The 56,371-nt window shown below is 60.7% G+C and carries 54 protein-coding genes (1 of these 54 cut by a window edge); 22 read left to right on the forward strand and 32 right to left on the reverse strand.

Going from position 1 to position 56,371, the window contains the following annotated elements; translation table 11 throughout:
* Both GIW04_RS02575 and glpT read left to right on the forward strand, forming a co-directional pair.
* On the forward strand, positions 1-607 hold a 607-nt coding region (locus GIW04_RS02575), incomplete at its 5' end, for an NADPH:quinone oxidoreductase family protein (RefSeq protein WP_236478928.1).
* 283 nt (positions 608-890) lie between these two features.
* Positions 891-2,228, forward strand: coding sequence for a glycerol-3-phosphate transporter (gene glpT, locus GIW04_RS02580; protein WP_032878817.1), 1,338 nt, complete (start codon positions 891-893; stop codon positions 2,226-2,228).
* On the opposite strand, the gene GIW04_RS02585 is transcribed toward glpT, so the two are convergent.
* Together GIW04_RS02585 and GIW04_RS02590 are read right to left on the reverse strand one after the other, a co-directional pair.
* On the reverse strand, positions 2,225-2,878 hold the full coding sequence (locus GIW04_RS02585) for a gamma-glutamylcyclotransferase (protein ID WP_120247473.1): 654 nt from the start codon (positions 2,876-2,878) through the stop codon (positions 2,225-2,227). The genes glpT and GIW04_RS02585 overlap by 4 nt on opposite strands.
* Before the next feature lie 27 nt (positions 2,879-2,905).
* Entirely contained in the window at positions 2,906-5,293 is a 2,388-nt protein-coding gene (locus GIW04_RS02590) for a TonB-dependent receptor plug domain-containing protein (RefSeq protein WP_003195324.1), read from the reverse strand.
* A 327-nt stretch (positions 5,294-5,620) separates the two neighbouring features.
* On the opposite strand from GIW04_RS02590, the gene GIW04_RS02595 reads away from it, so the two are divergent.
* Positions 5,621-6,103, forward strand: coding sequence for a hypothetical protein (locus GIW04_RS02595; protein ID WP_014720418.1), 483 nt, complete (start codon positions 5,621-5,623; stop codon positions 6,101-6,103).
* 60 nt (positions 6,104-6,163) lie between these two features.
* Here the strand turns inward: GIW04_RS02595 and GIW04_RS02600 are convergent, their stop codons facing one another.
* The 6 genes from GIW04_RS02600 to GIW04_RS02625 all read right to left on the reverse strand — a co-directional run bounded on the left by GIW04_RS02600 (position 6,164) and on the right by GIW04_RS02625 (position 13,436).
* A complete protein-coding gene (locus GIW04_RS02600) occupies positions 6,164-7,132 on the reverse strand; it encodes a CDP-6-deoxy-delta-3,4-glucoseen reductase (protein WP_003195327.1) in 969 nt (322 codons plus the stop codon).
* Positions 7,132-8,598: a 4-hydroxy-3-polyprenylbenzoate decarboxylase gene (gene ubiD / locus GIW04_RS02605; RefSeq protein WP_003195329.1), complete on the reverse strand. Its 1,467-nt coding sequence runs from the start codon at positions 8,596-8,598 to the stop codon at positions 7,132-7,134. Before ubiD ends, GIW04_RS02600 begins: the two co-directional genes overlap by 1 nt.
* 59 nt (positions 8,599-8,657) lie before the next feature.
* The gene (locus GIW04_RS02610) at positions 8,658-10,640 is read right to left on the reverse strand and encodes an acyltransferase family protein (RefSeq protein WP_120247472.1); all 1,983 of its coding nucleotides are present in this window, start codon (positions 10,638-10,640) and stop codon (positions 8,658-8,660) included.
* Positions 10,641-10,796: 156 nt separating this feature from the next.
* Positions 10,797-12,056 (reverse strand): transcription termination factor Rho, encoded by a 1,260-nt coding sequence (gene rho / locus GIW04_RS02615; protein ID WP_003176825.1) that lies wholly within the window; start codon positions 12,054-12,056, stop codon positions 10,797-10,799.
* 234 nt (positions 12,057-12,290) lie between these two features.
* Complete coding sequence (gene trxA, locus GIW04_RS02620) at positions 12,291-12,620, reverse strand: thioredoxin TrxA (protein ID WP_003195333.1); 330 nt, start codon at positions 12,618-12,620, stop codon at positions 12,291-12,293.
* A 120-nt stretch (positions 12,621-12,740) separates the two neighbouring features.
* A complete protein-coding gene (locus GIW04_RS02625) occupies positions 12,741-13,436 on the reverse strand; it encodes a FadR/GntR family transcriptional regulator (RefSeq protein WP_034134033.1) in 696 nt (231 codons plus the stop codon).
* A 255-nt stretch (positions 13,437-13,691) separates the two neighbouring features.
* Between GIW04_RS02625 and GIW04_RS02630 the strand changes: the two genes are divergently transcribed.
* From GIW04_RS02630 to GIW04_RS02645, 4 genes are read left to right on the forward strand one after another with little or no spacing between them, the layout of a single operon-like run.
* Positions 13,692-14,477 (forward strand): transporter substrate-binding domain-containing protein, encoded by a 786-nt coding sequence (locus GIW04_RS02630; protein WP_003195337.1) that lies wholly within the window; start codon positions 13,692-13,694, stop codon positions 14,475-14,477.
* 14 nt (positions 14,478-14,491) lie between these two features.
* Entirely contained in the window at positions 14,492-15,160 is a 669-nt protein-coding gene (locus tag GIW04_RS02635) for an amino acid ABC transporter permease (protein WP_003195339.1), read from the forward strand.
* Positions 15,157-15,807 carry an amino acid ABC transporter permease gene (locus GIW04_RS02640; RefSeq protein WP_120247471.1) on the forward strand — a complete coding sequence of 217 codons (651 nt, stop codon included), beginning with the start codon at positions 15,157-15,159 and terminating at the stop codon, positions 15,805-15,807. The genes GIW04_RS02635 and GIW04_RS02640 overlap by 4 nt, the downstream gene beginning before the upstream one ends.
* The gene (locus GIW04_RS02645; RefSeq protein ID WP_034134034.1) at positions 15,794-16,531 is read left to right on the forward strand and encodes an amino acid ABC transporter ATP-binding protein; all 738 of its coding nucleotides are present in this window, start codon (positions 15,794-15,796) and stop codon (positions 16,529-16,531) included. Before GIW04_RS02640 ends, GIW04_RS02645 begins: the two co-directional genes overlap by 14 nt.
* Here GIW04_RS02645 and GIW04_RS02650 read toward each other — a convergent pair.
* From GIW04_RS02650 to GIW04_RS02665, 4 genes are all read right to left on the reverse strand, one after another.
* A complete protein-coding gene (locus GIW04_RS02650) occupies positions 16,503-17,078 on the reverse strand; it encodes a hypothetical protein (protein ID WP_232964698.1) in 576 nt (191 codons plus the stop codon). The two genes, GIW04_RS02645 and GIW04_RS02650, sit on opposite strands and share 29 nt — an antisense overlap.
* Complete coding sequence (locus GIW04_RS02655) at positions 17,044-19,545, reverse strand: fimbria/pilus outer membrane usher protein (RefSeq protein ID WP_183043759.1); 2,502 nt, start codon at positions 19,543-19,545, stop codon at positions 17,044-17,046. Before GIW04_RS02655 ends, GIW04_RS02650 begins: the two co-directional genes overlap by 35 nt.
* A 7-nt stretch (positions 19,546-19,552) precedes the next feature.
* Positions 19,553-20,254: a fimbria/pilus chaperone family protein gene (locus GIW04_RS02660; RefSeq protein ID WP_206666379.1), complete on the reverse strand. Its 702-nt coding sequence runs from the start codon at positions 20,252-20,254 to the stop codon at positions 19,553-19,555.
* A 105-nt stretch (positions 20,255-20,359) separates the two neighbouring features.
* Positions 20,360-21,007 carry a DUF1120 domain-containing protein gene (locus tag GIW04_RS02665; RefSeq protein WP_003195350.1) on the reverse strand — a complete coding sequence of 216 codons (648 nt, stop codon included), beginning with the start codon at positions 21,005-21,007 and terminating at the stop codon, positions 20,360-20,362.
* 478 nt (positions 21,008-21,485) lie between these two features.
* Here GIW04_RS02665 and ppx point away from each other — a divergent pair, with 478 nt between their 5' ends.
* Positions 21,486-22,988, forward strand: coding sequence for an exopolyphosphatase (gene ppx, locus GIW04_RS02670; protein ID WP_003195352.1), 1,503 nt, complete (start codon positions 21,486-21,488; stop codon positions 22,986-22,988).
* 137 nt (positions 22,989-23,125) lie between these two features.
* Here ppx and ppk1 read toward each other — a convergent pair whose 3' ends face one another.
* Positions 23,126-25,348: a polyphosphate kinase 1 gene (gene ppk1 / locus GIW04_RS02675; protein ID WP_003195353.1), complete on the reverse strand. Its 2,223-nt coding sequence runs from the start codon at positions 25,346-25,348 to the stop codon at positions 23,126-23,128.
* An 18-nt stretch (positions 25,349-25,366) separates the two neighbouring features.
* On the reverse strand, positions 25,367-26,380 hold the full coding sequence (hemB, locus tag GIW04_RS02680; protein ID WP_003195355.1) for a porphobilinogen synthase: 1,014 nt from the start codon (positions 26,378-26,380) through the stop codon (positions 25,367-25,369).
* Positions 26,381-26,588: 208 nt separating this feature from the next.
* Here hemB and GIW04_RS02685 point away from each other — a divergent pair, with 208 nt between their 5' ends.
* On the forward strand, positions 26,589-27,224 hold the full coding sequence (locus GIW04_RS02685) for a DedA family protein (RefSeq protein WP_034134036.1): 636 nt from the start codon (positions 26,589-26,591) through the stop codon (positions 27,222-27,224).
* Here GIW04_RS02685 and GIW04_RS02690 read toward each other — a convergent pair.
* Entirely contained in the window at positions 27,205-28,440 is a 1,236-nt protein-coding gene (locus GIW04_RS02690) for a sterol desaturase family protein (RefSeq protein ID WP_034134037.1), read from the reverse strand. The genes GIW04_RS02685 and GIW04_RS02690 overlap by 20 nt on opposite strands.
* Before the next feature lie 115 nt (positions 28,441-28,555).
* Between GIW04_RS02690 and elbB the strand changes: the two genes are divergently transcribed.
* Positions 28,556-29,221, forward strand: coding sequence for an isoprenoid biosynthesis glyoxalase ElbB (gene elbB / locus GIW04_RS02695; protein WP_003195362.1), 666 nt, complete (start codon positions 28,556-28,558; stop codon positions 29,219-29,221).
* Between the two features lie 106 nt (positions 29,222-29,327).
* On the opposite strand, the gene GIW04_RS02705 is transcribed toward elbB, so the two are convergent.
* From GIW04_RS02705 to abc-f, 5 genes are all read right to left on the reverse strand, one after another.
* Complete coding sequence (locus GIW04_RS02705; RefSeq protein ID WP_120247470.1) at positions 29,328-29,783, reverse strand: YaiI/YqxD family protein; 456 nt, start codon at positions 29,781-29,783, stop codon at positions 29,328-29,330.
* A 1-nt stretch (position 29,784) separates the two neighbouring features.
* Positions 29,785-31,680, reverse strand: a complete 1,896-nt coding sequence (locus GIW04_RS02710; RefSeq protein ID WP_120247469.1) for an FTR1 family protein — start codon at positions 31,678-31,680, stop codon at positions 29,785-29,787.
* A 201-nt stretch (positions 31,681-31,881) separates the two neighbouring features.
* Complete coding sequence (locus GIW04_RS02715; RefSeq protein ID WP_003195369.1) at positions 31,882-32,514, reverse strand: LysE family transporter; 633 nt, start codon at positions 32,512-32,514, stop codon at positions 31,882-31,884.
* Positions 32,515-32,682: 168 nt separating this feature from the next.
* Complete coding sequence (locus GIW04_RS02720) at positions 32,683-33,249, reverse strand: mechanosensitive ion channel family protein (protein WP_003195372.1); 567 nt, start codon at positions 33,247-33,249, stop codon at positions 32,683-32,685.
* Entirely contained in the window at positions 33,249-35,159 is a 1,911-nt protein-coding gene (abc-f, locus tag GIW04_RS02725) for a ribosomal protection-like ABC-F family protein (protein WP_034134039.1), read from the reverse strand. The genes GIW04_RS02720 and abc-f overlap by 1 nt, the downstream gene beginning before the upstream one ends.
* Before the next feature lie 50 nt (positions 35,160-35,209).
* Here abc-f and GIW04_RS02730 point away from each other — a divergent pair, with 50 nt between their 5' ends.
* Entirely contained in the window at positions 35,210-35,674 is a 465-nt protein-coding gene (locus GIW04_RS02730; protein WP_003195376.1) for a TIGR02444 family protein, read from the forward strand.
* Here GIW04_RS02730 and GIW04_RS02735 read toward each other — a convergent pair.
* Positions 35,671-36,783, reverse strand: a complete 1,113-nt coding sequence (locus GIW04_RS02735; RefSeq protein WP_236478929.1) for an AlgP family protein — start codon at positions 36,781-36,783, stop codon at positions 35,671-35,673. The two genes, GIW04_RS02730 and GIW04_RS02735, sit on opposite strands and share 4 nt — an antisense overlap.
* Positions 36,784-36,975: 192 nt before the next feature.
* On the opposite strand from GIW04_RS02735, the gene GIW04_RS02740 reads away from it, so the two are divergent.
* Positions 36,976-37,653, forward strand: coding sequence for an FKBP-type peptidyl-prolyl cis-trans isomerase (locus GIW04_RS02740; RefSeq protein WP_120247467.1), 678 nt, complete (start codon positions 36,976-36,978; stop codon positions 37,651-37,653).
* Positions 37,654-37,705: 52 nt separating this feature from the next.
* Here the strand turns inward: GIW04_RS02740 and GIW04_RS02745 are convergent, their stop codons facing one another.
* The 7 genes from GIW04_RS02745 to GIW04_RS02775 all read right to left on the reverse strand — a co-directional run bounded on the left by GIW04_RS02745 (position 37,706) and on the right by GIW04_RS02775 (position 44,093).
* Positions 37,706-38,164 (reverse strand): Rsd/AlgQ family anti-sigma factor, encoded by a 459-nt coding sequence (locus tag GIW04_RS02745; protein ID WP_003195380.1) that lies wholly within the window; start codon positions 38,162-38,164, stop codon positions 37,706-37,708.
* Positions 38,165-38,373: 209 nt separating this feature from the next.
* Positions 38,374-38,895, reverse strand: coding sequence for a disulfide bond formation protein B (locus GIW04_RS02750; protein ID WP_003195382.1), 522 nt, complete (start codon positions 38,893-38,895; stop codon positions 38,374-38,376).
* A 235-nt stretch (positions 38,896-39,130) separates the two neighbouring features.
* Complete coding sequence (locus GIW04_RS02755) at positions 39,131-40,372, reverse strand: heme biosynthesis protein HemY (RefSeq protein WP_003195384.1); 1,242 nt, start codon at positions 40,370-40,372, stop codon at positions 39,131-39,133.
* A gap of 5 nt (positions 40,373-40,377) precedes the next feature.
* Positions 40,378-41,493, reverse strand: coding sequence for a uroporphyrinogen-III C-methyltransferase (locus GIW04_RS02760; RefSeq protein ID WP_034134043.1), 1,116 nt, complete (start codon positions 41,491-41,493; stop codon positions 40,378-40,380).
* Positions 41,494-41,511: 18 nt separating this feature from the next.
* The gene (locus tag GIW04_RS02765; RefSeq protein WP_120247466.1) at positions 41,512-42,270 is read right to left on the reverse strand and encodes a uroporphyrinogen-III synthase; all 759 of its coding nucleotides are present in this window, start codon (positions 42,268-42,270) and stop codon (positions 41,512-41,514) included.
* Complete coding sequence (gene hemC, locus GIW04_RS02770; RefSeq protein WP_019819816.1) at positions 42,267-43,208, reverse strand: hydroxymethylbilane synthase; 942 nt, start codon at positions 43,206-43,208, stop codon at positions 42,267-42,269. The genes GIW04_RS02765 and hemC overlap by 4 nt, the downstream gene beginning before the upstream one ends.
* A gap of 138 nt (positions 43,209-43,346) precedes the next feature.
* The gene (locus GIW04_RS02775) at positions 43,347-44,093 is read right to left on the reverse strand and encodes a LytR/AlgR family response regulator transcription factor (RefSeq protein ID WP_034134045.1); all 747 of its coding nucleotides are present in this window, start codon (positions 44,091-44,093) and stop codon (positions 43,347-43,349) included.
* Between the two features lie 501 nt (positions 44,094-44,594).
* Between GIW04_RS02775 and argH the strand changes: the two genes are divergently transcribed.
* The gene (argH, locus tag GIW04_RS02780) at positions 44,595-45,989 is read left to right on the forward strand and encodes an argininosuccinate lyase (protein WP_003195396.1); all 1,395 of its coding nucleotides are present in this window, start codon (positions 44,595-44,597) and stop codon (positions 45,987-45,989) included.
* Between the two features lie 101 nt (positions 45,990-46,090).
* Here argH and GIW04_RS02785 read toward each other — a convergent pair whose 3' ends face one another.
* Positions 46,091-46,750: a glutathione S-transferase family protein gene (locus tag GIW04_RS02785; RefSeq protein ID WP_120247465.1), complete on the reverse strand. Its 660-nt coding sequence runs from the start codon at positions 46,748-46,750 to the stop codon at positions 46,091-46,093.
* Between the two features lie 125 nt (positions 46,751-46,875).
* Here GIW04_RS02785 and GIW04_RS02790 point away from each other — a divergent pair, with 125 nt between their 5' ends.
* The 3 genes from GIW04_RS02790 to GIW04_RS02800 all read left to right on the forward strand — a co-directional run bounded on the left by GIW04_RS02790 (position 46,876) and on the right by GIW04_RS02800 (position 50,520).
* Positions 46,876-47,160, forward strand: a complete 285-nt coding sequence (locus GIW04_RS02790) for a hypothetical protein (protein ID WP_034134047.1) — start codon at positions 46,876-46,878, stop codon at positions 47,158-47,160.
* A 95-nt stretch (positions 47,161-47,255) separates the two neighbouring features.
* Complete coding sequence (locus GIW04_RS02795; RefSeq protein WP_003195403.1) at positions 47,256-47,510, forward strand: TIGR02647 family protein; 255 nt, start codon at positions 47,256-47,258, stop codon at positions 47,508-47,510.
* Between the two features lie 169 nt (positions 47,511-47,679).
* On the forward strand, positions 47,680-50,520 hold the full coding sequence (locus GIW04_RS02800; RefSeq protein ID WP_120247464.1) for a class I adenylate cyclase: 2,841 nt from the start codon (positions 47,680-47,682) through the stop codon (positions 50,518-50,520).
* Here GIW04_RS02800 and rnk read toward each other — a convergent pair.
* From rnk to cyaY, 3 genes are all read right to left on the reverse strand, one after another.
* Positions 50,517-50,930, reverse strand: coding sequence for a nucleoside diphosphate kinase regulator (rnk, locus tag GIW04_RS02805; protein WP_003195408.1), 414 nt, complete (start codon positions 50,928-50,930; stop codon positions 50,517-50,519). The two genes, GIW04_RS02800 and rnk, sit on opposite strands and share 4 nt — an antisense overlap.
* Before the next feature lie 131 nt (positions 50,931-51,061).
* Positions 51,062-51,280, reverse strand: coding sequence for a DUF1289 domain-containing protein (locus GIW04_RS02810; protein WP_032897694.1), 219 nt, complete (start codon positions 51,278-51,280; stop codon positions 51,062-51,064).
* A gap of 2 nt (positions 51,281-51,282) precedes the next feature.
* Positions 51,283-51,615, reverse strand: a complete 333-nt coding sequence (gene cyaY, locus GIW04_RS02815) for an iron donor protein CyaY (RefSeq protein WP_003195412.1) — start codon at positions 51,613-51,615, stop codon at positions 51,283-51,285.
* A gap of 238 nt (positions 51,616-51,853) precedes the next feature.
* Between cyaY and lptM the strand changes: the two genes are divergently transcribed.
* The 6 genes in view from lptM to GIW04_RS02845 are tightly spaced (at most 14 nt apart) and all read left to right on the forward strand, a layout consistent with a single transcriptional unit that may run on beyond the window.
* Positions 51,854-52,021: an LPS translocon maturation chaperone LptM gene (gene lptM, locus GIW04_RS02820; RefSeq protein ID WP_003195417.1), complete on the forward strand. Its 168-nt coding sequence runs from the start codon at positions 51,854-51,856 to the stop codon at positions 52,019-52,021.
* Positions 52,022-52,035: 14 nt separating this feature from the next.
* A complete protein-coding gene (gene lysA, locus GIW04_RS02825) occupies positions 52,036-53,283 on the forward strand; it encodes a diaminopimelate decarboxylase (RefSeq protein ID WP_057710197.1) in 1,248 nt (415 codons plus the stop codon).
* Between the two features lie 3 nt (positions 53,284-53,286).
* The gene (gene dapF, locus GIW04_RS02830; RefSeq protein ID WP_003195419.1) at positions 53,287-54,117 is read left to right on the forward strand and encodes a diaminopimelate epimerase; all 831 of its coding nucleotides are present in this window, start codon (positions 53,287-53,289) and stop codon (positions 54,115-54,117) included.
* A gap of 13 nt (positions 54,118-54,130) precedes the next feature.
* Positions 54,131-54,847 carry a DUF484 family protein gene (locus GIW04_RS02835; protein WP_014720458.1) on the forward strand — a complete coding sequence of 239 codons (717 nt, stop codon included), beginning with the start codon at positions 54,131-54,133 and terminating at the stop codon, positions 54,845-54,847.
* Between the two features lie 2 nt (positions 54,848-54,849).
* Complete coding sequence (xerC, locus tag GIW04_RS02840) at positions 54,850-55,749, forward strand: tyrosine recombinase XerC (RefSeq protein WP_003195423.1); 900 nt, start codon at positions 54,850-54,852, stop codon at positions 55,747-55,749.
* Positions 55,746-56,371: the 5' portion of an HAD family hydrolase gene (locus GIW04_RS02845; RefSeq protein ID WP_120247463.1), read on the forward strand. Its footprint extends 70 nt past the window's final position; only the first 626 of its 696 coding nucleotides appear in the window; the start codon lies at positions 55,746-55,748; its stop codon lies beyond the right edge, outside the window. The genes xerC and GIW04_RS02845 overlap by 4 nt, the downstream gene beginning before the upstream one ends.

Genomic DNA, 56,371 nt, shown 5'->3' on the forward strand with positions numbered 1-56,371 from the left:
CGGCACCTCCATGCATGCGCTGAAACAGCGCGCCAATTTGCAGCCCGGCGAGACCCTGCTGGTGCTTGGCGCGTCCGGCGGCGTGGGCCTGGCTGCCGTAGAGATTGGCAAGGCAATGGGCGTCCGGGTGATTGCTGCTGCCAGTAGCGCCGATAAACTCGCAGTGGCCAAGGCGGCCGGCGCCGATGAGCTGATCAACTACAGCGAAGCCAGTCTCAAGGATGAGGTCAAGCGCCTGACCGATGGCAATGGCGCCGATGTTATCTACGACCCGGTGGGTGGCGACCTGTTTGACCAGGCCATTCGTTCGATCGCCTGGAATGGCCGGCTGTTGGTGGTGGGTTTCGCCAGCGGGCGTATTCCTGAACTGCCGGTGAACCTGGCGTTGCTCAAGGGCGCAGCGGTGGTCGGGGTGTTCTGGGGCTCGTTTGCCCAGCGCCAGCCGCAGGACAATGCGGCGAACTTCCAGCAGTTGTTCACCTGGTATGGCGAGGGCAAGCTCAAGCCGCTGGTGTCGCAGGTGTATCCGCTGGAACAGGCGGCACAGGCGATCAATGACCTGGGGCAGCGCAAGGCGGTGGGTAAGGTCGTCGTCCAGACCCGCTGACATGGGGTCAGTGTGGGAGCTGGCTTGCCTGCGATAGCGGTCTGACAGGTGCTGATGTGGTGTCTGACCTAGCGCCATCGCAGGCAAGCCAGCTCCCACAGTTGATCTGTGTTGGCTCCGAGGAATTCGTTACGACCACAACTTATCTATTAGCGACATGTTCGTAAAAGAACATGCAATTGCTCGCGTTTCCTGTGTTTGCGGATAAGAGGCGATGCTATTTTCGGTAACGAAACTGTAACATTCGCATCCGCAGTCAAAACAAGAAATTTGGAGCTCTTGAATGTTTGCTTTCTTTCGTCCTGCCGCACATCAGGCGCCCCTGCCTGAAGAAAAAATAGACAGTACCTACCGACGACTGCGCTGGCAGATCTTCGCGGGTATTTTCTTTGGTTACGCTGGCTACTACCTGCTGCGTAAAAATTTCTCCCTGGCCATGCCCTACCTGATCGACGAGGGTTACACCCGTGGCGAACTGGGCCTGGCGATGTCGGCGATTGCGATTGCCTACGGCTTGTCCAAATTCCTGATGGGCCTGGTGTCCGACCGCTCCAACCCGCGCTATTTCCTGCCCTTTGGCCTGCTGGTTTCGGCGGGGGTGATGTTCATTTTCGGTTTCGCACCTTGGGCAACGTCCAGCGTGACCATGATGTTCATTTTGCTGTTCATCAACGGCTGGGCCCAGGGCATGGGCTGGCCGCCAAGTGGGCGGACCATGGTGCATTGGTGGTCGCAGAAAGAACGCGGCGGCGTGGTCTCCGTGTGGAACGTGGCGCATAACGTCGGCGGCGGCCTGATCGGCCCGCTGTTCCTGCTGGGCATGGCGTGGTTCAACGACTGGCACGCGGCGTTCTACGTGCCGGCCACCGTGGCCCTGGCGGTGGCGGCGTTTGCCTTCATCACCATGCGCGACACTCCGCAATCGGTGGGCCTGCCGCCTATCGAGAAGTACAAGAACGACTACCCAGAAGGTTACGACGCCAGCCACGAAGACGAATTCAGTGCCAAGGAAATCTTCGTCAAGTACGTGCTGCGCAACAAAATGCTCTGGTACATCGCCTTCGCCAACGTGTTTGTCTATCTGCTGCGCTACGGCGTACTGGACTGGGCGCCCACCTATTTGAAAGAAGCCAAGCACTTCACGGTCGATAAGTCGTCCTGGGCGTACTTCTTCTACGAGTGGGCGGGCATTCCGGGCACGCTGCTGTGCGGCTGGATGTCGGACAAGATCTTCCGTGGCAACCGCGGCCTGACCGGCATCGTGTTCATGGCCCTGGTGACCGTGGCAACCCTGGTTTACTGGCTCAACCCGCCCGGCAACCCGATGATCGACATGATTGCGCTGTTCTCCATCGGCTTCCTGATCTACGGCCCGGTGATGCTGATCGGCCTGCAGGCGCTGGAACTGGCTCCGAAGAAAGCCGCCGGCACCGCAGCAGGCTTCACCGGTTTGTTCGGTTACCTGGGCGGTTCGGTAGCGGCCAGTGCGGCCATGGGCTACACGGTTGATCATTTCGGCTGGGACGGTGGTTTCGTACTGCTGATTGGCGCCTGTGTACTGGCGATCGCGTTTCTGATCCCTACGCTATGGCACACCAACAGTGTCAGCTCGGCGCGCTAACCGCCCGGGCAATCTTTGGCACAACGCTTGAGCCGCGCCTCCAGGTTTTTATCTGGCATGGCGTGGCTACGCAGGGCGTTCACGGTCTGCTCGACATAATCGCGAGTGGTGCCGTAACGCCCGCAAGCGCTTTGCAGCACATGATTAAGCACGATATCGGGCAAGTTGCCGGCATAGCTGGGCAAATGCCGCTCCAACACAAACCCCAACGCCTGCACGGTGCTGCCATCTTCCAATCGGCAACTGAGCCAGTGCGGCCGGTACGAGGGGTAAGGCATCTCACGCTGCCACAGGGCATACAGCGAGGCCTCCAACTGGTCCTCCGGCAAGCGGTAGGCAAAGCCGCTGCAGGAACCACCGCGATCCAACCCAAACACCAGCCCCGGCAGCTCCGGCGTACCGCGATGCTCATGGGACCACAGGTACAGGCCCCGGTGATAACCGTGGACCCGCGCCCGCACGCGTTCGGTGGATGAACATTCAGGGCGCCAGATCAGCGAACCATACGCAAACAGCCACACCGGCCCACCCTTGTGCCGAGCCATGGTGGCTTGCATCGAGCTCATCAATTGTTCGTGAGTGAGTTGCGGCCCCAGATCGAGCCGCGGAGGGTAAGCCAATTGCAGAAGATCGGTTTCAATGGCGGTCATGGCGAAAAGCGGTGCGCCTCCTGTGTGTTACCAGTTGTAAGCGACTTTACCGTAATAGAACGCGCCGCTGTAACCGTACGGCGAAAAAGTGCTGTAGGCGAGGTTGCCGCCGCTGCTGGCGAAGGCGTTAACCTTCTCCGGGTACTTATCGGTGACGTTGTCGCCACCCAGGGTGAAGGTCCAGTTCTTCAACTTGTAATCCGCCGACAGGTCCAGCACCCAGGCGGCCTTGAAGGTCTGATCGTTGACCTTGTCCGTCTGATAACTGGTGAACTCACCATAGCGCACCAGGTTAGTGTGCAGCGCCCAATTACCGAAGGTGAAGTCATTGCCCAGGCTCAGCTTGTGCTGGGGCGTGGTATCGCCCAGCAAACCGATACGCTCGCGGCGGTCCACCCGCACCAGGTTGGCCCCCAGGCTGTCGAGAATCGCGGGGTTGGCTTTCACGTCGGTGACTTTGGTGTGGTTGTAGTTGTAGCCCACGGTACTGTTCCAGCGAATGCCGTTATCGAGCTGGTAGCGATAGTTGGCTACCAGATCGACGCCATCGGTGCTGGTGTCCGTGGCGTTGGTAAAGTAACGGGCCGTGGTGTAGTTGATATTGCCGACGCCATTGGCTTGCAGGTAGGCCACCGTGGCCGGGTTGAGATTGAGGTTGGACGACAGACTGATGCGGTCGCGGATGTCGATGCGGTACACATCGAGCGTGACGGTCAGGTCATCGGCCGGCTCGAGCACCAGGCCGAGGCTGTAGTTGCGCGACTTTTCGGCCTTGAGGTCTTCGGCACCCAGCAGGCGCGCGACCTGACTGTTGGCCGGGAAGGTGCCGGCTTCCTGGATGGTGCTACCGATCAACTGCGATGAGGTGTAGGCAAAATTCTGCTGGGCCAGGGACGGCGCACGGAAACCGTTGGAGATGCTGCCGCGCACGGCCACCTGGGGGGTGAAGTCGTAGCGGGCCGACAGCGAGCCGCTGACGTTGGAACCAAAGTCACTGTAATCCTCATGGCGCACGGCAGCCGAGGCGCTGAGCTTTTCGGTGAAGTTGGTTTCCAGGTCCAGGTACTGCGCCCAGTTATGCCGCGTGCTGGTACCGGCATCGGCATCGCGGAAACCACCCAGGCCGGAGCTGCCGGTCTGGTAATAGGACGCGGGCTCGCCCGCCTCGATTTCATAGCCCTGATGCAGGTACTCACCGCCGAACGCCACAGAGACCGGATACGGCAGAAAGCCCACATCGAATTCACGGGACAGGTCCAGGCTGACTTGCTTCTGATCGTTGCTCAGTGTGCCGTTATTGAATTTACGCGGCGTCGCCAGGCCCAGTGAGGTGTTGATGGTTTCAGTCCCCAGTTCGTACTGGTTCTTGCCGTAGTTGGCCGACAAGTCGTAATGCCAGTCGTAGGCCAGCAGGCCGCGCAAGCCCACCACCAGCGAGGTGTCTTCCAGGTTGCCTTTGATCAGTGGCAGGTAGCCGTTGGGGTTGAGCGCCTTGATGTTGTTGGACGCGTTGCTTGCCCGGTAGAAGGCTGCCGTTTCACCGCGCCGCTTGCTGTAGCCACCGAAGGTGTAGAACTCGGCGGCATCGTTGAAGGCATACTCCGAGTTGAACTGGAATTTGCCTTCATTGGTGGCCGGCTCACCTTGGCGGAACACACGCTGGCCGTAAGTAGTAGAGCCGATGCTGCCGGGGCGGTAGTCGTTGCCGGCGCGGTTGGTGTAATCGTTGTCGGCGCCTTCGGCAGACAGGTTGATAAAGCCATTGTCGCCCAATGCCAGGCCCGTATTACCGCTGACATTACGCTGGATGCCGTCACCCTTTTTGTACTCGCCAAACTTGCTGGAAACCGAGCCGCCATGGTCGGCGTGCTTGAGGATCACGTTGATCACCCCGGCGATCGCATCGGAGCCGTAACGGGCAGAAGCGCCGTCGCGCAGCACCTCGATATGGTCCACCGCCGACAGCGGGATGGCATTCAAGTCTGCCGGAGCCGAACCGCGCCCAACCGCACCGCCCAGATTGACGAAGGCACTGGTATGGCGACGCTTGCCGTTGACCAGTACCAATACCTGGTCCGGCGACAAGCCGCGCAACTGCGCCGGACGCACGAGTTCGGCGCCGTCCACCAGGCTTGGTCGGGGGAAGTTGATCGACGGAATCAGGCGCGCTAATACGGCACCCAGCTCATCGGAGCCGGTGCTGCGCAGGGTTTCACCGGAGATTACGTCGATTGGCGACAGCGATGCACTGGCGGTGCGCTCTTGGGCGCGGGTGCCGGTGACGATCACGGTGTCGAGTTTAGGTGCATCAACCGCAGAAGTTTCGTCTGCCAGAACTGGATTGAATCCCACAACGGTCAGCAAATTTGCCGACAAAATCGCCGTGTATAGCGCGTGTTTCCTGTAGCTGCCCATACCGCTCCCCTTTGAATCAAAAATAGAACTGCAATGCGCGAAGTTCGTACGATCGATCCGGCTGGCGGGCGGTGGCGGTCAGTATCTGGTTATGGTCGATGAAGTCGGTAGTCCGTTGCGATATAGCTTAAAGATATTCATCAACCAGAATAAATACCTTAAAAGAATAAGCAAAAGCATAAGCACGCTCGCCCATTCGTCAGGATCCACGCGGCTAATCCCGGTACTTTCAGCCCCGGTTCAGCCTGGGCGGGTGCCAAGCCGTCAAACTGACGCGCCTATAACGACCCACTTAGCCGCTCATCAAATCGACTACCGAGGTCGCCCATGAAAAAATTTCGATTGCCTGGCCTGCTATTGCTTGCCCAGGCCACCACAGCACTGGCTAGCGAAACGCCAACGGTCACTGACGACAAAGGCTTCTGGTACGCCCAGACCAGCATCTACACCCGGCACTTTGCACCCGACCCGCAACACAACAACAAGCAGGACTTGATCGGCCTGGAGCGCAATGAGGCGTCGGGCCTGGTGTATGGCGGGGTGACCTTTCGCAACTCGTTCCGCCAACGCTCGTACTACGCCTATGCGGGCAAGCGCTATGACATGGCCGACTATCCGGTGTATGCGAAGTTGACCGGCGGGCTGATCCAGGGCTATCGCGGCGAGTATCGCGACAAGATCCCATTGAATCGTTTTGGCGTAGCGCCAGTGATCATTCCATCGGTGGGAACGCATTACGGGCCGGTGGCGGCTGAGCTGGTATTGCTCGGGTTCAACGCGGCAATGGTGACGACTGGAGTGCGCTTCTGACACAGCACGGTCGCGGGTGGGAGCTGGCTTGCCTGCTCCCACCTTATTCAGCGCAAGGTGTTAGGGCCTTGGGGCGTAGGCAAACACGTCAGCGCGCATCCGGTGAGCATCCATACCGGCGTCGACCAATGCATCCAAGGTGCCATAAATCATCGCCGGTGAGCCGCTGGCGTAGACATGTACCGTGTTGAGGTCGGCAATGTCTTCGCACACCACCTCATGCAGCAAACCGCAGCGCCCTTCCCAGCCACACAGGTCGCTGACCACTTTGTGCAGGAACAGATTGGGCAATTGCAGCCACTGATCCCAGTGCTCGATCTGGTAGAAATCTTCCGGGCGCCGTACGCCCCAATACAGGTGCACCGGGTGCTTGAAACCCGAAGCGCGGCAGTGCTCGATCAGGCTGTGCATCTGCGCCATACCGGTACCGGCGGCCATCAGCACCAGCGGCCCGTCCGGCAACTCGGCCAGGTGGGTGTCACCGAACGGCAGTTCCACACGAGCCATCTGGTTGCGCTGCAATTGTTCGATCAGGTTGCGCGCACTGTCTTCGCGCACCAGCACATGCAGCTCCAACTCACGCCCGGCATGGGGCGCAGAAGCCAGAGAAAACGCCGACTTTTCGCCGTTCTCCCGTTCGAGCATCAAGTATTGCCCGGCGTGGTAACGCACCGCCTTACCGGCCGGGGCGCGCAGGCGCACACGCCAGACATCGCCGCCGACTTCCACGCACTCGATCAATTGGCATGACAATTTGCGCAACGGCAACTCTCCTGGCGCCAGTACGCCATCCCACAACACAATGCAGTCTTCCAGGGGCTCGGCGATGCAGGTGTAGAACTCACCATGATCGCGCACTTCCCCGGCTTGGCGTACCCGGCCCTCCACCAGCAACGCCGCGCAGACATGGCACACGCCATTACGGCAGGCTTGGGGGCACTCATAGCCCAGGCGGCGTGCGCCCTCGAGGATTCGCTCGCCAGGGGCCAGCTCCAGCACAGCACCGGAAGGTTGCAGGGTTACACGCATCAATCTATTCCCAATTCTTTCCAGATCGCATCGACCCGCGCCGTGACGGCTTCATCCTTGACGATCACCCGGCCCCACTCACGCGTAGTTTCGCCCGGCCACTTATGCGTGGCATCCAGGCCCATCTTCGAGCCAAGGCCCGATACCGGCGACGCGAAGTCGAGGTAGTCGATGGGCGTGTTGTCGATCATCACCGTGTCGCGCTTGGGGTCCATGCGCGTGGTGATGGCCCAGATCACGTCGTTCCAGTCCCGGGCATTGATGTCGTCGTCGGTGACAATAACGAACTTGGTGTACATGAACTGTCGCAAAAACGACCACACACCGAGCATTACCCGCTTGGCATGCCCCGGATACGACTTCTTCATGGTCACGATGGCCATGCGGTACGAACAGCCCTCGGGCGGCAGGTAGAAGTCGGTGATTTCCGGGAATTGCTTTTGCAGGATCGGCACGAACACTTCGTTGAGCGCCACGCCGAGGATGGCCGGCTCATCGGGCGGACGGCCTGTGTAGGTACTGTGGTAGATCGGCTTGACCCGGTGGGTGATGCGCTCGACGGTGAACACCGGGAAGCTGTCGACTTCGTTGTAGTAACCGGTGTGGTCGCCGTACGGGCCTTCATCGGCCATTTCACCTGGGTGAATCACGCCTTCAAGAATGATTTCGGCGGTGGCCGGCACTTGCAGGTCGTTACCGCGGCACTTCACCAGCTCCGTGCGATTACCGCGCAACAAGCCGGCGAAGGCGTACTCGGAGAGGCTGTCAGGTACGGGTGTCACTGCGCCGAGGATGGTCGCAGGGTCAGCACCCAGGGCCACGGACACCGGGAACGGCTTGCCGGGATGCTTCTCGCACCACTCGCGGAAGTCGAGGGCGCCGCCGCGGTGGCTCAGCCAGCGCATGATCACTTTGTTACGGCCAATGACTTGCTGACGGTAGATACCGAGGTTCTGGCGATCCTTGTTCGGGCCCTTGGTGACAGTCAGGCCCCAGGTGATCAACGGGCCGACGTCGCCGGGCCAGCAGGTTTGCACCGGGAGCATGGCCAGGTCGACATCATCGCCTTCAATGACCACTTCCTGGCACACCGCGTCCTTGACCACCTTGGGGGCCATGGCGATGATCTTGCGGAAGATCGGCAGTTTGGACCAGGCGTCCTTCAAGCCCTTGGGCGGCTCGGGCTCCTTGAGAAAGGCCAGCAGCTTGCCGATCTCACGCAGCTCGCTGACGGACTCGGCGCCCATGCCAAAGGCCACGCGCTCGGGAGTGCCGAACAGGTTGCCCAGCACCGGGATATCAAAGCCGGTCGGGTTTTCAAACAACAGCGCCGGGCCCTTGTTGCGCAAGGTACGGTCGCAAATCTCAGTCATTTCCAGCACCGGAGAAATCGGCATCTGGATACGTTTCAACTCTCCGCGCTGCTCAAGTTGCTGCACGAAATCCCGAAGATCCTTGAATTTCATTAACCATGCCACCCGTAAAATAGGCGTACATCCTACCTGCTCTGAGGGCGGCTGGCAGCTTAATTGGCCGTCAATCCGCGTGATTGCAAGGAACTGAGCAACGGCTCCAGGAAGGCTTCGATGTGTCGCGCACCGACGTCTGAAAGGTGGTTATCGTCGGTATACAGCGCGCGGCCATTGAGTTCGACCCGGCACAACCCATCGGCGCCGCACAGCAATGGCGCGGGGTCCAGCACCGCGACACCGCTGTCGGCAGCCGCCAATTCATCAAACAAGTGCGTGATAAAGGCCTGGCGCTTCACATGCTCGGCCACGGCCAGCCCTTCACCGTCCACGGGCCGGTTCATCATGGCCAGGCGGCTGAGACGGTAAGGCACGATGATTTCCTGCAGCGGCACTTCCTTGACCAGCCAGACCTTGTGCCCGGCAGCGCGCAAGCCCTGGATGCGCTCGCGCAGGCCCTGGGCAAAGCGTTGTTCGGCGACGGCACGCACATACTGGCCGGTGCCAGGGTCCTTGAGCGCATGCTCCTTGTCACCGGACATTTGCCCATACACATACAGGCTCCAGCGGGCGGCCAACACCACATCGCTGAACGTCTGCTCAGCCATGGCCTTCTCGACGCGACGGTTGAAATGCGCGCAGCGGGCAATATTTTCCAGGCCATCGAGGGGAATACAGCCGGCAAAACTGGCTTCGACCAGGCTGATATCGTGGCGATCAGCGCCCTCTTTGAGTGCCGGTATCAGCGCGGTGGCGTGGCTGTCACCCCATACCAACGCTGAAACCGATTGGCCTTTGGGGCCGAAATGGCAGAACAAGCGTTCATCGGGCGTATCTTTGTCGGCCATGCACGCCAGCAGGTCAGGGCTCCACTTCTTGGCTTGGGCAAAACGCAACGCCTGTTCGGACAAGCGCGAAGGCACGCCGTCAGCTTCGCGTATCGCAAGGCCAGTGAAACCCAGCCCCAGAATGCCGACCATGGCTGACGCCAGAATCGCCTTACGCGAAGCCAGCAAACGTTTTTCCCGAAACGGCGTTTCCACGAAACGCCAGGACAGATAGCCCAGCACCAGCGAAAGCAGCATCAGCCCCGCCAGTTCCAGCGCGCTCAAGCCATCCACCGCGGCATAGTTGGCGTACACGAATACCGGCCAGTGCCAGAGGTACCAGGAATAAGAGATCAGCCCGACACCCACCATGATCCGCGTGCCCAACAGGCGAGCGACCCAGGTCTGTTGCTGACCGTTGGCCCAGATCAACCCGACCACACCCAGCACAGGCAACAACGCGGTCGCGCCTGGGAACGGCGTTTTCGCGTCGTAACCCAATACAGCGATGAGGATCAATGCCAGGGAAGCCAGGCTGACCCCTTGAGCCAAGGCCGGCGAGGCGCGCCATTCACGCTTGGGCTGCACCGCCAGCATCGCACCGGCCAGTAGTTCCCAGGCCCGCAGGTGCAACAGGAAGAAAGCTTTCTGCGGCTCATGCTGAACCGCCCAGACGCTCATGCCAAACGACACCAGCAGCACCGCGAACAATGCCAGGCGCCAGTGCTTCAAGCGACTGGAGAGCAAGGTCAGCAGTAACGGGAAGAAAATATAGAACTGCTCTTCTACTGCGAGCGACCAGGTATGCAGCAATGGCTTGATGTCGGATGAGGCATCAAAGTAGCCGTGCTGGCGTGAAAACAGCAGGTTCGAGGTAAAGGTCACCTGATAGTGCGCAGACCGCCCCAACTCTTCATAGTCCTTGGGCGCCAACAGAAACCAACCCACTGCCAGCGTCGCCGCGATCATCACAAACAGGGCCGGCAAGATACGGCGGGCGCGGCGGGCCCAGAAGTCGATGAAGCTGAAGCGGCCGGCCTGACGCTCACGCCAAATAATTGACGTGATCAGAAAGCCGGAAATGACGAAAAACACGTCAACGCCAACAAAACCGCCAGTAATGCCAGGTACACCAAAGTGAAACAACACGACTGCAAGGACAGCGATGGCACGCAGGCCGTCGATGTCTCTGCGGTAAGCAAGGGTGGTCATAAGAATGTGGTCAGTCTGCGACGAAAGGGATGAGCGAAGTCACGCGTCAATTTTTGTTACTTAACGGATACTTATGCCACAAAAATCGCAGAATCTCGACGCAAAAAAAATGGCGCCCCATTAAGGACGCCATTTTTTTGGACCTGAAACGCTGTATTACTTGCGTTTCATCGACAGGAAGAACTCGTCGTTGGTCTTGGTGGTTTTCAGCTTGTCGATCAGAAACTCGATGGCCGCAACTTCGTCCATCGGGTGCAGCAGCTTGCGCAGGATCCACATACGCTGCAGTTCGTCGTCTGCGGTCAGCAACTCTTCGCGGCGAGTGCCGGAGCGGTTGATGTTGATCGCAGGGAACACACGCTTTTCAGCGATGCGACGGTCCAAAGGCAGTTCCATGTTGCCGGTACCCTTGAACTCTTCGTAGATCACTTCGTCCATCTTCGAGCCGGTTTCAACCAGCGCGGTGGCGATAATGGTCAGCGAGCCGCCTTCTTCGATGTTGCGCGCAGCGCCGAAGAAACGCTTCGGTTTCTCCAGGGCGTGGGCATCGACACCACCGGTCAGCACCTTGCCGGAGCTCGGGATCACGGTGTTGTAGGCACGGGCCAGACGGGTGATGGAGTCGAGCAGGATCACCACGTCTTTCTTGTGCTCGACCAGGCGCTTGGCCTTTTCGATCACCATTTCGGCAACCTGCACGTGGCGGGTTGGCGGCTCATCGAACGTCGAGGCAACCACTTCGCCGCGCACGGTGCGCTGCATTTCGGTCACTTCTTCCGGACGCTCATCGATCAACAGCACGATCAGATGAACTTCAGGGTTGTTACGTGCAATGTTCGCGGCGATGTTCTGCAGCATGATGGTCTTACCGGCTTTCGGCGGTGCGACGATCAGGCCACGCTGGCCTTTGCCGATTGGAGCGCAGAGGTCGATCACACGGCCGGTCAAGTCTTCGGTGGAGCCGTTACCGGCTTCCATCTTCATGCGCACAGTCGGGAACAGCGGAGTCAGGTTCTCGAAGAGAATCTTGTTTTTCGCGTTCTCGGGGCGATCGAAGTTGATCGTGTCGACCTTGAGCAGGGCGAAGTAACGCTCGCCTTCCTTCGGAGGACGGATCTTGCCAACGATGGTGTCACCGGTGCGCAAGTTGAAGCGACGGATCTGGCTCGGCGAGACGTAGATATCGTCTGGGCCGGCGAGATAGGACGCGTCTGCAGAGCGGAGGAAGCCGAAGCCGTCCTGGAGAATCTCCAGCACGCCATCACCGGAGATTTCCTCGCCGCTTTTCGCGTGCTTCTTGAGCAGGGAGAAAATCACGTCCTGCTTGCGCGAACGGGCCATATTTTCTATGCCCATTTCTTCGGCCAGTTGGAGCAGGTCGGTAATCGGCTTTTGCTTGAGTTCAGTCAGATTCATATAGGAATGACGTAATCATTTATGGAGGGGGGAAATTAAGCTTTTGGCTTAATGAGGCCGCGCCGCAGAGAAGGCGACAGGATCGCGTACTAATCGAAAAGGAATGCGTCGGCGACGGCTTGCAGGGGGCAGTGGAGAAACCACTGCGGGGCCGAATGTACCACCTGGATTTCGGAGCGTCTAGCCCTGTTTCACGAAAAAGCCCCGCAATTTGCGGGGCTTTTTTGACGACGCTTAGATGCTCGCGTCGAGGAAAGCTTGCAGCTGGGACTTCGACAGCGCGCCCACTTTAGTCGCTTCGACGTTGCCGTTCTTGAACAGCATCAGGGTCGGGATACCACGCACACCATGCTTGGCCGGGGTCTCCTGGTTCTCGTCGATGTTCAGCTTGGCAATGGTCAGCTTGCCTGCATAGGTGGTTGCAATGTCGTCCAGGACCGGAGCGATCATTTTGCAAGGGCCGCACCATTCAGCCCAGTAGTCAACCAGCACCGGGCCGTCAGCCTTGAGGACTTCGGCTTCAAAGGTCGCGTCGGTGACGTGCTTGATAAGATCGCTGCTCATGGATGTCTCCGGATTGTAAGCAAAAAAAACGTTGCCCATCATAGCCGCCCTTCCCCTGTTCAGGAAGCCGCGTCTGATTGAGTCTTGCTATGAACTTGAATGAGTGTGGGTATGACCCCGTCACGGCGTAGCGGGCGTCACGAACGCAATGCCCGTGCGCAACGCTGCATTACGTATATGTTCCTGCATGGTTTTCTGCGCCGCCGTACTGCTGCGGCGGGCCAGGGCGCGCAGGATTCTGCGATGTTCCTGCCAGGTTTCCATGGCCCGTTCCGGCCGGATGAACGGTAGCTTCTGACTTTCCAGAAACACCTCGGCACTGGCGCTGAGGATGCTCACCATGGCCTGGTTACCGCTGGCCAGCAGAATGCGCTGGTGAAACTCGAAGTCCAGGCGGGCAGCCGCTTCGAAATCGCCCGCCTTGAGCACTTTGCGCATGGCTTGAACATTGTCTTGCAGGCTGTCCAATGCATCGAGGGTTAGTGTCACCGCTGCCAAGCCCGCCGCAAACCCCTCCAAGGCGTAGCGCAACTGGAAGATATCCGGCGGCGTGGCCTGCGCCGCAAAGGGCCAGGCGAACCCCGGCGCCTCTTGCACGTCCTGCACAAACACGCCCTTGCCCGGCTGCACGCTGACCACGCCCAAAGCGCTGAGGGACGACAGCGCCTCACGCAACGACGCCCGGCTCACCCCCAATTGCAGGGCCAGGTCGCGCTGGGACGGCAACGCGTCGCCCGGCCCGAAGCCCTGCTCCTTGATCAGTTTGCGGATGGCCTGCAAGGCCGCTTCCGGTACGGCTTGGGCAATGGAATTCATAAAAAGCTCAGGGTTCCCGATAGCGTGTGTGACCGTTGTAAAACTATTCAGGGCCGGCTGCAAGCCACGCCCCAAAGGGGCTCGCCGCTTTTTGCCGACGCTCGAAAAGGGTGCGAAATCCCTGACCACTGTTCAGACCAGTAAGACCTGTACACCTCAACAACCATCAGCCTTGCAGACGATCCGAGCAGTGCTGGCATGGGCTGTGCACTGGGCAAACTCAGAAAATTCCTTCGCCATTTTCGGAGAGTTGCCATGACCAAGCGCTACAGCGCCCTGCTCACTGCCCTGTTTGCCAGCCTGATGCTGAGCCAGGCACCCGCCCAGGCGAATGGTCTGGATGACATCGTCGCCCGGGGCACCCTGAAGGTTGCCGTGCCCCAGGACTTCCCACCGTTTGGTTCGGTGGGTCCGGACATGCAACCCCGGGGCCTGGACATCGACACCGCCAAGCTGCTGGCCGACCAACTCAAGGTCAAGCTGGAACTGACCCCGGTGAACAGCACCAACCGCATCCCGTTCCTCACCACTGGCAAAGTCGACCTGGTGATTTCCAGCCTGGGCAAGAACCCCGAGCGCGCAAAGGTCATCGACTTCTCCAACGCCTACGCGCCGTTCTACCTTGCCGTGTTTGGGCCGCCTGACGCCGCCATCGTCAGCCTCGACGACCTCAAGGGCAAGACCATCAGCGTAACCCGTGGCGCCATCGAGGACATCGAGCTGACCGCGGTAGCGCCCAAGGAAGCCACGATCAAGCGCTTTGAAGACAACAATTCCACCATCGCCGCCTACCTGGCCGGCCAAGTGGACCTGATCGCCAGCGGCAACGTGGTCATGGTGGCCATCAGCGAACGCAACCCCAAACGCGTACCGGCACTGAAGGTGAAACTCAAGGACTCGCCGGTGTACGTGGGCGTGAACAAGAACGAGCCGGCGCTGTTGGAAAAGGTCAACCAGATCCTGGTGGCAGCCAAGGCTGACGGCAGCCTTGGGAAAAACGCGATGCAGTGGCTCAAAGAACCGCTGCCTGCCGATCTCTGACGCGGAGCTCAAAGATGGCCTATCAATTCGACTTTGTGCCGGTGCTGGCCAATACCGACCTGCTGCTGCGCGGAGCGCTGTTCACCCTTGAGCTGACGGCTATTGGCGCCGTCCTCGGAGTGGCCCTGGGCACCGTCGGTGCCGTGGTACGGGCGTGGAAGATCCAGCCGTTTGCGTGGATTTTTGGGGTGTATGTCGAGTTGATCCGCAACACGCCGTTCCTCGTGCAACTGTTCTTTATTTTCTTCGGCCTGCCGTCCCTGGGGTTGAAAATCACCGAGTGGCAAGCCGCCGTGCTGGCGATGGTGATCAACCTGGGGGCGTACTCCACCGAGATCATCCGTGCGGGCATCCAGGCCATCCCACGCGGGCAACTGGAGGCGGCCGCGGCGCTGGCAATGACGCGCTTCGAGGCGTTCCGCCATGTGGTGCTGCTGCCGGCCCTGGGCAAGGTGTGGCCGGCCCTGAGCAGCCAGATCATCATCGTGATGCTCGGTTCGGCGGTGTGTTCGCAGATTGCGACTGAAGAGTTGAGCTTTGCCGCCAACTTTATCCAGTCGCGTAATTTCCGCGCCTTTGAAACCTATGCCCTGACCACCCTGGTGTACCTGTGCATGGCGCTGATGATTCGCCAATTGCTCAACTGGATCGGCCGACGGTTTGTCATGAGGAACAGCCGATGAGTGATTTTTCGTTCTGGGACATCGTGCGCAACCTGCTGACCGGCCTGCAATGGACGCTGCTGCTGTCAATGGTGGCTTTTGTGGGCGGCGGCCTGATCGGCTTACTGGTGATGACCCTGCGTATCAGCCGCAAAGCGTTCCCACGCAATATGGCCCGCACCTATATCGAACTGTTCCAGGGCACGCCGTTGCTGATGCAGCTGTTCCTGGTATTTTTCGGCGTTGCCCTGCTTGGCGTGGACATATCGCCCTGGCTGGCAGCGGCGATTGCCTTGACCCTGTTTACCAGCGCCTACCTGGCAGAAATATGGCGCGGCTGCGTCGACTCCATTGCCCACGGCCAATGGGAAGCCTCGGCCAGCCTGGCCCTCAACCCGTTTGAACAACTGCGCTATGTGATCTTGCCTCAGGCGTTGCGTATTGCTGTCGCGCCGACGGTGGGCTTCTCGGTGCAGGTGGTCAAAGGCACCGCCGTAACCTCGATCATCGGCTTCACCGAACTGACCAAGACAGGCGGCATGCTCGCCAACGCCACCTTTGAGCCCTTCATGGTCTACGGCCTGGTGGCCCTCGGTTACTTTTTGCTCTGTTACCCCTTGTCCCTCAGTGCGCGCTACCTGGAAAGGAGACTGCATGCCTCTGCTTAGAATTTCTGCCCTGCATAAGTATTACGGCGATCACCACGTACTCAAGGGCATCGACCTGACGGTGGACGAAGGCCAGGTGGTGGCGATCATCGGCCGCAGCGGCTCGGGCAAGTCCACCTTGCTGCGCACCCTCAATGGCCTGGAGTCGATCAACGACGGCGTCATCGAAGTCGATGGCGAATACCTCGACGCCGCCCGCGCCGACCTGCGCAGCCTGCGGCAGAAGGTCGGCATGGTGTTCCAGCAATTCAACCTGTTCCCGCACCTGACCGTGGGCGAGAACGTGATGCTGGCGCCGCAAGTGGTGCAGAAAGTGCCCAAGGCCAAGGCCGCTGAATTGGCCAGGCAGATGCTGGACCGGGTCGGGCTGGGCGAAAAATTCGACGCCTTTCCCGATCGTTTGTCCGGCGGCCAGCAACAGCGCGTCGCCATTGCCCGCGCCCTGGCCATGTCGCCCAAGGTGTTGCTGTGCGATGAGATCACCTCGGCCCTGGACCCCGAACTGGTCAATGAAGTGCTGAGCGTGGTGCGCCAACTGGCCCAGGACGGCATGACCCTGATCATGGTGACTCACGAAATGCGTTTTGCCCGTGAGGTCGGCGACAAGCTGGTGTTCATGCACCAGGGCAAGGTGCATGAAACCGGTGACCCGAAGGTGTTGTTCGCCAACCCGCAAACAGTTGAGCTCGCCAACTTCATTGGCTCGGTGGAACAGCCTGGCTGATCAGTTCGAAACTGCCCAGCCCTTCAAGGTTGGCCTCCCCGCGTACCATCAACGCCTCGAAGGGCAGTTCGGTGTCGAGATCGACCTGGGCGGTGAGTCGCCGCCCTGCCACCGGCAAACCTGCGGCGCGCGCGACCAAGGCCTGGCCGGGTAATAACTGGCCTCTGGCCGACTCGTCAGGCGCTTGAGCAGACACCCAGCCGACAGCTCGCCCGTCGACCTGGGCATGCTTGAGACGCAAGCGAAAACGCCCCTCACGACCAAACCGAAACCCTTGCCCATCGGCAGGCGCTGCGACAAAACGCAGGGCCATTACCGCCGGTTCAACACAGAGCACAGACAGGTTGAACGTGCGAGTGGCCAGCACCACAGCGGCGTTTTCGACCACTGCATCCCGGCGTATTGCGCCATAGTCGATGCGCGGCGGGCTCAGCGAAAGCCGACAATTTTCAGCTTGCGCATCGAGCGTTGCCAGCAGCACGCATGAGAGCGCCAAGGGCAGGCTGGTACGCTTAACCACCCTGGCATACCGCCGATGCAGCTTCATAGAATTTGTCATTGTCAGGCTTGGCCTCTGGGTCAATGTGCAACAGGCAAGTGGAAGAGTCCGGCAATGAAACCCTCAGGTTTTGCAGCTCGGAAACGTCGTTGAGAAAAATCATGCCCTCGCCCACCACGCTGGTGAGGAAGCGGTTGCCCTTGCCGAACACCGAGGCGCCCTGAGGCAATGGCCGGCCGTGCTGATCGTTGGCGGTCACCAGCATCCGGCGCACTTTCACCACGTCAAAATCCACGTGATTGAATGAGCCTCGGCCCGCCGCAATGACCTGGGTGCCGTTTTTCAGGTCTACCTGCTTGGGCAACGAAGGGGTCTGTACCTGGACGCGGCTGTTGGTGTAGGCCGGCAAGCCGGCGATCACCGCCTGGCCGCTGAAGTCGGTCCATACCGGGCCTTGTGGCGTCTCGACTTTCGCCGAGCCGATATCGCCGACCGAGACGATGCCGAACGTGTCCTGCACGCTGTACGGCGAAAAGGTCAGCCCGCCTTCGTGAGCCACCACGCCCCCCTGCAACTGGCCTGTGTAGCTGCTACCCAACGGGTCGTGGCTGACGCCCAGGCCCACTCGTGCATAGCGTGGCAACACGTCCACTTGCCCACGCAACGATTGCTCCCGGGCCCGCATGTCACGCTCCACCGCTACTTCGTAGTTCACATACTCGTTGACCCGTTCGCTCAGTGCAGTACCGGCAGTAAATTGCTCCCCACGGCGGCTGGTGTAGCTGCTCACACGGCGATCGCCGCCTAGCGGCACACTGACCTGCAACCGCAGGGACACGTCGTTATCTACCGCACGATCACGCCGGCTACCGGCATAGTTGGCGTCTTGGCGAGCCCGTGAGCCGCCCACTTGAGAGTCAGCGATCAGCGCCACATCGGCCCGGCCAAACGACTTGTTCCATGAGGCAAACACATGCTCGCTGGTTTGCCCGCCAAATTGCGCGCTGTGGGTGTAATTCAAAGAAAATACGCCCAGCGTGGGTTCGGCCCAGCTCACGCCTGCGGTGTACTGGTTTTTGAAGTACGAATTGAGATCATCGGCTCTGAGCGGCTGGCCCACCTGCGTGACTTCGCGATAACCACGCGTCTGGGTGGTGGCGCTGAGGTTGACATCGATATTGGCCCCGACGGGGCTGCTCAGCGACAGGCTGCTGCGTGAGCCGGACACGGCCTTGTGGCTGTCCCGGGACAGGTTGTGGCGTGCGTTGACAGAAACCCGTTGGAAAAACACGCTGCTCAGGGTCCCTCCTGCCGCCCAATAGTCATCGGTGCTCAACAAGCCAAAACCCGCAGACGAATGACTCCCCAGCCCCCAGGTGCCACTGCCCATGGCGATCACCGGGGATGGCCCTTCCTCACCCGCCGTTCTGCGCAGTTCGCCCACCGATAAATAGTAACCAGGCGCCGCCGGGGCAGCCCCCGCGAATGATGCCGCCGGTACCACGAAACTGCGCTTGGCGCCCCGCACATCAATCACGCTGACCTCAAGGTCGCTGGTGGCGTTGAGCAGGGGCAAGCCCGTCAGCCGGAACGGTCCTTCAGGCACCAACGTACTGTGGACCAACACACCGGACTGGCGTATCTCGACCCGCGATTGGCTTTGGGCCAACCCCTCGACCACTGCGATATTGCCGCCTGCGGGTGTCCTGGACTGCCCATCGGGGGAAAACTGCACGCCAGACAGTTGGATCCCGCCAAACAGCGGGTTATTACTGGAGAGCTGGCCTGCCTGGAACGTCGAACGCAACCCGGCGATATCCCGCTGGGCATAAGCGTGCAAGTGTTCGGTACGGGTCTGGCCGTTGTCCGACACATAGAACTGGCGGCTGCGGACAATCCAATCGTCGAGGTTGAAACCCGCTTCGGTATAAGCCGACACGAACCGGCTGGGCCCGCTGCGCGAATGGCTGTCGTAACCCAGCACGTCATAGTTGAACAACGCTGCCGCGCCGCCCTGGGAAAAATCCCCGCTTTGCCACTCGGGTTCGCGCAAAGCCTGGGTCGGCACCACCAGCACCACTTCGTCGGTACCGGGACGCAGGCGCACCATCGTGGCGGGAAATGCGCCGAGAAAATCATGACAGGCCTGGCCTGGCCGGGCACCTGGCTGCAGGATTGCGCCAGGTTTAACCAGCCCGGCTTTCTCCAGTAAACCAGGGGTGAAACATAATTCCCCCTGTGGACCAAACTGAGCATCCACCAGCCCAAGCGGGTTGCCATTGACCCGTAACCCCACCACCTGGACACCTTCGCGAAAGCGCGCCGCACTGCGAAAGTAATCGGCAACCTTGGGGTCTATGCCGTGGGTTGTCAGGGCCGCCAGGTCAAACCCTTCCCCGAGTTCCAGCGCGGTCGCGATACCAGGCAAACTCCAGAGCGCCGCAAAACTGATGAACAACGTGGATCGACCGGGCCAGGAATTCCCCGGAATGCCACGCCTGGAGCGAATCATCATGAACCGATCAACCCTCATCGGTGATGACCGGCGCTCGGTAGTTGTCTACCGAAAACCCGTAGACCGTGGCGGGCTGGATCTCTACTTGAGCCACATTGCCCAACGGACCTTCGCCCTTCGCCACCAATGCCTCACCTGGCAAAATGTAAGTGCGCGGCAATGTCGCCAGCGTGCCTTGTGGCAGCAGTTGCACATCTGGCGCCAGGCGCACTACATAGGCGCTGTCGTTGTGGACGCTGAGCCGGTCCCCGACGCGCTTCCACGTCAACAACTCCCAGGGCGTGTGGTGCCGTGGCAGGCCTTGGGGGTGCAGGATCAGCGGCAAATTCTGCCGCAGGGTGATGCCGATGGTCGCACCACCGGCAGCACGCGCTTGGGGGATGCCCTCGAACGACACGCGCTTGAGCCGCTGGGTCTTGAGCGGCTGTTTCAAGGTGCTGATAAAGCGCACAAGCTGCGTATCCCCCGCCTCCACACGGGTGACAGGCGGTGTGACAATCAGTAGCGGCTCCAGGTCTTCAGGCACATTCTCAACAACGGAATGCAACAGTGCCGGCCCCGCATCGGTGTTCTTGATACTCAAGGTGGCTTCGCCGTCTTCCTCATAAAGCACCACCACTGTTGTTTCCGGCAACATACCGTCGGCGGCGGCAACAGCACTGAAAAAAAGATGCCACAGCAGCGCACAACTTATTAAAAAACCACGCACTCGGTATTCCCCTCAACTCATGCCGTTGACGATTGGCAATCGCGCAGCCAAAGAAAAACAGCCAATAAGAAAGGGTTAGTTTCTTGATCGGCTGCTTTCAGTTATTTAGATGTAACTCAATACAAGCGTGGCGCGCCCATCAATGGAAATGTCACGGCTTAAATCCAGATCCCGAGCCCTGTTGATCACCGCTTTCACCGCGAGCGTACCGGTCAATTGGCTGATAGCAGCAGGGGTAATCGTCACCCCATTACGCCAGGAGTACTGATTGGGCGACTGGGCCACTTTGCCATCGCTGTTGTACCAGGCCCCAAGGCCAGTGCGCATGATCGGAAACAGCGTCGTGCCGGAAGACCTGAGGTCCCTGAGAGTGACCGAATAGCCACCGGTACGCCGGGCGCCCACCATACCCAACCCATAGTTCTGTGCTTCGGTGAAGCCCGCGCCGAGGATGCCCGTCACCTTGCTGCCCGCTTGCAGGTCGGTAAACGTGAGCCCGAACCTGGCAGGCGTGGTGCCGCAATTGATCACCAGCGAAGTGGTCCTCTCTTCGCGCGGGTTAAACGCTGTTTGGGACAACTCGCCCGAGCGAATCGTGCCGTAGTCGATGATGCCACTGCCCGCCAGGCTGAGATTGCAGGCAGCCGGTGTAATCGTGCCCCTGACGACCAACTGCGCACTGGTGGTTGCCTGGGCATTGAGGGTTGCAGCCAGGCACACCATACCGACGGTTAATCCAATAATTTTTTTCATGCTCGTCCTGTCATTAGGAATTAACAGGCGTTCTTTATTTTGGTTTTAGCGACTCCGTCGCTCAACGCTTTATCTTCCGTAACACAAAACTATAAATAAATAACACCCAGGCAGAATTGCCGAATGACAGTCTGGCGCCTTGGTGCCTGGCAAAAAAATCAGACAACACGGTATTTGCTGTGGGCCGTATTAAATTAGGCAACGGCTTTAATCGATCAGCAAAGTAGTCCTCTGACTGAAATCGCATGATCTACAGCCCCGATCACTGTAAGCAATGTCATACACAACTTACGACGACATACAGTTAAAACGCCTCACGGTATCGGATTACCTATTCGTTTAAAGCTTGCGAAGCTGCCCTACACTTCCCAGAGATTTCCCTACAGACAGCATCGGTCCAATTACCGAAGCACAACGCGTTGGCGTCAGCGGTCGATCGTGGCACGATGGCAAGGTTATCGACCGAGATCCTCAAACCATGCCGCAATCCCAAGCCAAGAATCTGTCCTTGATCGCCGCCATCGACCTGGGCTCCAACAGCTTTCATATGGTCGTGGCCAAGGCCCAGAACGGTGAGATCCGCATCCTTGAGCGGCTCGGCGAAAAAGTGCAACTGGCCGCCGGGATCGACGACGAGCGCAAGCTCAATGAAGAATCCATGCAGCGCGGGCTCGATTGCCTCAAGCGTTTCGCCCAGTTGATCAACGGCATGCCCCCTGGCGCGGTGCGTATCGTAGGCACCAACGCCTTGCGCGAAGCGCGCAACCGCAACGAGTTCATCCATCGCGCCGAGGAAATCCTCGGGCATCCGGTGGAGGTCATCTCGGGCCGTGAAGAGGCGCGCCTGATCTACCTCGGCGTGTCCCATACCCTGGCCGATACGCCCGGCAAACGCCTGGTGGCCGACATCGGCGGCGGTAGTACCGAGTTCATCATCGGCCAGCGTTTCGAACCACTGCTGCGTGAAAGCCTGCAGATGGGGTGCGTGAGTTTCACCCAGCGTTATTTCAAGGATGGCAAGATCACCCCGGCGCGTTATGCCCAGGCCTACACCGCAGCGCGCCTGGAAATCATGAGCATCGAACATGCCCTGCACCGCCTGACCTGGGATGAAGCCATCGGCTCGTCCGGCACCATCCGCGCCATTGGCCTGGCCTTGAAAGCCGGCGGCCATGGCACCGGCGAGGTGAACGCCGAAGGCCTGGCGTGGCTCAAGCGCAAGCTGTTCAAGCTGGGGGATGCAGAGAAAATCGACTTCGACGGCATCAAGCCCGACCGCCGCGCCATTTTCCCTGCGGGCCTGGCGATTCTCGAAGCCATCTTCGACGCCCTCGAACTGCAACGCATGGACCACTGTGACGGCGCCCTGCGTGAAGGCGTGCTCTACGACCTGTTGGGCCGTCATCACCATGAAGACGTGCGCGAGCGCACCCTCAGCTCGCTGATGGAGCGTTACCACGTCGACCTCGAACAAGCCGCCCGTGTGGAGCGCAAAGCCTTGCACGCCTTCGACCAGGTGGCCGAGGATTGGGACCTGGAAGACGGCGTCTGGCGCGAGCTATTGGGCTGGGCAGCCAAGGTGCACGAAGTGGGCCTGGACATCGCCCACTACCATTACCACAAGCACGGCGCCTACCTGATCGAACACTCGGACCTGGCCGGTTTCTCACGGGAAGACCAGCAGATGCTCGCGCTGCTGGTGCGCGGCCATCGTCGCAATATTCCCAAGGACAAATTTGCCGAATTCGGTAAAGACGGCATCAAGCTTATCCGCCTGTGTGCGCTATTGCGCTTTGCAATCCTGTTCCACCACATCCGTGGCACCCAGGAAATGCCCCAGGTCAAACTGCACGCCGATGGCGACAGCCTGGAAGTGATGTTCCCCAAAGGCTGGCTGGATGAAAACCAGCTGACCCAGGCCGACTTCGCCCAGGAAGCCGAATGGCTGACGCGGGTGGGGTTCAGCCTGAACCTGCGCTAAGCAACTCTAAAAGCATTCTGCAAAACAAATGTGGGAGCGGGCTTGCCCGCGATGACGGAGTGTCAGCCAATGCATCTTTGGCTGACCTACCGCTATCGCGGGCAAGCCCGCTCCCACTTTTTGAACTGCGTTGGGTTTTAGTTCACCGTCAGAATCGGGCTACCCAACTTCTCCAACAACGTCGCCTGCGCGCTGCGCGGGTTCTGGTTGCCGGTCGGAGTGTTACGCACGTAGCGCCCATCCGACTGCAGGCTCCAGCTATGGGTGTTGTCGGTCAGGTAGCTTTCCAGCTCCTTCTTGACCCGCATGATCAACTTCTTGCCTTCCACCGGGAAGCAGGTCTCCACACGCTTGTCGAGGTTGCGCTCCATCCAGTCGGCACTGGAGAGGAACATCTGCTCTTCGCCACCGTTAAGGAAGTAGAACACGCGGGTGTGCTCCAGGAAGCGGCCAATGATCGAGCGCACGTGGATGTTATGCGACACGCCCACAATGCCGGGGCGCAGGCAGCACATGCCACGCACCACCAGGTCGATACGCACACCGGACTGGCTGGCCTTGTACAACGCGCGGATGATCTTCGGGTCGGTCAGCGAGTTGAACTTGGCGATGATGTGCGCCGGTTTGCCGTCGAGGGCAAACTGGGTCTCGCGGGCAATCATGTCGAGCATGCCCTTCTTGAGCGTGAATGGCGCGTGCAGCAGTTTCTTCATGCGCAGGGTCTTGCCCATGCCGATCAACTGGCTGAACAACTTGCCGACGTCTTCGCACAGCGCGTCGTCGGACGTCAGCAAGCTGTAGTCGGTGTAGAGCTTGGCGTTGCCGGCGTGATAGTTGCCGGTACCCAAGTGGGCGTAGCGTACGATCTCACCGGCTTCACGGCGCAGGATCAGCATCATCTTGGCGTGGGTCTTGAAGCCGACCACGCCGTAGATCACCACCGCACCGGCCGCTTGCAGACGGCTGGCCAGTTGCAGGTTGGACTCTTCGTCAAAACGCGCACGCAGCTCGATCACCGCAGTGACTTCCTTGCCGTTACGCGCCGCGTCTACCAGCGCATCGACGATTTCCGAGTTGGCGCCGCTGCGGTACAGGGTCTGGCGCACGGCCAGGACATGCGGGTCTTTGGCGGCCTGGCGCAACAGGTCGACCACCGGGGTGAAGGACTCGAAGGGGTGCAGCAGCAGGATGTCCTGCTTGCTCACCACGCTGAAGATGTTCTCGCTGTTTTGCAAAAGTTTCGGGATCTGCGGGGTGAACGGCTTGTATTGCAGCTCCGGGTGGCTGTCCAAGCCGGTGATGCTGAACAGGCGCGTCAGGTTCACGGGGCCGTTGACCTGGTACAGCTCGGATTCGGCCAGGTTGAACTGCTTGAGCAGGTAGTCCGACAGATGTTTGGGGCAAGTGTCCGCCACTTCCAGGCGCACCGCGTCGCCGTAGCGCCGCGAGAACAGCTCGCCGCGCAGGGCACGGGCCAAGTCTTCGACATCTTCGGAGTCCAGCGCCAGGTCGGCGTTACGGGTCAGGCGGAACTGGTAGCAGCCCTTGACCTTCATGCCCTGGAACAGGTCATCAGCGTGCGCATGGATCATCGACGACAGGAATACATAGTTGTCGCCCGCGCCACCCACCTCCTCCGGTACCTTGATGATCCGAGGCAACAAGCGTGGCGCCGGGATGATCGCCAGGCCCGAATCGCGGCCGAAGGCGTCGATACCTTCAAGCTCGACGATAAAGTTGAGGCTCTTGTTCACCAGCAAGGGGAACGGGTGCGTCGGATCGAGGCCGATAGGCGTGATGATCGGCGAAATTTCGTCCCGGAAGTAACGGCGCACCCAGGTCTTGATCTTGGCGGTCCAGTGACGACGACGAATGAAGCGGACCTGATGCTTTTCCAGTTCCGGCAGCAGGATATCGTTGAGGATCGCGTACTGGCGGTCCACATGGCCGTGCACCAGTTCACTGATGCGCGCCAGGGCCTGGTGCGGTTGCAGGCCGTCGGCACCGGCTTGTTCACGGGCGAAGGTGATCTGCTTCTTGAGGCCGGCAACACGGATCTCGAAGAACTCATCCAGGTTGCTGGAGAAGATCAGCAGGAATTTCAGCCGCTCCAGCAAGGGGTAGGACTCATCCAGCGCCTGCTCGAGCACGCGGATGTTGAATTGCAGTTGTGACAGCTCGCGGTGGATGTACAGGCTGCTGTCATCCAGGTTGGTGACCACGGGCGCTGGCGCCGGCGCAGGTGCTTCGGCTACCACCGCAGGCGGTGCAGGCTCCAGCTCCGGCGGGGTCTCGGCGACTTGTTCAACCACCGGGTGAGCGTCTTTTACGGCAACTTCTGAGAGTCCTTCGGTATTCATCGAGTGTTCCTGTGAGGGCTATTGTTGCTCTCTAAGCAATTGGGCGGCGCGGGCGGCAAAGTAGGTCAGAATGCCATCAGCGCCGGCACGTTTAAAGGCAGTCAGGGATTCGAGGATCACCCCTTCACTCAACCAACCATTCTGGATTGCCGCCATGTGCATGGCGTATTCACCGCTGACCTGATAGACAAAGGTCGGCACTTTGAATTCCTCTTTGACCCGGTAAAGAATGTCCAGGTAGGGCATCCCCGGCTTGACCATCACCATATCGGCGCCTTCGGCCAAGTCGGCAGCCACTTCGTGCAGGGCCTCTAGGCTGTTGGCCGGGTCCATCTGGTACGAGGCCTTGTTGGCCTTGCCCAGGTTCAGCGCCGAGCCTACCGCATCGCGGAATGGGCCGTAGTAGGCGCTGGCGTATTTGGCCGAGTAGGCCATGATTCGTACATTGACGTGGCCAGCCAGCTCAAGGGCTTCGCGGATCGCCTGGATGCGTCCGTCCATCATGTCCGACGGCGCAACCACCTGGGCGCCTGCCGCAGCGTGGGACAACGCCTGCTTGACCAGTGCATCGACGGTGATGTCGTTCTGAACATAACCGTCTTCGTCAAGAATGCCATCCTGGCCGTGGGTGGTGAATGGGTCCAGGGCCACGTCGGTGATCACCCCCAGTTCCGGGAAGCGCTCGCGCAGGGCACGGGTGGCACGCTGGGCGATCCCATCGGGGTTCCAGGCTTCGGCGGCGTCCAGAGACTTGAGTTCGGCCGGGGTCACTGGAAACAGCGCCAACGCCGGAATGCCCAACTCGACCCAATTCGCCGCTTCTTCAAGCAACAAATCAATGGTCAGACGCTCCACACCCGGCATCGACGCCACCGCTTCCCGACGATTTTCACCGTCAAGCACGAAAACCGGCAGGATCAGATCATTCGTGGTCAGTACATTTTCACGTACCAGGCGACGAGAAAAATCATCACGACGATTGCGACGCAGACGGGTGGCGGGGAACAGGCGATTGGCAGGGGTAAAGCTCACGACAGACTCCTGAGCCCGTGTTTACGGGCGAGCGTTGCAGTTATAAGCGGCCATTATGACGAATGAATGACAGTTGTGCTTATCGACGCGACCTGTAGTCCCATTCGTCATTTGCGTAGGAATTGTTCACTTCGTGACACATCTCGATACTTTCATGAATCTTCGTGAAGGCGTAGGCTGCGCGTTCATTTCGCCAGCACCCTAGACCATGCTTCAACAATTTCTGCATGACTTCGGCTACTTTGCCCTCTTTCTCGGCACGTTCTTCGAAGGCGAGACCATCCTTGTACTCGCAGGCTTCCTGGCGTTCCGTGGCTACATGGATATCAACCTGGTGGTGGTCGTTGCCTTTTTTGGCAGCTACGCCGGCGACCAGCTCTGGTACTACATGGGGCGCAAGCACGGCCGCAAGTTGCTGGCGCGCAAGCCGCGCTGGCAATTGATGGGCGACAAGGCACTGGAACATATCCGCAAGCATCCGGATATCTGGGTATTGAGTTTCCGCTTCGTCTACGGCTTGCGCACGGTGATGCCCGTGGCGATTGGCTTGTCCGGCTACCCACCGCTGCGCTATCTGGTTCTCAACGGTATTGGCGCGGCGATCTGGGCGGCGGCATTGGGGGCGGCGGCCTACCACTTCGGCGCGGTGCTGGAAGGCATGCTTGGCAGCGTCAAGAAATACGAGCTGTGGGTACTGGGCGCCTTGCTGGTGCTGGGCTTTGGCCTGTGGTTGCGACGCCGCTTCAAGAATGCCCGCATCGCTCGCCAAGCGTGTGCCGAGGCCAAGGCTCGGCTGGCCAACGAGCCAGCCCCGGTGCAAACGCCTAAGACGCCAACCGAGTGAGCCGGCTTCTGCAACAGTAGAGGCCGATGATGCTGAGCAGGCTGTAGCTCGCCAGGCCCAACCAGCCCAGGTTGCTGGCGGGCCACAACCCCACCAGCGGCGCCAGCCATACCAACGGCACATTCAGCGCCAGGCGTGCCAGCTCGGCCTTCAGTGCCCATGAGCGATTCTCCAGCGCCACGCCCAAGGTAAACAGCCCCAGCGCCATCGTGCCCCAACCGAGGGCCAGCGCCGACGTGGGCAAGCCCTCACCGAAATTCATCAAATAGCTGCCAAACCCCACGTAAGCCGCAAACTGCAAGGCGATGTAGACCTGTTGGCTCACGTCCAGCGGCACCTCGAATTTGCGGAACTGGCTCAGGTCCGGCTTGGCCAGCGGGTACTGGGCATTGACGTCCGCCGGGCGCCAGCCGGTGCGCATGAACCAGATGCGCAGCTTGTCCCACCAACGTTCAGTACGCCGGGCGTCACTCCATAGCTGCGCATAAAACTGCAGGTTGGCCCACAGCGGGTTCCAGCTGGCCAGGGGTGTGGTCACGCCGAAAATCACCGGCTCGTTATCGTCTTCCTCCTGGAAGGTGCCGAACAGCCGGTCCCAAATAATGAACACCCCGCCGTAGTTGCGATCCATGTAGAGAGCGTTCTGTGCATGGTGGGCCCGATGATTGGACGGCGTGACGAACAGCCATTCGACCCAGCCGAGCTTGGGAACATGACGTGTATGGACCCAGAATTGATACAGCAGGTTGAGCGAGGCCACACTGATAAACACCACCAGCGGCACGCCGGCCACCGCCAGCGGCAGGTAGAAGATCCAACTCAGCAGGAAGCCGGTGCTGGTCTGGCGCAAGGCGGTGCTGAGGTTGTAGTCCTCGCTCTGGTGATGCACCGAATGCGCGGCCCACAGGATGTTGCGCTCATGGCCCATTCGGTGCAGCCAGTAGTAGCAAAAGTCATAGAACACAAAGGCGAATACCCAGGTCCAGACGTTTTCGGCTGGCAACTCGAACAGCGCCAGGTGCTTGAGGGCGAACGCATAGGTCAGCAGGCCCACGCCCTTGGTGAGCAAGCCGGTAGTGGTGGACAGCACGCCGGTGCTGAGGCTGTTGATGGCATCCGCCACTCGGTAGTTGCGCACGCCACGCCAACGGTCGGCCAACAACTCCACCACAATCAGGGCAATAAAAAACGGTACTGCGTAAGGCACAAAGTCCATGGGCGAGTCCGGTCTATTTTTGTTACATCAAGATTAGGTGCAGCGACGTGAGATCCCATTGGCAACAGGTTACAAATTAGTAGACATTTAACGCCATGAATCAGGAGAAATGCCCATGAGCAAAAAGATTGCAGTGATCCTTTCCGGCTGTGGCGTGTACGACGGCGCAGAGATCCATGAAAGCGTGATCACCCTGCTGCGCCTGGACCAGCGCGGCGCTCAAGTGGAATGCTTTGCACCCGACGTTGCGCAGTTGCACGTGATCAACCACCTCACGGGCGAAGAAATGCCCGAGTCGCGCAATGTGCTGGTGGAATCTGCGCGCATCGCCCGCGGCGCCGTGAAGGATATTGGCCAAGCCAATGCCGCAGACTTTGACGCGCTGATCGTGCCGGGCGGTTTTGGCGCGGCCAAGAACCTGTCGAACTTTGCCGTGGAAGGCGCCGGCTGCAGCATCAACCCGCAGGTGCTGGCGCTGGCTGAAGCCTTTGCCGAAGCGGGCAAGCCGGTGGGGTTGATCTGCATCTCGCCGGCCCTGGCCGCCAAGATCTACGGCCCTGGCGTGACCTGCACCATCGGTAACGATGCCGACACAGCGGCTGCCCTGGACAAGATGGGCGCCACCCACATCGAATGCACGGTAGAGGACATTGTCGAGGACCCGGCGCGCAAGCTGGTGAGTACGCCGGCCTATATGCTGGGCAAGAACATCAGCGAGGTGGCGTCAGGCATCAACAAGCTTGTGGATCGGGTGTTGGAGTTGACCCACGAGAACGACTGACGCCCTCTTTCTGTAGGAGCGAGCTTGCTCGCGAAGAACCTGAGAGCGCCGCGTTCATCCAGAGTGCCCGCGTTATCGTTGACGTTTTTCGCGAGCAAGCTCGCTCCTACAGAGGCTTCATCAAGCGGGTGAGGATACGGTCCAGTGCATTGGCAAACGCCTGCTTGTCCTTTTCGCCGTGGGGCGGTGGGCCGCCGCCCATCTGGCCTTGCTCGCGCAGTTCGGTGAACAGGTTACGCACCGCCAACCGCTCGCTCATGTTCGCCGGGCTGAATTCCTTGCCACGCGGGTCGAGGGCCGTGACCCCCTTCTTTACCAGGCGGTCGGCCAAGGGCACGTCGCTGCAAATCACCAGTTCGCCGGGCACGGCGTGCTCCACCAGGTAATCATCGGCGGCATCCGGCCCGCTGGGCACCACGATCAACTTCACACAGGCAAAGCTGGGTTTGATCTGGCTTTGCCCTGCCACCAGCACCACCTCAAACTGGCGCTTGAGGGCGAACTTCACCACTTGGTCCTTGGCCGCCCGAGGGCAGGCGTCGGCGTCGATCCACACGCGCATGCTACGCCGCCGCCCGGCGCTTTTCGGTCAGGCGGCTACGGCCATACAACACCACAATCGCCAGAATCGCCACGGCCTGCGCGCCCAGCGAATACGCATCGGCGTGGATGCCCAGCCAGTCGAAGTCAAAGAACGCCACCGGCCGCGTGCCAAAGATGCCCGCTTCCTGCAAGGCCTTCACACCGTGCCCGGCGAACACTACCGACAACGCACACAGCAACGCGGCATTGATGCCGAAGAACAGCGCCAGGGGCAGCTTCGCCGAACCGCGCAGGATCACCCAGGCCAGGCCCACCAGCAGCACCAGCGCCGTGGCACCACCGGCCAGCACCGCGTTGTGCCCGGCAGGGCCGGCCTGCAGCCACAGGGTTTCGTAGAACAGGATGACTTCGAACAGTTCGCGGTACACCGAGAAGAACGCCAGCACGGCAAAACCGAAACGCCCACCGTCGCCCACCAGGCTGCTCTTGATGTAGTCCTGCCAGGCTGCCGCGTGACGCCGGTCGTGCATCCACACACCAAGCCACAACACCATCACACTGGCGAACAGCGCCGTACAGCCTTCGAGCAATTCGCGCTGGGCACCGCTGACATCAATGACATAGGCCGCCAGGGCCCACGTAGCCAAGCCCGCCAACAGCGCCAGGCCCCAGCCGACGTTGACGCTGCGCACCGCCGATTGCTGGCCGGTGTTACGCAGGAAGGCGAGGATCGCTGCCAGCACCAGAATCGCTTCCAGACCTTCGCGCAGCAGGATCAGCAGGCCAGAGATATAGCTCAACGACCAGCTCAGGCCATCGCCGCCCAGCAAACCAGCCGATTCAGTGAGTTTGCCTTTGGCTGCATCCAAGCGCTGCTGCACCTGCTCGATAGGCAAACCGTCCTGCAACGATTGCCGATAAGCCATCAGCGCCTTCTCGGTGTCTTTGCGCACATTGGCATCGACGTTATCCAGGGAGCTTTCCACCAGCTCGAAGCCTTCCAGGTAGGCCGCGACGGACAGATCATAAGCCTGCTCGTGGTCGCCGTTGCGAAAGGCTGCGAGGCTCTTGTCCAGGGTGGCGGCGGTGTAATCGAGCAACTGCGCGGGGCCACGCTGAACCTGCGGCGGCTGCGCACGCTGGGCGCGGAATGTCGCCGCAGCGCCAGGGCCGTCAGCGGCGAGCACTTCATTGGGGGTCTGGCGGGCCAGGTCGGCGAGGTTGAATGTCTGCTCGCCTTTGCCGGCGGCCGGGTCGGCCGTGAAGCCGGCGATATAGGTTGCCAGGTCCCAGCGCTGGCGGTCGTCCAGTTGGTCAGCGAACGACGGCATGTCGGTGCCTTCGACGCCCAGGCCGAGGGTGTTGTAGATCGCATAGAGGCTCAAGCGATCCAGGCGTGTGGCATCGCGCAGGTTAGCGGGTGGCGGCGTCATGCCCATGCCTGCGGGGCCATCGCCGGCACCTGCTGTGCCGTGGCACACCGAACAATGCTGGGCGTAGAGCGGCGCGCCTCGGGTCGGGTCCGGCGTGATGGCCGGGGCCTGGCTGACTTCATACGCCACGGCCAGTTTGGCGCCCAATTGACGGGCCTGGCGGGCAACGCTCGCTCCATCCTGGTGTGCAGTGACTGCGGCCAGCAGTTCATCAACGCCCTTTATCAGCTCGGCGCGCTCGGGTTTGTCTGGCAAATCCGCCACCAGCCCCTGCAACACCCCGAGAAATTCCACTTGTTCACGGTACTCCGAGTCATCTACCACCTTGCCCGCCTCCACCGTCGGTGGGTAGTCGGCGCCAATGTAGTCCAGCAAATGCAGGGCTTGCGGCGCGCCCTCGGCGGTCGCGGCCAACAGATTGGAGCTGCACGACAGCAACGCCGGCAACAGCAGCCAGGCGAGAAAGCGGAAAGGGGCGGTCATGAATGAATCTCAAGTGGAAATACGAAGTAACACTATTGTTGAGCTTTAATGGATTCGACTCAAGGTGTTATTTCATATCACTACAAAACGAGTGCGGGAGCGGGCTTGCTCGCGAATGCGGTGCTTCAGTCACTATTTCCTTTGACTGACACACCGCATTCGCGAGCAAGCCCGCTCCCACATTTTTGGTCCGTCGCTTGGTCAGGCCGTGGCGCGATGCAGGCTCGCCAGGAAACCGGCAGCGCCGACAAACAAGCCAGCAAAGGTGCGGTTTACGCGTTTCTGTTGTTTGGGTGTACGCAACAGGCGCAAGACTTTCGACGCCAACCCTGTGTAGCCCGCCATCACGATCATATCGACGCTGATCATGGTTGCACCCAGGATCAGGTACTGGACCAACAACGGCGCCTGCGGGTTCACGAACTGCGGCAGCACCGCCAGCATGAATACCAGCGCCTTGGGGTTGCTGGCGTTGACCAGAAAACCGCGGAACATCATCGCCATCGGTTTGCCAATGGGGCGTACGGCGGCGTCGTCGGTCATGTCCATGGGCAAAGCGCGCCATTGCTTGATGGCCAGGTACACGAGGTAGGCCACGCCGAACCATTTGATCGCATAGAACGCAGTAGACGAGGCCGCCAGAATGGCTCCCAGACCACCCGCAACCACGGCAATCTGCATCGCCAGGCCCAGTTGCAGGCCGATGGCGTTCCAGTAGCCACGCACAAAACCGTACTGCAGGCCGCTGGACATTGAGGCGATGGCGCCGGCGCCAGGAGAAAGGGAGATGATCCAACTGGCCAGGAAAAAGGCCAGCCATGTATCGAGAGCCATTGCACACCTCGTAAGGGAGTTAGCGGTTGTGCCTTAAGCTAACTCCTGCAACCAAAGGCTGGCTATAGATTTCTGTAGGAGCGAGCGTGCTCGCGAAGAACGTCAACGATAACGCGGGCAAACTGGATGAACGCGGCGCTCTCAGGTTCTTCGCGAGCAAGCTCGCTCCTACAGGATGTTGGTGCCAGAGCCGGGCCAACGGCGTACCGAACGCTGGAAGAACAGGCTATTGGGCACCTGCACCATCGCGCTGTTGGTCCCGGCTTCCTCGACTTCGATCAGCGTGGTGTAGAGCAAGTTGATCGCCACGACCCGGCCCTTCACGCCCGGCTTGTCGACGGTGTCCACCAACTCGACGATATCACCCAGGCGAAACGGCCCGACGGTAAAGATCAGGATCGCGCAAAGCAGGTTGGACAGCACCGACCACATGGCGAAGAACGCCACGGCCGCCACCGCGACAAACCCCGACAGGGCCGTCCACAACACCGTGGCAGACACACCCAGGCGGCCCAGCACAAAGATCAGCGCACTGCCCATGATCAGCCAGCGCAAGCCGCCCCGCAGGGGCATCAGCAATTGCGGCGGGAACGGGTAGCGCTCACCCAGGCGCGTAAGGCCTTTTGCGACGAAGCGCTGAGCCAGGTAGCCAGCCAGCAGGATCAGCAGGATTTGCACGCCGATCCAGATGGGTTCGATCCATTGCACCGGTACCGGTAATTGCAACGCCTCCATCAGGACAGCGCCTCCAGCTCCGCTTGCAGGGTTTCGAGCAATTCGAGGGCCTCCATCCAGGTTTCCTCCAACTGCCCCTCGCGCACCTTGAGCTTGGCCTGTTCGGCCAGCAGGTCACGCAGTTCATCCTTGCGCGCCGCCTCGTACACGGCGCTGTCGCCCAGGCTGGCTTCGATCTTGGCCAGGCGCTCATGCACCTTGCCCAGTTCGGCTTCCAGCTTGTCGGCCTCACGCTTGTGCGGCGCCAACTGCTGGCGCAGCGCGGCGGCGGCCTGGCGCTGGGCTTTCTTGTCGGTCTTGTCCGGGTTGACCGGCGTGTTGCTGGCCGGCGCATTGCGCAGGCGGTACTCCGTCAGCCAGCGCGCGTAGTCGTCCAGGTCGCCATCGAACTCTTCGACCTTGCCGTCGGCCACCAGCAGGAAGTTGTCGGTGGTGCTCTTGAGCAGGTGACGGTCGTGAGACACCACCAATACCGCACCGCTGAATTCCTGCAGGGCCATGGTCAGCGCCAGGCGCATCTCCAGGTCCAGGTGGTTGGTCGGTTCGTCGAGCAACAGCAGGTTGGGCCGGTCCCAGGCGATCAGGGCCAGGGCCAGGCGGGCTTTTTCGCCACCGGAGAAGTTCAGCACGGGCTCGTCGATACGCGCGCCACGGAAGTCGAAACCGCCGAGGAAGTCGCGCAGGGTCTGCTCGCGCTCGGCTGGCGCCAGGCGTTGCAGGTGCAACAGCGGGCTGGCCTTAGCGTCCAGCGAGTCCAGTTGGTGCTGGGCGAAGTAACCCACCACCGTGTTCTCGCCACGAGTGAGGCGACCGGCCAGCGGCTCAAGCTCACCCGAGAGGTTCTTGATCAGTGTCGACTTGCCGGCGCCGTTCGGGCCGAGCAAACCGATGCGGGCGCCCGGCGTGAGCTGCAGCTTAACCTTCTCCAGGATGGTTTTGTCGCCGTAGCCCAGGCGAGCGTCCGAGAGGTCCAACAGCGGGCTGGAGATCTTCACCGACTCACGGAAGACAAAGTCGAACGGCGAATCGACGTGGGCCGCCGACAGCTCTTCCATGCGTTCCAGGGCCTTGATCCGGCTCTGCGCCTGGCGGGCCTTGGTGGCCTGGGCCTTGAACCTGGCGATGTAGCTTTCCATGTGCGCACGTTGCGCCTGTTGCTTTTCAAAGGCCTGTTGCTGCTGGGCCAGGCGTTCGGCGCGAGCGCGTTCGAACGCGGTATAGCCGCCACGGTAAAGGGTGATTTTCTTCTGTTCGACATGGGCGATGTTATCGACCACGGCGTCGAGGAAATCCCGGTCGTGGGAGATCAGCAGCAAGGTGCCCTGGTAACTCTTGAGGAAGTCTTCCAGCCACAGGATCGCATCGAGGTCCAAGTGGTTGGTCGGCTCGTCGAGCAGCAACAGGTCCGACGGACACATCAGCGCTTGGGCCAGGTTCAGGCGCATGCGCCAGCCGCCGGAGAAATCGGCGACCGGACGGTCCATCTGCTCGTTGGTAAACCCAAGGCCGGCAAGCATCTTGCGAGCGCGGGCGTCGGCGGTATAGCCGTCGGCGCTGTCCAGCTCCGAGTGCAGGCGCGCCTGGGCGGCACCGTCCTGGGCTTTTTCGGCTTCGGCGAGGTCGTGTTGTACCTGGCGCAGGCGCAGGTCGCCATCGAGCACGTAGTCGATGGCGATGCGGTCCAGGGTGTCGATCTCCTGGCGCATATGGGCAATGCGCCAGTCGGCCGGCAGCAGGCAGTCCCCGGAATCCGGGGTCAGCTCACCCAGCAACAAGGCGAACAACGTGGATTTGCCGGCGCCGTTGGCACCGATCAGGCCGGCTTTGTGACCGGCGTGCAGGGTCAGCTCGGCGTCTTCAAGAAGACGTTGCGGGCCACGCTGTAATGTTAGGCTTTGAAGTCGGATCATAATGGCGGCGGAGTCTACCAGCTTCGTTGGCCGCTGGCTTGGGTGTGAATATGTACGCTGACCTGTGGAGCTTTGCCCTTTCGACCTATGCTCGCCCGGGCGTGGAGGCCGCGTGCCTGCGCTTGCAGGAGCAAGGGGCAGACGTGTGCCTGTTGTTGTGTGGTGCTTGGCTGGAGCAACGAGGTGTGGCGTACAAGCCCGAACGCGTTCAGGCATTGCAACAGATCGCTCAGCCGTGGCGGGTGCAGGTAGTCGAACCGTTGCGACAAATGCGCGTGCAATGGCGCGCCTTGGCCCAGCAGGATGCGCAATTGGCATCGCTACGCGAGCAGATCAAGACACTGGAGCTGGAGGCCGAAAGAACGCTGCTGGCACGCTTGGAAGCGCTGGCGCAGGCATGGCCGATCAATGAGGTGCCGGGTCAGCAAGAATGGCGTGAAGGCCTGGCGACCGAAGCCGCCAACCTTGACCACGACGCGCTGCTGCAATTGCGCGTCATGGCCACCAACACTTAGGAAGCGCTGGTTGGGGTGGTGCTTGGCGCTACCGGTGCAGGAGTGCTGCTGGCCGATGCAGTTGGAGCGGTGGCTGCTGCCGGGGTGGCAGTGGGGGCTGCTGGCGTGGCTGGCTTGGCGGGCGCTGGCTTGGCAGTTGGCTTCGCGGCCGGTTTTGCGGCAGCAGGTTTAGCAGCTGGCTTGGCGGCTGGTTTGGCAGCAGCAGGTTTAGCGGCTGGCTTCACAGCTGGTTTGGCAGCAGCAGGTTTAGCGGCTGGCTTGGCAGCTGGTTTGGCTGCAGCGGTTTTAGCGACTGGCTTGGCAGCTGGTTTGGCGGCAGCAGTTTTAGCAGTTGGCTTCGCGGCTGGTTTGGCTGCAGCGGTTTTAGCGACTGGCTTCGCGGCTGGTTTGGCGGCAGCAGTTTTAGCAACTGGCTTCGCGGCTGGTTTGGCAGCAGCAGTTTTAGCAACTGGCTTCGCGGCTGGTTTGGCTGCAGCAGTTCTAGCAGCTGGCTTTGCAGCTGGTTTGGCAGCAGCAGTTTTAGCAGCGGGCTTCGCGGCTGGTTTGGCAGCAGCAGTTTTAGCAGCGGGCTTCGCGGCTGGTTTGGCTGCAGCAGTTTTAGCAGCGGGCTTCGCGGCTGGTTTGGCTGCAGCAGTTTTAGCGACTGGCTTGGCAGCTGGTTTGGCAGCAGCAGTCTTAGCAGCTGGCTTGGCGGCTACTTTTGCAGGCGTACGAGCGCCCAGTGCTTTAGCTACGGCTTCCTTCACACGACCAACGCCCTGGGCCAGTTTCAGGCTTTCTTGAGCGTCTTTTTTGAGTTGGGAAATGTAGCTGCGGGTTTCGGCTTGGCGATCCTTGAGAGCATCCAGCAGCTCTTCAAGTTCTTTGACCGCGCCTTTGGCTTTGGCTTGTGCCTTGGACTTGCCGGCAGTGGCGGCGTCTTGCAGTTTGGTGCGGGATTTGTGCAGCTTTTCTTGCGCTTTACCGCGTTGCTTTTCCAGTTTGGCGAGCAGCTTTTCTGCATCAGCCAAGGCTTGGGAGCACGCGCTTTCCAGATGTTCGAGCAGGCTGCCCGAAAGTTGTTGGAGCAAGTGCAACGGGGTATTTACAGGCTTCTGTTTGGCCGACATGGTTTACCTCCTGGCTGACGTGGGTGCGGCTCATACTAGCCCTCTGCTCTTACCGCCGCTAGGGCATGTTGACAGTATCCTTTGCGTTGCGTTGCACAGTGCGAAAATTCTTATCGATATAACGGAAAACCACGCCACTTTTTACGCACTCGCACTGGCATAATCCGTCGCACTTTCGCCGGGAGAATGACCATGTCGCGTTACCTTTTTCTAGTGTTCGGCTTGGCGATCTGCGTGGCCGATGCAAGCGAGCAACCCTCGTCAAACACCACCGCCGCAACCCCGCACGACCTTGCCTATAGCCTGGGCGCAAGCCTTGGCGAACGGTTGCGCCAGGAAGTCCCCGACCTGCAGATACAGGCTCTGCTCGACGGACTCAAACAAGCCTACCAAGGCAAACCACTGGCGCTGGATAAGGCGCGCATCGAACAGATCCTCTCCCAGCATGAAGCGCAGAACACCGCCGACGCCCAACTGCCGCAAAGCGAAAAAGCACTGGCCGCCGAACAGCAATTTCTCACTCGGGAAAAAGCCGCCGCCGGCGTTCGTCAGCTAGCCGACGGTATCCTGCTCACCGAGCTGGCACCGGGCACTGGCAACAAGCCGTTGGCCAGCGATGAAGTACAGGTGAAATACGTGGGCCGACTGCCTGACGGGACTGTCTTCGACAAAAGTACGCAACCGCAATGGTTTCGCCTCAACAGCGTGATCAGCGGTTGGAGCAGTGCATTGCAACAGATGCCGGTGGGTGCGAAATGGCGCCTGGTGATTCCTTCGGCCCAGGCCTATGGCGCAGACGGCGCAGGTGAGTTGATCCCACCCTATACGCCGCTGGTGTTCGAAATCGAACTGCTCGGCACTCGCCACTGACCCATAAAAAAACGGTGCGACATGCGCACCGTTTTTTATCTCGCCATCAGCTTCAAGCCTGGGTGGCGGGCTCTTCTTTATGAGCGTTGTGCAGCACTTCGATCAAGCAATCTTCCAGTTCGAAACGCTCATGCAACAGCGCGCCCAATTCCTTGAATTTTTCCGCAACACATTTCCCGGCATCACACAGGTCGGTGAACGCCAGCAGCTTTTCAGTAATCACATCGATGCGCGGGTAAATCGTCTCGGCCAACTCCAGGCCACGCTGATCATCGAAGGCTTCGGCCTCCTTGGTCAGTTGCTCGTAGACGCCGAAATGGCCGGCAGACACGTAGTCCACCAGCACACCGCAGAATTCCTGCAATGTCTCGCGATTCTCGCCCAACGCTTCGGGCTTGGCGCCGAGAGCATCAAAGGCCCGAACCAGTTCGTGACGTGCCTTCAACCAGCTGTCGATCAGCTTGTGCACTCCACCCCAGCGTTCCTGAGCATTCTGACAACTTTCCAACATGATGATCTCTCTTCCCTATTGGGGCGCCGCAGCTCTGTACCTGCGCAACACTTCAAGGATGAAGCAGCAGACGGACAAGGCCGCGTCTGACAAGCGGTTTGGATAACGCGTGCGGGCCAGATTATGCCCGCATGACTATGGCTTCAAGGTACGCAGGAGAGAATGTTCATACAAGTGTTTAATCCGCTCCTACAACCTGAGTCTCGTTTTCAATGCACTGCGAGGCGCAAATGCCTGCCGAACAACAACCGTGATACCTGCATGAGCCCCAGGATCAGCATCGCGACGAAGAACAACAGGCTCCACTCAGGCAGGCTCAGGTCAAATAGCGTCCAGTTGATTTCGACACAATCGACCGTGCCATTGAACACCGAGCGCATGGCCTGCCAGACAGACAGGCTTTCAAGCATGTGCTGCAGACTGGGCCAGCAATCCCCCACCTGACTTGCCGGCCTGTTCTGCAACAGGACTTGCCGGCCTGCGGTGATGGCGCCCAGCAACGCACAGCCCATACTCGCCAACCCATAAAGGCAAAGGCCGGAACGCCCAGGTTTGTGAAGCACGGCAATCAGGTTGATCAATGCAAAAGACGCGAGGAACAGGCGCTGTACCTGGCATAGAAAACACGGTCGTAGCAGCGCGCCGTATTGAAGGTAGAAAGACGCGCCCAACGTCAGCGCACCCGCCATGAACGCCAGGAAAAACAAAGAGCGTAAAGGGGCCAAAGACATTGTTTATCCGCACTGCAAGAGATAGGTCGCTACGGTAGAGGAAAGGCCCGACCCCTTTCAATACGCCCTAGAGCAGACATTTCCTCGAAAACATAAGGACATCCCGCCACGAGCCCGAGGAAATTCAGTTACAACAAGTAGGAATTAGCAACAAGGCCAGTTAAACCGAGTGTTTGCAGGGTTTGAAGGATCGGGGGCGGATCGGTCCGAGCCAATCCACTCACCCTTTCCTACTTCAAACTCGCGCAGGCACCGGCAGCGGCGAGGACAGCAGACGATTGTCGAGCAACCCCAAGCCTTCCTGAAACAGCTGGTTGCTGCGCTCGGTGTCGCCCAATTGGGCCAGCAGCCGAGCCAATTCGGCGCAGGCTTCGGGATTGCGTTGTACTTGCAGGCTGCTTTCCAGATAATCCCGCGCCTTGCCCCACAGACTGTTTTGCAGGCACAGACGACCCAGCGTCAGCAGCAGGCTGGCATCGCCTGGATGGTCCTTGAGCCAGCCTTCGGCAAACTTCAATTGACGCGCAGGGTCACTGCCACGCAGCAGGCCATACAGCCGGATCAAGTGACTGTCGTAACCGCGCTTGAGCGCACCACGCAGCACTTCTTCGGCCTTGGCATCGGCGCCCAATCGACGCAGTTGGTCGGCATACGCCAATACCAGTTGTGGCTGTTGGCGCTGGGCAGCGGTCAGTTGCTCCCATGCGCGCTCCAAGGACTGCAACCCCGCCTCGCCTTGCTCTTCACGCTGGGCCGCCAGGCTCAGGTTCTCGCCCCACGCGCGGCGCTCCAGCTCGGCCAGCTCATTGGCGGGCAAGACTTTGTCCTTGCGCAGTTCCGGCAGCAGGCGAATCACCGACGACCAATCGCCACGCTGCTGATGCAGGCGTTGCAACTGTCGCAGCACTTGCGCGTTATGCGGATGACGCTCATGCATCGCCTGAAGGGTGACCAGAGCGCCTTCCGTATCGCCACGATCCATCTGCAATTGCGCATGGCTCAGTGCAATGGCCAGTTCGGCCTGGGGCTGGCGCTCCAGCGCGCGCTCCAGCAAACCGTCGGATTCCTCATAACGACCCTGCTCATTCGCCGCACGGGCCGCGCCGATGTAATACAGCAAAGGTTGACGCTCTGCTTCGGCGGCGCGGTGCAGGTGGCGTTCGGCGCTGGCCCAGCGGCCCTCGGCGAGGTCCATCTGGCCTTGCTCGATAGCAATCTGCACACGACGGCTGCGGTTGCGTCGTGACCAAGGGTTGACCACGCCACCGGATGTGGTGACCAGGCTCCACAACACACGAATCAGGTAAATCGCCAGGCCAATGGCGAACAGCGCCACCAATGTCGCCCACAGGCTTGATTCGTAATGCAGCAAGTGAGGATAGGTAATCAACACGTAGCCGGTGTGCTTCGAAATGCCCACGCCCAGGGCCAGGGCGAGCGCAATTGCGAGCACCAGGATCACATAGAAACGCTTCATCAGCTCTACTCCTGGGTCGCCGGTTTGCCAGCCGAGGCCTTGGCTTCGTCGGCAGACAGATGACGACGCTCAAGGTACGCCTGCACAGCAGCCAGGCTCGCGGCCAGGTCAGGCGTGACCACCGACACGGCCTTGGGCTCGAGCTCGGCAATACGCGCCAGCATCGCCTTGCTCTGCGGGTTGTCCTGGTTGAAGTTGTCCTGCAACACGCTGCGCGCTTCTCCCAGCGAGCGGCTGTACACCGCCGCCTCGCCGTTAAGCGCAGCCCACTGGGCTTGCTCCAGCGCCAGGCTCAAGGCCAGGCGCACTTGGTTCAGACCTTGGCCTGCCAACAATGGGCGGATGTTGTCATCCGGGTTGAAGTCGATGCGGAAGTAACGGGAAATCTGCTCCCACCATTGGCTCAACTGGTTCTGCGTATCGCTGGTGGGACGCCCCTGGGAAGCGGGCTCGGTGAGCTGATACTCTGGGGCAATCGCCGCCAGTTGCACCACTTGGTCACGCAAGGCGGCCAGTTGCAGGTACAGGCCGGTACGGTCCGGTTGCTCGGTGCTGCGCAGCGCGGCCAGGCTCTTGGCCAGTTGCTCGCGTGCGGCGAAAGACCCTGGGTCGCTCTGCTCGCGAAGAATCTCGTCGGCCCCCTGGACCAGCGACTGAGCGCTGTTGATGTCTTGCAAGGCGGACAAACGCAAGCTGGCCAGACGGATCAGATGCTCGGCCTCGGCCAGGCGCCAGTCCTTGCGGCTGGCACCCAACACGGTTTCCAGACGCTGGTTGAGGCGCTGCTGATCACCCTGTAACTGAGTGACCAGACGGCGACGTTCTTCCAGCTCATCCGCACCCGGCAACTGCGCCAGGCGGGCGGCCAACTGTTGCTGGCCTTGCTTGAGGCTCTGGGACTGGTCATCCAGGGTCTGCACCTGGCCCAGCTGGTGCTGGCTGCTGGCTTGCAGGGCACGGACCTGCCAGATCCCCCAACCGCCGGCGGCTACGCCCGCAGCGCCCAACAGCAAGGCGACGATGGCCAGGCCATTGCCACGGCGTGGCGCGCTGACCGGTGTCTCGACCGGCGCATCAAGCGCGGGCTGAGCTTCATCTTTAGGCAAGGCTGTTTCGCTCACGTATCCGTCCTTTGCGTATCAGAGAGTGGGAACGGGATAGCTCCCTAACGCCACTAACAAAGCCGCGGCACTCGCGCCGCGACAATCCACAACTTTTTCTGCACCCGCGGCCCGCGCCATTTCATATACACGCGGGCTTGGCACGAACAACGGCAGCTGTGCCACCTCTGGCCAATCGGGGCCGGCCAACGCGTGCAAGTGTAAAAAACCCTGCCCACTGCTGACCACCAGGCCGTTCAAGCGTTCCAACTGGATGCGTTGCATCAGCGCGCCCTTCTCATACACTGGAAGAAAACGCCGATACAATTCCAGGTAGTCGACACTAGCACCTTGCTCGCGTAAACGCTCTGCCAGCAACTCGCGCCCGCCCTCGCCACGCAGAATCAACACCCGGGCGCCCGGCACTGCAATAGCCTCGCGCAAGGCGGGCAGTTCAAGCAAGGCCTCGCTGTCATCGCCCGTGGCGGGACAGTGAACGTTAAGGCCATGATCGGCCAGTATCTGGGCCGTGGCCGCGCCGACACTGAACCAGGGCATTGGCGGCACACTGCCCCCCAACCGCAGCAACGCCAGGCGCGCAGCCGGCTTGCTCACCACGATGACGGCGCGATAGCGCGGCAGCGCGCCGAACACCACGTGTTGCTCTGCGGTCACCGGCAAGGCTTCAGTCTCCAGCAAAGGCAGGCAGTTGCTGTGAATACCGCTCTGGGCTAATAACGCCGCCAGGGCCGTCGACTCCTCGGCAGGCCGCGTCAGCAGCACTCGCCAGTCGGTCACTGCGGGCCGGCCTCGCCATAGACTTTTTGCAAAATGGTACCCGCGCCTTTTTCCAGCAACGCTTCGGCGACCTGAATCCCCAAGGCCGTGGCATCACGTTGCGGCCCACGTACCTCGGCGGTCAGCAGGTTACCGCCGTCCGGATCACCAACCAGGCCACGCAGCCACAGGTTCTCACCCTCGAGTACGGCATAGCAGGCGATGGGCACCTGGCAGCCACCGTTGAGGTGTTTGTTCAAGGCACGCTCGGCGGTGACGCGCACTTCGGTGTCTGCGTGATCGAGAGGTTTTAGCAGCGCATGAATTTCGCTGTCGGCGGTGCGGCATTCGATTCCGACTGCACCCTGCCCGCCAGCGGGCAGGCTGTCTTCGACGCTGATGGCCGAGGTGATGCGGTCTTCAAAGCCCAGGCGGATCAGGCCGGCAGCGGCGAGGATGATCGCGTCGTATTCGCCGGCGTCGAGCTTGGCCAGGCGCGTGTTGACGTTGCCACGCAAAAAGCGGATCTGCAGGTCGGGACGCCGCGTCAGCAACTGGGCCTGGCGACGCAGGCTGGAGGTGCCAACGATACTGCCCAGCGGCAATTCGTCCAGGGACGCGAAGGTGTTGGAAACGAAGGCGTCGCGCGGGTCTTCGCGCTCGCAGATACAAAAAAGGCCCAGGCCTTCAGGGAAGTCCATGGGCACGTCTTTCATCGAATGCACGGCGATATCGGCTTCGTTGTCCAGCAGCGCAGTTTCCAACTCCTTGACGAACAGGCCCTTGCCGCCGATTTTCGACAATGGCGAGTCCAGCAGCTTGTCGCCGCGACTGACCATGGGCACCAGGGAGACCTTGAGGCCGGGATGGGCCTGTTCAAGGCGGGCTTTGACGTATTCGGCCTGCCACAAGGCCAGGGCGCTTTTACGGGTGGCGATGCGGATTTCGCGAGAGGACATGGATCAATCCGTACTGAATAGATACGGCGGATAATAACAGCTCAGGCAAATACGCTTTGATTTGAATCAGCAAGTGCGGGGCCTCCCTGGCCACGTCGCACCGGGATTAGGAATGCAGACCGCGTCGCAGCCCTTGGGCTAAAGCTGCTGCATCATCTTGCGCACGCCGGCGACATGGCGTCGGCTGACAATCAAGGCATCGCCATTGAGCCCCTTCAGGAATAGCTGAAAGTGCCCCAGGGGCGTGCGCTGCAGGCGCTCGATGCGTTCACGGGCGACCAGCGCATTGCGATGAATGCGCACGAAACGCTCGCCAAACTCGTCTTCAAGGGCCTTGAGCGGCTCATCGAGCAACACTTCACCGGTCTCGTGGCGCAAGGTCACGTATTTGTGATCGGCAATAAAGTAGACCACTTGGCCGAGTGGGATCAGCTCGATGCCCTTGCGGGTACGCGCACTGATATGGCTGCGTGGCCCGTTACCACTTTGCGCAGCCGGTTGCGTCAAGGCTGCCAGTTGGGCGCGGCTGGGGCGCTCAGCTTTTTTCAGGGCCTTGAGCAAAGCTTCGGCAGTGGCCGGCTTGACGAGAAAACTGACACCGCTGTCTTCCAGCGTCTGTGCAGAAAACTCATCCTGCGCCGCACACAACACCACGGCGGGCGGCGATTCGCGTTCGCTCAAGCGGGCGGCGACTTGCAGGCCGTCGAAGCCCGGCATGCGGATATCGAGCAGCACTACATCCGGCTTGTGGCTGTCGATCAGCGTCAACGCCTCTTCGCCGCTGGTGGCACTCGGTTCAAGGACTGTATAACCCTCGAGTTCACTGACCAGACGGCTCAGTCGCTCGCGGGCTTGGGGTTCGTCATCAACGATCAGGACATTCATATTGCGCTGGATTCCTGCGTGAGTCTCGCACAAGGATAGCGTAGACAGGTGCGGTGACTGACGTCACAGCGATCCACGCTAAGACTAGCGCGAGCGGCAAAAAGTGCCCTGAGAATGGCACCCAAATTTACCCGGACCTGTTCAATAGCGCCCAAGACCCGCTGCCTTCGGGCATCGTCGTAGGGTTCACTGATAAACAATCCGAATACCCCCCTGTTTAATGGATAGTCTGGTTATGACCGCATCACCCGACTTTGGTGCATTCACACACTATCAGTCCAACTGTAGACGCTCACTGAGGCGACATTGCCCAATCGTCAAATATCGTTTCAATAAGTACCTGCCCCCAGTCTCGTCCCGGATGCGGTCGGCGGCAAGGCACTTAGCCATCTCTTACACAAATAAAATTGCCGACCACCCGCAGCACCGCCTCCACGGGCAACCCTGTTATGATCGCCGGCACACCTTCATGCCTCTTTTAAGCAGATCACGAGCGAATCCATGAGCACCGACAAGACCAACCAGTCCTGGGGCGGCCGCTTCAGTGAACCCGTCGACGCCTTCGTCGCGCGCTTCACCGCCTCCGTCACCTTCGATCAACGCCTATACCGCCACGACATCATGGGCTCCATCGCCCACGCCACGATGCTGGCCAAGGTCGGCGTGCTGACCGACGCCGAGCGTGACAGCATCATCGACGGCCTGACCACCATCCGCGGTGAGATCGAGGCAGGGACGTTCGACTGGCGCGTCGACCTCGAAGACGTGCACATGAACATCGAGGCACGCCTGACCGATCGCATCGGCGTGACCGGCAAAAAATTGCACACTGGCCGTAGCCGTAACGATCAGGTCGCCACCGATATCCGCCTGTGGCTGCGCGATGAGATTGACCTGATCCTGGGCGAAATCACCCGCCTGCAAAAAGGTTTGCTGGAGCAGGCCGAGCGCGAATCGGACACCATCATGCCGGGCTTCACTCACCTGCAGACCGCACAGCCTGTGACCTTCGGCCACCACCTGCTGGCCTGGTTCGAAATGCTCAGCCGCGACTACGAGCGCCTGGTCGATTGCCGCAAGCGCGCCAACCGTATGCCGTTGGGCAGCGCTGCACTGGCCGGCACCACCTACCCGATCGACCGTGAGTACACCGCACAACTGCTGGGCTTTGACGCCGTGGGCGGCAACTCACTTGACGGCGTGTCGGACCGGGACTTCGCCATCGAATTCTGCGCCGCGGCCAGCATCGCGATGATGCACCTGTCGCGCTTCTCCGAAGAACTGGTGCTGTGGACCAGCGCGCAATTTCAGTTCATCGACCTGCCGGACCGCTTCTGCACCGGCAGCTCGATCATGCCGCAAAAGAAAAACCCCGACGTGCCAGAGCTGGTGCGTGGCAAGAGTGGCCGTGTATTCGGCGCACTGATGGGCCTGCTGACCCTGATGAAAGGCCAACCACTGGCCTACAACAAGGACAACCAGGAAGACAAAGAGCCGCTGTTCGACGCCGCCGACACCCTGCGCGACTCGCTGCGCGCCTTTGCCGACATGATCCCGGCGATCAAGCCCAAGCACGCGATCATGCGTGAGGCGGCACTGCGCGGGTTCTCTACCGCGACCGACCTGGCGGACTACCTGGTGCGCCGTGGCCTGCCGTTCCGTGATTGCCACGAAATCGTTGGCCACGCCGTGAAGTACGGTGTGGACACCGGCAAGGACCTGGCGGAAATGAGCCTGGAAGAACTGCGCCAGTTCAGCGACCAGATCGAGCAGGATGTATTTGCCGTGCTGACCCTGGAAGGCTCGGTGAATGCCCGTAACCATGTGGGCGGCACTGCGCCGGCGCAGGTCAAGGCAGCGGTCGTGCGCGGCAAAGAATTGCTCGCCAGCCGCTAAAAGCATCGCAGGCAAGCCAGCTCCCACATTTGATTGGGTTCACACATCAAAATGTGGGAGCTGGCTTGCCCGCGATGGCGCTCTTATCAGATGCCAAAGATTTATTTCTTGGCCGCAATCATCGCCATGAACGCTGGCATCGCCGCCTGCCTGTCCGCCTCTACCTTCTGCGCGTTGGGCATCTCATTCAGGCGCGCCAACAAGGTCTTCGCCTTCGGCAACTGCGCCAGCAGGTCCAACCCAAACAGCTTCTCGCCCACACCGCAGGCCAGGTTCAAGCTGTACATGAAATACAGGTCCGCGAGGGTGAAGCTCTCCCCTGCCACATAAGGCGCGAACTTAGCGTGCCGGCCTAACGTACCGATCCCAAGCAACAGCTCGGCCCTGGATTTTTCCTTGATCGCCTCCGGCACCGACATGCCGAAAAAAGCCTCGGCGAAACACGCCCGCGCAGGCAGTTCGATGTAAAGCTCGATCTCACGGCACAGCGCCAGCACCTGAGCCCGCGCAAACGGGTCGGCGGGCAGTAGCGCCGGGCCTTCCTGGGTCTGTTCGAGGTATTCGAGGATGACGCTGGTTTCGTTGATGAACCCCTGCTTCACACCCAGCACCGGCACTTTGCCGCGGGGGCTTACCGCCAAGGCTTCGGGGGTTTGCCCGGCATAAAAAGGCACCTCTTCAAAGGGCAGTCCTTTCTCCAACAGCGCCAGCTTGACCATGTTGTAGTAGTTGCTGACCGAAAATCCGTAAAGCTTGAGCATTGCAAAGCCTCCAGGCCGGGTGTGGGGTTGGCTGCAAGAGTTATAGATCCTCGAGGCCACCCTGACCAGCAGCATCACCCACCTGAATGGGGGTAGACTGACGCCCTTTCCTTGAGGAGCCTGCCATGAGCGAGCCGACCGATATCGACAACGACGAAGAAGAATTCACCGAGACCACGCTGATCGAAGCCATCGAGAACCAGATCGAGAGCGATAACCCGCCTGCGGCCAAGGCTACGTTCAATAAACTGACCCTGGTGGGTTACGAGCGCGAAGAGATCCTGAATCTGATGGCTCACGTGCTGGCCTTCGAGATCGACGCCATGCTGGACGAGGACCGCGCTTTCAATACCGAGTGGTATGAAACGGCACTGCGGGCACTGCCCGAGCTGCCGCCGGAGAAGCAATAAGCCTGGCACGCAGCAACACGCTGGACAGTTCGGCAAAGTGCGTTCACCTTATGGCCTGCTAGCCTCTAATAAATTTTAGAAAGTCTGGAGTCCTTATGTCGTATACCCCTGAGTTGGTTGCCGAACTGGAAATCCTTGTACTCTTCCCTCTGGACAGCACCAAGGAAGGCTTGAAAGTCCATCAGACTGCCGCCCCTACTGCCATCGCCGCTGCCAAGCGCCTCCATGCCAAAGGGCTGATCGACCAACCGGACGGGGGCTATCTGACGAGCCTTGGCCGGGACGCTGCCGAGCAAGCCCAAACCCTGCTGACCATCCTCACCACTGCCAGCACCAAAGAAGCCGCCTGATACCTGATACCGCCCATGGAGTCCGCCGCCTGCGGATTCCGCGGGCTTTGCTGCGCGGCATACAAAATTCTGACGCCAAAAAGCCACTTCCCTCTAAAACTCCTACGCTACTGTCTGTAAACTCCTGCATGGCCGCCCGCGTCGGGCCCTGCGAGCCAACGAGTTCGACATGACCCGCACCCATGAAATCCGCCCCGATCTGGACGAAGGCATCGACCGCAAGGTGCTGACCCAACTGCGCGCGCGTTTCATGACCCTCAATCAAGGCCGCATGGCCCGGGCCGTCGAGGGGCTGACGCCACGCCAGCAAAGCGTGCTGGCTTTGTTGCCGCTGTTTTTCCACGTCAATCACCCGCTGTTGCCAGGCTACGTCTCCAGCAGCACGCCGGCCGGGTTGTCGAATTTTGAACCGGACGCCCAGGCCCTGGCCGATGCCCAGCGCCTGACCCGCTCGTTTTCCTATAAACCGCGCCACGGTAACCCGCCTACGCCGATCCACGGTTTGTTCCTGATGGGCAGCCTGGGCACGCTGGCCCAGGCCGATCAAAGCGATATGGATGTGTGGGTGTGCCACGCCCCCGACCTGAGCGAGACCGAGCTGGCCGAGCTGCGCAAAAAGTGCCAACTGCTGGAAACCTGGGCCTTGGGCATGGGCGCCGAGGCGCATTTCTTCCTGATCGACCCGACGCGCTTTGTGTTGGGTGATCGCGATACACAATTGAGCTCCGACGACTGCGGCACCACCCAGCACTACCTGCTGTTGGATGAGTTCTATCGCACCGCGATCTGGCTGGCCGGACGCACGCCCATCTGGTGGTTGGTGCCGGTCTACGAAGAAAACCGCTACGCCGAGTTTACTCACGCACTGATTTCCAAGCGCTTTATCCGCGCCGATGAAACCCTCGACCTCGGCCATTTGGCTCATATTCCTCCGGGGGAATTTATTGGCGCCGGGCTGTGGCAACTGTTCAAGGGCATCGAGTCGCCCTATAAATCGGTGCTCAAGCTGCTGCTGACCGAGGTCTACGCCAGCGAACACCCGAAGGTGCAATGCCTGAGCCTGCGCTTCAAACAGGCGGTGTTCAGCCATCAGGTAGACCTGGATGAGCTGGACCCGTACATCATGGTCTACCGCCGCATCGAGGAATACCTCAAGGCCCGCAACGAGCTGGAGCGCCTGGAACTGGTGCGCCGCAGCCTGTACCTGAAGGTCAACCGCAAGCTCAGCGCCGGCCAGCGCACCGCCGGTTGGCAACGGCAGCTGCTGGAACGCCTGGCGCATGAGTGGGGCTGGGACACGCGCCAACTGGCCCTGCTGGACAGCCGCAGCCAATGGAAAGTGCGCCAGGTCGCCTCCGAGCGCCGTGCTCTGGTCAATGAGTTGAACTACAGCTACCGCTTCCTCACCCAGTTCACCCGCAGCGAACACACCGCCAGCGCGGTCAATAAACGCGAGCTCAATGTACTGGGCCGCCGCTTGTATGCGGCGTTCGAGCGCAAGGCCGGCAAGGTCGAGTTCATCAACCCCGGCATCGCCCCGGACCTGGCCGAAGACACTTTGACCCTGGTGCAGTCGCCCAACCGCAAGGAGCCGGGCCAGCACCATTGGGGCCTGTATAACGGCAACCTTACCGCTCTGGAGTGGGAACACTTCGCCCCGATCAAACGCAGCCGCGACCTGCTGGAAATGCTCACCTGGTGCCATCGCAACGGCGTGATCGACAGCAGCACCCGCCTGGCGCTGCACCCCGGCACCAGCGACATGACCGAGTTCGAGCTTTTCAACCTGCTGGGCAGTCTGCAACAGACTATCGCCCTGCCCCTGGCCAGTGTCGATGAGAGCCGCTTGCTACGCCCGGCAGTGCCGGAAGAGGTACTGCTGCTGATCAACGTCGGGGTTGATCCGCTCAAGCATCATCGCGACCTGAATATCCTGATGACCACCGAGCGCACCGACTCCCTGAGCTATGCCGGCGTGCGCGACAACCTAGTGCTGACCCTGGACCAGGTCACGCTCAACAGCTGGAACGAAGTGATGGTCAGCCGCTATGACGGCCCCCACGCCCTGCTCGACTGCCTGCGCGACTACCTCAACCAACTGCCATCGAACCATCTGCCACGCCTACGGGTGCGCTGCTTCTGCCACAACCGGGCACAGTTCATAGCCCAGCGGGTGGAAGAGGTATTCGACACCGCGCAGCATCTGCTGCTCAGCCAGGGCAATCATCGCTACCTGCTCCAGGTGCAGCAGCATTACCACGTGATGGAACTGGTGCCGGGCCAAGCCACCCATGTATCACTGCCGACCCAGGACGCGCTGATCGCCTACCTCAGCGAGGAGCTGGCCAGCTGCAGCCCGTGGCACCTGGACGCCATGGCCCTGGAAGACCACGACCTGGCGCTGCTGCTGCCCATGGGCCAAGCCGAGTGTGTGCAGGTGTTCTACCGGGTCAATGAAGGCTTCGCCGACGTCTACGTGCTCGACGAATTCAACGCGCTCTGGCAACAGCGCTTGCCGTTTCATGATGAGCAAAGCCTGTTGGCGCCGCTGCAGCGTTTTTTGCAATCGATCCTGTATCGCCGTGAAGCGCTATCGTCCCTGGACGCCCAGCAACCCGCGAGTGAGGTACAGATCCTGTACTACCAGCTGTTGCCATCGGGCAGTGGCCGGGCGCGCGGCGTGGAGCGACGGCCAGCCCCACAAGACCCTGCCAACAAGGCGTTTTATGACGTGCAGGCGATTATCGGCAAAGGCGTGCCAGGCCACGTAGGGATCACCCTGTACTGCAATCAGCGGGAGTTTTCCGAACTGGAATTTGGCGACCAGCTGTTTACGGTGGTCGCCCGGGAGATCGTCGGGCAACGTCGGGAAACCGAGCGTTACCGCTGCTATATCACTGACCTGGATCTGTCGGGGCTGCTCGGTGATGTGCAAAGCCCAAGCAATCTGTACCTGCGCTATAAAGCCGAACTGGAACAGTCACTCAATGCGGCCTTCAATCAGGTTTAGAGCGGGAAGGCGCCGCCATCTTTGGGCTGGCCTTCGACGCTGAGCAATTCCAGCTTCAGGGTCTTGCCGCCAGGCGCCGGCCAGTCGATGTGCTGGCCCACTTGCAGGCCGAGCAACGCGCTGCCTACCGGCGCCATGATCGAAATTTTGCCTTCGTCGGCGTTCGCGTGCTTGGGGTAGACCAACGTCAGGTGATAGTCCTTGCCGCTGCTTTGCTCACGGCAATGCACGCTGGAGTTCATGGTCACGACACCCGCAGGCACTTCATCGTGACCAACCACGTCTTCGGCGCGGTCGAGTTCGGCTTGCAATGCTTCGGCGCCGGGAGAGTTGTCGCCCAAGCGGTCGATCAGTTGCTCCAGACGCTGCACGTCAAGACGGGTAAGAATGATGGACGGTGCGGTGGTCATGATTCAGGCAGACTCCTTTTTTCTGCACAAAAAAGCAAAACCCCGCCAGGAAAAGGCGGGGTTCTCACGGACCTCGATGAATGGAGGTGTATCCGGACACTACCACAGCGACACAAATAAACAAGACGCCGTCAGGTGCTCGCCTTGCGCTGCTCGGCCTCTGCACAGATCACCCGGCGCCGCGCATCGTCGGCAGAGCGCCATTCCCGGATGTCTTCCACATGGCGGAAGCAGCCAAGGCAAACTTTCTGCTCGTCCAGGCGACACAAACTGATACAAGGTGACGGCACCGCCGGGCTGACATTGCTGAACAGCGGCTTGGGCGGGCGTACGGTTGCAGGCTCACTCACCATCAGATCTCGTCGAAATCCAGTTCGTCGCCGGTGTATTCCTGGACCAGGCGGGCGAGCATCTCACCCAGCAACTCTTCACTCTTGTCGCACTGCCACTTACCGCTTTCTTCGTCGTAATCGAAGTGAACGCCACCGGAGCGCGCCGCCAGCCACAGCTGACGCAGCGGCTCCTGGCGGCTGAAGATCAGTTGCTGGCCGCTCTCGAACTTGACGGTCAGCACACCGGCCGAGTTTTCCAGATCCACGTCCAGGCCGCTGTCGTCGAAAATATCTTCCAGCCCCTGCTGGGTGGTATCCACCAGGTCGTGAAAACGGGCTTCGGTCAAACTCATTGTGGCAACCTCAAAAGTGTCTGGTTTTGCTCAAGCGCCGCACGATACGGGCGAGCTTCGCCGATTGCAAAGGATACTGATTTCATCACGGATGACGGTACGAAATATCCCCAGGCATCGTAGCCTGCTTCCCTACTGTCTCGGCAAACCCCCGCCGGACGGGTGTTGCGGCGCATAGGCAAGCTGGCGGGTGGTCGGTATACTCGGGCGCAATTAATGCATATTCAAGGATTTCGCCATGAAGCGCCTGATCTCTTCCCTTGCTGCGCTCGTCGCGGTCGCTTGCCTCGTTAGTGCCTGTGGCCAGAAAGGCCCGTTGTACCTGCCCGATGACAGCAAAGATCCAAACGAACAGGCGCAATCGTCGCAAAAGCCGTCAAAAGCCCATAAGCACGACACCTACTAAGCCAAGGGAAACTTATGGACGCTTTTAACTACCGGGACGGCGAGCTGTTCGCGGAAGGCGTGGCCTTGTCCGCGATTGCCCAGCGCTTCGGCACCCCGACCTATGTGTACTCGCGTGCGCATATCCAAGCCCAATACCGCTCGTTCACCGACGCGCTCGACGGGGTGCCGCACCTGGTGTGCTACGCAGTCAAGGCCAACTCCAACCTGGGTGTACTCAATGTCTTGGCGCGTCTTGGCGCTGGTTTTGACATCGTGTCCCGTGGCGAGCTGGAACGCGTACTGGCCGCCGGCGGCCAGGCGGACAAAATCGTCTTCTCCGGCGTCGGCAAGAGCCGCGACGACATGCGCCGCGCCCTGGAAGTCGGCGTGCACTGCTTCAATGTCGAATCCACCGATGAGCTGGAGCGCCTGCAAGTGGTCGCTGCCGAGATGGGCGTGCGTGCGCCGATCTCCCTGCGCGTCAACCCGGACGTCGACGCCGGCACCCACCCGTACATCTCCACCGGTCTCAAAGAGAACAAGTTCGGCATTGCCATCGCCGACGCCGAAGACGTGTACATCCGCGCCGCCCAACTGCCGAACCTGGAAGTGCTGGGTGTCGACTGCCATATCGGCTCGCAACTGACCACCCTGCCACCGTTCCTGGATGCCCTCGACCGCCTGCTGGGGTTGATCGACCGCCTGGGCGAGTGTGGCATCTACCTGCACCACATCGACCTCGGTGGTGGCGTGGGTGTGCGTTATCGCGATGAAGAGCCGCCGCTGATCGCCGACTATATCCAGGCCGTGCGCGAGCGCATCGAAGGCCGCGACCTGACGCTGATGTTCGAGCCAGGCCGCTACATCGTTGCCAACGCTGGCGTGTTGCTGACCCAGGTCGAGTACCTCAAGCACACCGAACACAAGGATTTCGCCATCGTCGATGCGGCGATGAACGACCTGATCCGCCCGGCGCTGTACCAGGCCTGGATGGATGTCACCGCCGTGACGCCGCGCGCAAGCGAAGCCCGCGCCTATGACATCGTCGGGCCGATCTGCGAGACCGGCGACTTCCTGGCCAAGGATCGTGAGTTGGCGCTTGAGGAAGGTGATCTGCTGGCCGTGCATTCGGCCGGTGCCTACGGGTTTGTCATGAGTTCCAACTACAACACCCGCGGGCGTACCGCCGAGGTGCTGGTGGACGGTGATCAAGCATTTGAAGTGCGTCGCCGCGAGACGGTAGCCGAGTTGTATGCTGGCGAAAGCCTGCTGCCGGAGTAAGCCATGCTGCTGCGTTTTACCAAGATGCACGGGCTGGGTAATGATTTCATGGTCCTCGACCTGGTCAGCCAGCACGCGCACATCCTGCCCAAGCACGCCAAACAGTGGGGCGATCGCCACACCGGGATCGGTTTCGACCAGTTGCTGCTGGTCGAGGCGCCGAGCAACCCGGAGGTGGATTTCCGCTACCGGATCTTTAACTCCGACGGCTCCGAAGTGGAACAGTGCGGCAACGGCGCGCGCTGCTTTGCGCGCTTTGTGCTCGACAAGCGTCTGACTGCCAAACGCCAGATTCGCGTCGAAACCAAAGGTGGCGTGATCGAACTGGACATCCGCAACGATGGCCAGATCAGCGTCAACATGGGCGCGCCGCGCCTGGTGCCGGCGGATATTCCGTTCCAGGCCACCGAGCAGGCCCTCAGTTACGCGTTGGACGTGGATGGCAAAACCGTGGAGATCGCCGCCGTGTCCATGGGCAACCCCCATGCAGTACTGCGGGTCACCGACATCAATAACGCCCCCGTGCACGAACTGGGGCCGAAGATCGAACATCACCCGCGCTTTCCGGCACGGGCCAATGTGGGCTTTTTGCAGGTAATCGACCGTAACCGTGCGCAATTGCGCGTATGGGAACGCGGCGTCGGCGAAACCCAGGCTTGCGGCACCGGTGCTTGCGCCGCTGCCGTGGCCGCGATCAGCCAGGGGTGGATGGATTCGCCGCTGTTGATCGACCTGCCCGGTGGACGTTTGTCCATCGAATGGGCAGGCCCTGGCCACCCGGTGATGATGACCGGGCCGGCCACGCGTGTATACGAAGGACAGGTCCGTCTATGAGTGAGCCAAGCTAATGACCGATAAGCCTCAAGTACCCGCACACGCAACCCCGAGTGAAAGCCTGGAGGCCGCTGCTGTCGCGGCGTACCTTGAGGCTAACCCGGACTTCTTCGTCGAACACGAAGAGCTGCTGCCGGCCCTGCGCATCCCTCACCAGCGCGGCGATACCGTATCGCTGGTGGAGCGGCAGATGAAGATCCTGCGCGAGCGCAATATTGAAATGCGCCACCGGCTCTCTCATCTGATGGACGTGGCCCGCGACAACGACCGCTTGTTCGACAAGACGCGCCGCCTGATTCTGACCCTGATGGATGCCACCAGCCTGGAAGAAACGGTGATCGCCGTGGAAGACAGCCTGCGTGAGGATTTCCAGGTGCCCTTCGTCAGCCTGATCCTGTTCAGCGACAACCCAATGCCGGTGGGTCGCTGGGTCACAGGTGGCGAGGCGCAGACGGCCATCGGCGGCCTGTTGTCCGAAGGCAAGACCGTCAGCGGCACCTTGCGCGAGCATGAACTGGACTTCCTGTTTGGCGCCGAACAGCGCAAGCAGATCGGTTCTACGGCCGTCATCGCCCTCAGCCATCAAGGCTTGCACGGGGTACTGGCCATCGCCAGCCGCGATCCGGCGCACTACAAAAGCTCGGTGGGCACGTTGTTCCTGACCTATATCGCCGAAGTGCTGGGCCGCGTCCTGCCACGCCACACCACCACCCTGCGCGCGGTGCGCTGATCATGGAGCGGCAACTGGACGCTTACTGCGCTCACCTGCGCAATGAGCGCCAGGTGTCGCCCCATACGCTGGAAGCCTATCGGCGGGACTTGAACAAGGTCCTGGCCTATTGCGAAAAACAGCACGTCAGCAGTTGGAAGGCCCTGGATATCCAGGCCCTGCGCAGCCTGATCGCTCGGTTGCATCTGCAGGGCCAATCCTCACGCAGCTTGTCTCGCCTGCTGTCGGCGGTGCGCGGCCTCTATCACTACCTCAATCGCGAAGGCCTGTGCGACCACGACCCGGCCAATGGCCTGTCACCGCCCAAAGGCGAACGGCGTCTGCCCAAGACCCTGGATACCGACCGCGCCCTGCAACTGCTCGACGGTGCCGTCGAGGATGACTTCCTGGCCCATCGCGACCAAGCCATCCTTGAGCTGTTCTATTCCTCGGGCCTGCGCCTGTCGGAGCTGACGGGCCTGAACCTCGATCAACTGGACCTCGCCGATGGCTTGGTGCAAGTGCTCGGCAAAGGCAGCAAGACCCGCGTACTGCCCGTGGGCAGGAAAGCCCGCGAAGCCTTGCAGCTATGGCTGCCGCTACGACTGCTGACCAACCCGGCAGACGATGCCGTGTTTGTCAGCCAGCAAGGCCGGCGCCTGGGGCCACGGGCGATTCAGCTGCGGGTTAAGGCCGCTGGCGAGCGGGAGCTGGGGCAGAATCTGCACCCGCACATGTTGCGTCACTCCTTTGCCAGCCATCTGCTCGAATCCTCCCAGGACCTGCGCGCCGTGCAGGAACTGCTTGGGCACTCGGATATCAAGACCACGCAGATCTACACCCACCTCGACTTCCAGCACCTGGCAACGGTGTACGACAGTGCCCATCCACGGGCCAAACGCATCAAGGGCGGCGACTCATGAGTATCAAGCTGATCACCTTCGACCTGGACGACACCCTCTGGGACAACGTACCCGTCATCATCAGCGCCGAAGCGTCGATGCGCGAATGGCTGGCAGTTCACGCATCCAAGGTTGGCGAGCTGCCCCTTGAGCATTTTGCCAGCCTGCGCCAGCAGATGCTGCAGCGTCATCCCGAACTCAAGCACCGCATCAGCCTGCTGCGCCATCGCGTGCTAATGCATGCGTTCGAGGAGGCCGGTTATCCCCAGCCTGAGGCCACAGAGATGGCGGACGTGTGCTTCGAAGCGTTCATCCACGCACGTCACCAACTCACCGTGTTCCCGGAAGCCGAGCCGATGCTCAAGGCGCTGCGCCAGCACTTCCTGCTGGGGGTGATCACCAATGGCAATGCCGATGTGCAGCGCGTGGGCCTGGCGGACTATTTTCACTTTGCCCTGCGCGCTGAAGATATCGGCATCGCCAAGCCGGATGCACGGCTGTTTCAGGAGGCGCTGCAACGTGGCGGTGTGGACGCCAGCGCGGCTGTGCATGTGGGCGATCATCCTGGGGATGACATTGCCGGCGCGCAGCAGGCGGGGCTGCGGGCGGTGTGGTTCAACCCCACGGGCAAGGCCTGGGAGGG

It is taken from the genome of Pseudomonas sp. PA-4-8C, from assembly GCF_021606625.1.
GTDB classification, from domain to species: domain Bacteria; phylum Pseudomonadota; class Gammaproteobacteria; order Pseudomonadales; family Pseudomonadaceae; genus Aquipseudomonas; species Aquipseudomonas lactis.

What these genes read in the sequence shown, in the direction of transcription:
- glpT (WP_032878817.1), top strand. Translation starts at nt 891, where the DNA reads ATGTTTGCTTTCTTTCGTCCTGCCGCACATCAGGCGCCCCTGCCTGAA.
- GIW04_RS02585 (WP_120247473.1), bottom strand. Translation starts at nt 2,878, where the DNA reads ATGACCGCCATTGAAACCGATCTTCTGCAATTGGCTTACCCTCCGCGG.
- GIW04_RS02590 (WP_003195324.1), bottom strand. Translation starts at nt 5,293, where the DNA reads ATGGGCAGCTACAGGAAACACGCGCTATACACGGCGATTTTGTCGGCA.
- GIW04_RS02595 (WP_014720418.1), top strand. Translation starts at nt 5,621, where the DNA reads ATGAAAAAATTTCGATTGCCTGGCCTGCTATTGCTTGCCCAGGCCACC.
- GIW04_RS02600 (WP_003195327.1), bottom strand. Translation starts at nt 7,132, where the DNA reads ATGCGTGTAACCCTGCAACCTTCCGGTGCTGTGCTGGAGCTGGCCCCT.
- ubiD (WP_003195329.1), bottom strand. Translation starts at nt 8,598, where the DNA reads ATGAAATTCAAGGATCTTCGGGATTTCGTGCAGCAACTTGAGCAGCGC.
- GIW04_RS02610 (WP_120247472.1), bottom strand. Translation starts at nt 10,640, where the DNA reads ATGACCACCCTTGCTTACCGCAGAGACATCGACGGCCTGCGTGCCATC.
- rho (WP_003176825.1), bottom strand. Translation starts at nt 12,056, where the DNA reads ATGAATCTGACTGAACTCAAGCAAAAGCCGATTACCGACCTGCTCCAA.
- trxA (WP_003195333.1), bottom strand. Translation starts at nt 12,620, where the DNA reads ATGAGCAGCGATCTTATCAAGCACGTCACCGACGCGACCTTTGAAGCC.
- GIW04_RS02625 (WP_034134033.1), bottom strand. Translation starts at nt 13,436, where the DNA reads ATGAATTCCATTGCCCAAGCCGTACCGGAAGCGGCCTTGCAGGCCATC.
- GIW04_RS02630 (WP_003195337.1), top strand. Translation starts at nt 13,692, where the DNA reads ATGACCAAGCGCTACAGCGCCCTGCTCACTGCCCTGTTTGCCAGCCTG.
- GIW04_RS02635 (WP_003195339.1), top strand. Translation starts at nt 14,492, where the DNA reads ATGGCCTATCAATTCGACTTTGTGCCGGTGCTGGCCAATACCGACCTG.
- GIW04_RS02640 (WP_120247471.1), top strand. Translation starts at nt 15,157, where the DNA reads ATGAGTGATTTTTCGTTCTGGGACATCGTGCGCAACCTGCTGACCGGC.
- GIW04_RS02645 (WP_034134034.1), top strand. Translation starts at nt 15,794, where the DNA reads ATGCCTCTGCTTAGAATTTCTGCCCTGCATAAGTATTACGGCGATCAC.
- GIW04_RS02650 (WP_232964698.1), bottom strand. Translation starts at nt 17,078, where the DNA reads ATGAAGCTGCATCGGCGGTATGCCAGGGTGGTTAAGCGTACCAGCCTG.
- GIW04_RS02655 (WP_183043759.1), bottom strand. Translation starts at nt 19,545, where the DNA reads ATGATGATTCGCTCCAGGCGTGGCATTCCGGGGAATTCCTGGCCCGGT.
- GIW04_RS02665 (WP_003195350.1), bottom strand. Translation starts at nt 21,007, where the DNA reads ATGAAAAAAATTATTGGATTAACCGTCGGTATGGTGTGCCTGGCTGCA.
- ppx (WP_003195352.1), top strand. Translation starts at nt 21,486, where the DNA reads ATGCCGCAATCCCAAGCCAAGAATCTGTCCTTGATCGCCGCCATCGAC.
- ppk1 (WP_003195353.1), bottom strand. Translation starts at nt 25,348, where the DNA reads ATGAATACCGAAGGACTCTCAGAAGTTGCCGTAAAAGACGCTCACCCG.
- GIW04_RS02685 (WP_034134036.1), top strand. Translation starts at nt 26,589, where the DNA reads ATGCTTCAACAATTTCTGCATGACTTCGGCTACTTTGCCCTCTTTCTC.
- GIW04_RS02690 (WP_034134037.1), bottom strand. Translation starts at nt 28,440, where the DNA reads ATGGACTTTGTGCCTTACGCAGTACCGTTTTTTATTGCCCTGATTGTG.
- elbB (WP_003195362.1), top strand. Translation starts at nt 28,556, where the DNA reads ATGAGCAAAAAGATTGCAGTGATCCTTTCCGGCTGTGGCGTGTACGAC.
- GIW04_RS02705 (WP_120247470.1), bottom strand. Translation starts at nt 29,783, where the DNA reads ATGCGCGTGTGGATCGACGCCGACGCCTGCCCTCGGGCGGCCAAGGAC.
- GIW04_RS02710 (WP_120247469.1), bottom strand. Translation starts at nt 31,680, where the DNA reads ATGACCGCCCCTTTCCGCTTTCTCGCCTGGCTGCTGTTGCCGGCGTTG.
- GIW04_RS02715 (WP_003195369.1), bottom strand. Translation starts at nt 32,514, where the DNA reads ATGGCTCTCGATACATGGCTGGCCTTTTTCCTGGCCAGTTGGATCATC.
- GIW04_RS02720 (WP_003195372.1), bottom strand. Translation starts at nt 33,249, where the DNA reads ATGGAGGCGTTGCAATTACCGGTACCGGTGCAATGGATCGAACCCATC.
- abc-f (WP_034134039.1), bottom strand. Translation starts at nt 35,159, where the DNA reads ATGATCCGACTTCAAAGCCTAACATTACAGCGTGGCCCGCAACGTCTT.
- GIW04_RS02730 (WP_003195376.1), top strand. Translation starts at nt 35,210, where the DNA reads ATGTACGCTGACCTGTGGAGCTTTGCCCTTTCGACCTATGCTCGCCCG.
- GIW04_RS02735 (WP_236478929.1), bottom strand. Translation starts at nt 36,783, where the DNA reads ATGTCGGCCAAACAGAAGCCTGTAAATACCCCGTTGCACTTGCTCCAA.
- GIW04_RS02740 (WP_120247467.1), top strand. Translation starts at nt 36,976, where the DNA reads ATGTCGCGTTACCTTTTTCTAGTGTTCGGCTTGGCGATCTGCGTGGCC.
- GIW04_RS02745 (WP_003195380.1), bottom strand. Translation starts at nt 38,164, where the DNA reads ATGTTGGAAAGTTGTCAGAATGCTCAGGAACGCTGGGGTGGAGTGCAC.
- GIW04_RS02750 (WP_003195382.1), bottom strand. Translation starts at nt 38,895, where the DNA reads ATGTCTTTGGCCCCTTTACGCTCTTTGTTTTTCCTGGCGTTCATGGCG.
- GIW04_RS02755 (WP_003195384.1), bottom strand. Translation starts at nt 40,372, where the DNA reads ATGAAGCGTTTCTATGTGATCCTGGTGCTCGCAATTGCGCTCGCCCTG.
- hemC (WP_019819816.1), bottom strand. Translation starts at nt 43,208, where the DNA reads ATGTCCTCTCGCGAAATCCGCATCGCCACCCGTAAAAGCGCCCTGGCC.
- GIW04_RS02775 (WP_034134045.1), bottom strand. Translation starts at nt 44,093, where the DNA reads ATGAATGTCCTGATCGTTGATGACGAACCCCAAGCCCGCGAGCGACTG.
- argH (WP_003195396.1), top strand. Translation starts at nt 44,595, where the DNA reads ATGAGCACCGACAAGACCAACCAGTCCTGGGGCGGCCGCTTCAGTGAA.
- GIW04_RS02785 (WP_120247465.1), bottom strand. Translation starts at nt 46,750, where the DNA reads ATGCTCAAGCTTTACGGATTTTCGGTCAGCAACTACTACAACATGGTC.
- GIW04_RS02790 (WP_034134047.1), top strand. Translation starts at nt 46,876, where the DNA reads ATGAGCGAGCCGACCGATATCGACAACGACGAAGAAGAATTCACCGAG.
- GIW04_RS02795 (WP_003195403.1), top strand. Translation starts at nt 47,256, where the DNA reads ATGTCGTATACCCCTGAGTTGGTTGCCGAACTGGAAATCCTTGTACTC.
- GIW04_RS02800 (WP_120247464.1), top strand. Translation starts at nt 47,680, where the DNA reads ATGACCCGCACCCATGAAATCCGCCCCGATCTGGACGAAGGCATCGAC.
- rnk (WP_003195408.1), bottom strand. Translation starts at nt 50,930, where the DNA reads ATGACCACCGCACCGTCCATCATTCTTACCCGTCTTGACGTGCAGCGT.
- cyaY (WP_003195412.1), bottom strand. Translation starts at nt 51,615, where the DNA reads ATGAGTTTGACCGAAGCCCGTTTTCACGACCTGGTGGATACCACCCAG.
- lptM (WP_003195417.1), top strand. Translation starts at nt 51,854, where the DNA reads ATGAAGCGCCTGATCTCTTCCCTTGCTGCGCTCGTCGCGGTCGCTTGC.
- lysA (WP_057710197.1), top strand. Translation starts at nt 52,036, where the DNA reads ATGGACGCTTTTAACTACCGGGACGGCGAGCTGTTCGCGGAAGGCGTG.
- dapF (WP_003195419.1), top strand. Translation starts at nt 53,287, where the DNA reads ATGCTGCTGCGTTTTACCAAGATGCACGGGCTGGGTAATGATTTCATG.
- GIW04_RS02835 (WP_014720458.1), top strand. Translation starts at nt 54,131, where the DNA reads ATGACCGATAAGCCTCAAGTACCCGCACACGCAACCCCGAGTGAAAGC.
- xerC (WP_003195423.1), top strand. Translation starts at nt 54,850, where the DNA reads ATGGAGCGGCAACTGGACGCTTACTGCGCTCACCTGCGCAATGAGCGC.